The 56248-nt window shown below is 58.1% G+C and carries 56 protein-coding genes, 1 tRNA gene and 1 pseudogene (1 of these 58 cut by a window edge); 38 read left to right on the top strand and 20 right to left on the bottom strand.

Features of this window, described 5'->3' with window-relative positions; genetic code table 11:
* Nucleotides 1–101: the start of a GNAT family N-acetyltransferase gene (locus HKD21_RS12085; protein ID WP_194255905.1), read on the bottom strand. It extends 424 nt beyond the left edge of the window; 101 of the gene's 525 nt are visible here — the first part of the coding sequence; its start codon is at nt 99–101; its stop codon lies off the left edge, out of view.
* Between the two features lie 92 nt (nt 102–193).
* Here HKD21_RS12085 and HKD21_RS12080 point away from each other — a divergent pair, with 92 nt between their 5' ends.
* Both HKD21_RS12080 and HKD21_RS12075 read left to right on the top strand, forming a co-directional pair.
* On the top strand, nt 194–1996 hold the full coding sequence (locus HKD21_RS12080; protein WP_194255904.1) for a cation:proton antiporter: 1803 nt from the start codon (nt 194–196) through the stop codon (nt 1994–1996).
* Nucleotides 1997–2166: 170 nt separating this feature from the next.
* Nucleotides 2167–3138 carry a glycosyltransferase family 8 protein gene (locus tag HKD21_RS12075; protein WP_194255903.1) on the top strand — a complete coding sequence of 324 codons (972 nt, stop codon included), beginning with the start codon at nt 2167–2169 and terminating at the stop codon, nt 3136–3138.
* Nucleotides 3139–3158: 20 nt separating this feature from the next.
* Here the strand turns inward: HKD21_RS12075 and HKD21_RS12070 are convergent, their stop codons facing one another.
* On the bottom strand, nt 3159–3671 hold the full coding sequence (locus HKD21_RS12070) for a L,D-transpeptidase family protein (protein ID WP_194255902.1): 513 nt from the start codon (nt 3669–3671) through the stop codon (nt 3159–3161).
* 162 nt (nt 3672–3833) lie between these two features.
* Between HKD21_RS12070 and HKD21_RS12065 the strand changes: the two genes are divergently transcribed.
* Complete coding sequence (locus tag HKD21_RS12065) at nt 3834–4568, top strand: response regulator transcription factor (protein ID WP_194255901.1); 735 nt, start codon at nt 3834–3836, stop codon at nt 4566–4568.
* A gap of 24 nt (nt 4569–4592) precedes the next feature.
* Here the strand turns inward: HKD21_RS12065 and xth are convergent, their stop codons facing one another.
* Nucleotides 4593–5390 (bottom strand): exodeoxyribonuclease III, encoded by a 798-nt coding sequence (gene xth / locus HKD21_RS12060; RefSeq protein ID WP_194255944.1) that lies wholly within the window; start codon nt 5388–5390, stop codon nt 4593–4595.
* An 81-nt stretch (nt 5391–5471) separates the two neighbouring features.
* Here xth and HKD21_RS12055 point away from each other — a divergent pair, with 81 nt between their 5' ends.
* The 4 genes from HKD21_RS12055 (at nt 5472) to HKD21_RS12040 (ending at nt 10133) form a co-directional block, all read left to right on the top strand.
* Nucleotides 5472–6479 carry a dipeptidase gene (locus tag HKD21_RS12055; protein ID WP_194255900.1) on the top strand — a complete coding sequence of 336 codons (1008 nt, stop codon included), beginning with the start codon at nt 5472–5474 and terminating at the stop codon, nt 6477–6479.
* 315 nt (nt 6480–6794) lie between these two features.
* Entirely contained in the window at nt 6795–8732 is a 1938-nt protein-coding gene (gene uvrC / locus HKD21_RS12050; RefSeq protein ID WP_194255899.1) for an excinuclease ABC subunit UvrC, read from the top strand.
* Nucleotides 8733–8822: 90 nt separating this feature from the next.
* Entirely contained in the window at nt 8823–9425 is a 603-nt protein-coding gene (gene pgsA / locus HKD21_RS12045) for a CDP-diacylglycerol--glycerol-3-phosphate 3-phosphatidyltransferase (RefSeq protein WP_194255943.1), read from the top strand.
* A gap of 102 nt (nt 9426–9527) precedes the next feature.
* Entirely contained in the window at nt 9528–10133 is a 606-nt protein-coding gene (locus HKD21_RS12040) for a hypothetical protein (RefSeq protein ID WP_194255898.1), read from the top strand.
* 24 nt (nt 10134–10157) lie between these two features.
* On the opposite strand, the gene lexA is transcribed toward HKD21_RS12040, so the two are convergent.
* Nucleotides 10158–10880, bottom strand: a complete 723-nt coding sequence (lexA, locus tag HKD21_RS12035) for a transcriptional repressor LexA (RefSeq protein ID WP_194255897.1) — start codon at nt 10878–10880, stop codon at nt 10158–10160.
* 303 nt (nt 10881–11183) lie between these two features.
* On the opposite strand from lexA, the gene rpmG reads away from it, so the two are divergent.
* On the top strand, nt 11184–11351 hold the full coding sequence (rpmG, locus tag HKD21_RS12030) for a 50S ribosomal protein L33 (protein ID WP_011253780.1): 168 nt from the start codon (nt 11184–11186) through the stop codon (nt 11349–11351).
* An 84-nt stretch (nt 11352–11435) separates the two neighbouring features.
* On the opposite strand, the gene HKD21_RS12025 is transcribed toward rpmG, so the two are convergent.
* Entirely contained in the window at nt 11436–11765 is a 330-nt protein-coding gene (locus tag HKD21_RS12025; RefSeq protein WP_194255896.1) for a septum formation initiator family protein, read from the bottom strand.
* Nucleotides 11766–11906: 141 nt separating this feature from the next.
* A complete protein-coding gene (gene eno / locus HKD21_RS12020) occupies nt 11907–13187 on the bottom strand; it encodes a phosphopyruvate hydratase (RefSeq protein ID WP_194255895.1) in 1281 nt (426 codons plus the stop codon).
* Nucleotides 13188–13288: 101 nt separating this feature from the next.
* Between eno and HKD21_RS12015 the strand changes: the two genes are divergently transcribed.
* Nucleotides 13289–13765 (top strand): DUF3429 domain-containing protein, encoded by a 477-nt coding sequence (locus HKD21_RS12015; protein ID WP_228121423.1) that lies wholly within the window; start codon nt 13289–13291, stop codon nt 13763–13765.
* On the opposite strand, the gene kdsA is transcribed toward HKD21_RS12015, so the two are convergent.
* From kdsA to tpiA, 4 genes are all read right to left on the bottom strand, one after another.
* Nucleotides 13762–14586, bottom strand: coding sequence for a 3-deoxy-8-phosphooctulonate synthase (kdsA, locus tag HKD21_RS12010; RefSeq protein ID WP_194255893.1), 825 nt, complete (start codon nt 14584–14586; stop codon nt 13762–13764). The two genes, HKD21_RS12015 and kdsA, sit on opposite strands and share 4 nt — an antisense overlap.
* Entirely contained in the window at nt 14583–16214 is a 1632-nt protein-coding gene (locus HKD21_RS12005) for a CTP synthase (RefSeq protein ID WP_194255892.1), read from the bottom strand. Before HKD21_RS12005 ends, kdsA begins: the two co-directional genes overlap by 4 nt.
* 103 nt (nt 16215–16317) lie before the next feature.
* Nucleotides 16318–16659 carry a preprotein translocase subunit SecG gene (gene secG, locus HKD21_RS12000; protein WP_194255891.1) on the bottom strand — a complete coding sequence of 114 codons (342 nt, stop codon included), beginning with the start codon at nt 16657–16659 and terminating at the stop codon, nt 16318–16320.
* A complete protein-coding gene (tpiA, locus tag HKD21_RS11995) occupies nt 16656–17456 on the bottom strand; it encodes a triose-phosphate isomerase (RefSeq protein WP_194255890.1) in 801 nt (266 codons plus the stop codon). The genes secG and tpiA overlap by 4 nt, the downstream gene beginning before the upstream one ends.
* Before the next feature lie 185 nt (nt 17457–17641).
* On the opposite strand from tpiA, the gene HKD21_RS11990 reads away from it, so the two are divergent.
* The 12 genes from HKD21_RS11990 (at nt 17642) to HKD21_RS11935 (ending at nt 30711) form a co-directional block, all read left to right on the top strand.
* Entirely contained in the window at nt 17642–19591 is a 1950-nt protein-coding gene (locus tag HKD21_RS11990; protein WP_194255889.1) for a peptidyl-prolyl cis-trans isomerase, read from the top strand.
* Nucleotides 19591–21003, top strand: coding sequence for an anthranilate synthase component I (gene trpE, locus HKD21_RS11985; RefSeq protein WP_194255888.1), 1413 nt, complete (start codon nt 19591–19593; stop codon nt 21001–21003). The genes HKD21_RS11990 and trpE overlap by 1 nt, the downstream gene beginning before the upstream one ends.
* Before the next feature lie 61 nt (nt 21004–21064).
* On the top strand, nt 21065–21661 hold the full coding sequence (locus tag HKD21_RS11980; RefSeq protein ID WP_194255887.1) for an anthranilate synthase component II: 597 nt from the start codon (nt 21065–21067) through the stop codon (nt 21659–21661).
* Complete coding sequence (trpD, locus tag HKD21_RS11975; RefSeq protein ID WP_194255942.1) at nt 21658–22761, top strand: anthranilate phosphoribosyltransferase; 1104 nt, start codon at nt 21658–21660, stop codon at nt 22759–22761. The genes HKD21_RS11980 and trpD overlap by 4 nt, the downstream gene beginning before the upstream one ends.
* Nucleotides 22758–23684: an indole-3-glycerol phosphate synthase TrpC gene (gene trpC, locus HKD21_RS11970; protein ID WP_194255886.1), complete on the top strand. Its 927-nt coding sequence runs from the start codon at nt 22758–22760 to the stop codon at nt 23682–23684. Before trpD ends, trpC begins: the two co-directional genes overlap by 4 nt.
* Nucleotides 23685–23837: 153 nt before the next feature.
* Nucleotides 23838–24842 carry a pyruvate dehydrogenase (acetyl-transferring) E1 component subunit alpha gene (gene pdhA, locus HKD21_RS11965; RefSeq protein ID WP_194255885.1) on the top strand — a complete coding sequence of 335 codons (1005 nt, stop codon included), beginning with the start codon at nt 23838–23840 and terminating at the stop codon, nt 24840–24842.
* A gap of 3 nt (nt 24843–24845) precedes the next feature.
* A complete protein-coding gene (locus tag HKD21_RS11960) occupies nt 24846–26213 on the top strand; it encodes a pyruvate dehydrogenase complex E1 component subunit beta (protein WP_194255884.1) in 1368 nt (455 codons plus the stop codon).
* 5 nt (nt 26214–26218) lie between these two features.
* Nucleotides 26219–27448, top strand: coding sequence for a pyruvate dehydrogenase complex dihydrolipoamide acetyltransferase (locus HKD21_RS11955; protein ID WP_194255883.1), 1230 nt, complete (start codon nt 26219–26221; stop codon nt 27446–27448).
* Between the two features lie 3 nt (nt 27449–27451).
* A complete protein-coding gene (gene lpdA, locus HKD21_RS11950) occupies nt 27452–28858 on the top strand; it encodes a dihydrolipoyl dehydrogenase (RefSeq protein WP_194255882.1) in 1407 nt (468 codons plus the stop codon).
* 5 nt (nt 28859–28863) lie between these two features.
* The gene (gene lipA / locus HKD21_RS11945; protein WP_194255881.1) at nt 28864–29832 is read left to right on the top strand and encodes a lipoyl synthase; all 969 of its coding nucleotides are present in this window, start codon (nt 28864–28866) and stop codon (nt 29830–29832) included.
* Nucleotides 29832–30311, top strand: coding sequence for a type II toxin-antitoxin system RatA family toxin (locus HKD21_RS11940; RefSeq protein ID WP_194255880.1), 480 nt, complete (start codon nt 29832–29834; stop codon nt 30309–30311). Before lipA ends, HKD21_RS11940 begins: the two co-directional genes overlap by 1 nt.
* Before the next feature lie 85 nt (nt 30312–30396).
* A complete protein-coding gene (locus HKD21_RS11935) occupies nt 30397–30711 on the top strand; it encodes a hypothetical protein (RefSeq protein ID WP_194255879.1) in 315 nt (104 codons plus the stop codon).
* Between the two features lie 78 nt (nt 30712–30789).
* Here the strand turns inward: HKD21_RS11935 and HKD21_RS11930 are convergent, their stop codons facing one another.
* From HKD21_RS11930 to HKD21_RS11920, 3 genes are read right to left on the bottom strand one after another with little or no spacing between them, the layout of a single operon-like run.
* Entirely contained in the window at nt 30790–31275 is a 486-nt protein-coding gene (locus HKD21_RS11930) for a CinA family protein (RefSeq protein ID WP_194255878.1), read from the bottom strand.
* Entirely contained in the window at nt 31265–33154 is a 1890-nt protein-coding gene (locus HKD21_RS11925; RefSeq protein WP_194255877.1) for a lytic transglycosylase domain-containing protein, read from the bottom strand. Before HKD21_RS11925 ends, HKD21_RS11930 begins: the two co-directional genes overlap by 11 nt.
* The gene (locus tag HKD21_RS11920; protein ID WP_194255876.1) at nt 33138–33740 is read right to left on the bottom strand and encodes a YjbE family putative metal transport protein; all 603 of its coding nucleotides are present in this window, start codon (nt 33738–33740) and stop codon (nt 33138–33140) included. Before HKD21_RS11920 ends, HKD21_RS11925 begins: the two co-directional genes overlap by 17 nt.
* A 91-nt stretch (nt 33741–33831) precedes the next feature.
* On the opposite strand from HKD21_RS11920, the gene purB reads away from it, so the two are divergent.
* From purB to HKD21_RS11875, 9 genes are all read left to right on the top strand, one after another.
* The gene (gene purB / locus HKD21_RS11915; protein WP_194255875.1) at nt 33832–35163 is read left to right on the top strand and encodes an adenylosuccinate lyase; all 1332 of its coding nucleotides are present in this window, start codon (nt 33832–33834) and stop codon (nt 35161–35163) included.
* A gap of 145 nt (nt 35164–35308) precedes the next feature.
* Nucleotides 35309–36073, top strand: a complete 765-nt coding sequence (gene purC, locus HKD21_RS11910) for a phosphoribosylaminoimidazolesuccinocarboxamide synthase (RefSeq protein WP_099286712.1) — start codon at nt 35309–35311, stop codon at nt 36071–36073.
* The gene (purS, locus tag HKD21_RS11905) at nt 36070–36312 is read left to right on the top strand and encodes a phosphoribosylformylglycinamidine synthase subunit PurS (protein ID WP_099286711.1); all 243 of its coding nucleotides are present in this window, start codon (nt 36070–36072) and stop codon (nt 36310–36312) included. The genes purC and purS overlap by 4 nt, the downstream gene beginning before the upstream one ends.
* Nucleotides 36309–36713, top strand: a complete 405-nt coding sequence (locus HKD21_RS11900) for a Rap1a/Tai family immunity protein (RefSeq protein WP_194255874.1) — start codon at nt 36309–36311, stop codon at nt 36711–36713. The genes purS and HKD21_RS11900 overlap by 4 nt, the downstream gene beginning before the upstream one ends.
* On the top strand, nt 36710–37411 hold the full coding sequence (gene purQ, locus HKD21_RS11895) for a phosphoribosylformylglycinamidine synthase subunit PurQ (RefSeq protein WP_194255873.1): 702 nt from the start codon (nt 36710–36712) through the stop codon (nt 37409–37411). The genes HKD21_RS11900 and purQ overlap by 4 nt, the downstream gene beginning before the upstream one ends.
* Nucleotides 37408–39612, top strand: coding sequence for a phosphoribosylformylglycinamidine synthase subunit PurL (purL, locus tag HKD21_RS11890; RefSeq protein WP_194255872.1), 2205 nt, complete (start codon nt 37408–37410; stop codon nt 39610–39612). The genes purQ and purL overlap by 4 nt, the downstream gene beginning before the upstream one ends.
* Before the next feature lie 5 nt (nt 39613–39617).
* Nucleotides 39618–39848, top strand: coding sequence for a BolA/IbaG family iron-sulfur metabolism protein (locus HKD21_RS11885; RefSeq protein ID WP_062032111.1), 231 nt, complete (start codon nt 39618–39620; stop codon nt 39846–39848).
* Between the two features lie 87 nt (nt 39849–39935).
* Nucleotides 39936–40271 (top strand): Grx4 family monothiol glutaredoxin, encoded by a 336-nt coding sequence (grxD, locus tag HKD21_RS11880; RefSeq protein WP_194255871.1) that lies wholly within the window; start codon nt 39936–39938, stop codon nt 40269–40271.
* 190 nt (nt 40272–40461) lie between these two features.
* On the top strand, nt 40462–40788 hold the full coding sequence (locus HKD21_RS11875) for a hypothetical protein (RefSeq protein WP_194255941.1): 327 nt from the start codon (nt 40462–40464) through the stop codon (nt 40786–40788).
* A 5-nt stretch (nt 40789–40793) separates the two neighbouring features.
* On the opposite strand, the gene HKD21_RS11870 is transcribed toward HKD21_RS11875, so the two are convergent.
* The 3 genes from HKD21_RS11870 to HKD21_RS11860 are packed head-to-tail and all read right to left on the bottom strand — an operon-like array spanning nt 40794 to nt 43619.
* A complete protein-coding gene (locus HKD21_RS11870; RefSeq protein WP_194255940.1) occupies nt 40794–41105 on the bottom strand; it encodes a YraN family protein in 312 nt (103 codons plus the stop codon).
* A gap of 56 nt (nt 41106–41161) precedes the next feature.
* A complete protein-coding gene (gene hemB / locus HKD21_RS11865; protein WP_407646574.1) occupies nt 41162–42172 on the bottom strand; it encodes a porphobilinogen synthase in 1011 nt (336 codons plus the stop codon).
* 4 nt (nt 42173–42176) lie between these two features.
* The gene (locus HKD21_RS11860; protein ID WP_194255869.1) at nt 42177–43619 is read right to left on the bottom strand and encodes an APC family permease; all 1443 of its coding nucleotides are present in this window, start codon (nt 43617–43619) and stop codon (nt 42177–42179) included.
* A gap of 92 nt (nt 43620–43711) precedes the next feature.
* Here HKD21_RS11860 and glyA point away from each other — a divergent pair, with 92 nt between their 5' ends.
* Nucleotides 43712–45016, top strand: coding sequence for a serine hydroxymethyltransferase (gene glyA / locus HKD21_RS11855; protein WP_194255868.1), 1305 nt, complete (start codon nt 43712–43714; stop codon nt 45014–45016).
* Here the strand turns inward: glyA and HKD21_RS11850 are convergent.
* The gene (locus HKD21_RS11850; protein ID WP_194255867.1) at nt 45013–46062 is read right to left on the bottom strand and encodes a M14 family metallopeptidase; all 1050 of its coding nucleotides are present in this window, start codon (nt 46060–46062) and stop codon (nt 45013–45015) included. The two genes, glyA and HKD21_RS11850, sit on opposite strands and share 4 nt — an antisense overlap.
* 300 nt (nt 46063–46362) lie before the next feature.
* On the opposite strand from HKD21_RS11850, the gene HKD21_RS11845 reads away from it, so the two are divergent.
* Both HKD21_RS11845 and HKD21_RS14585 read left to right on the top strand, forming a co-directional pair.
* A complete protein-coding gene (locus tag HKD21_RS11845) occupies nt 46363–47556 on the top strand; it encodes a glycosyltransferase family 4 protein (protein WP_194255866.1) in 1194 nt (397 codons plus the stop codon).
* Nucleotides 47553–48626, top strand: a complete 1074-nt coding sequence (locus tag HKD21_RS14585) for a glycosyltransferase family 4 protein (protein ID WP_194255865.1) — start codon at nt 47553–47555, stop codon at nt 48624–48626. Before HKD21_RS11845 ends, HKD21_RS14585 begins: the two co-directional genes overlap by 4 nt.
* Here HKD21_RS14585 and HKD21_RS11835 read toward each other — a convergent pair.
* Nucleotides 48623–49804 carry a DEAD/DEAH box helicase gene (locus HKD21_RS11835; RefSeq protein ID WP_194255864.1) on the bottom strand — a complete coding sequence of 394 codons (1182 nt, stop codon included), beginning with the start codon at nt 49802–49804 and terminating at the stop codon, nt 48623–48625. The genes HKD21_RS14585 and HKD21_RS11835 overlap by 4 nt on opposite strands.
* Before the next feature lie 62 nt (nt 49805–49866).
* On the opposite strand from HKD21_RS11835, the gene HKD21_RS11830 reads away from it, so the two are divergent.
* From HKD21_RS11830 to HKD21_RS11815, 4 genes are all read left to right on the top strand, one after another.
* Nucleotides 49867–50799, top strand: a complete 933-nt coding sequence (locus HKD21_RS11830) for a mitochondrial fission ELM1 family protein (protein WP_194255863.1) — start codon at nt 49867–49869, stop codon at nt 50797–50799.
* 13 nt (nt 50800–50812) lie between these two features.
* Entirely contained in the window at nt 50813–52699 is a 1887-nt protein-coding gene (locus HKD21_RS11825) for an adenine nucleotide alpha hydrolase family protein (protein WP_194255862.1), read from the top strand.
* A 96-nt stretch (nt 52700–52795) separates the two neighbouring features.
* Nucleotides 52796–52870 (top strand) — tRNA-Val (locus tag HKD21_RS11820).
* 207 nt (nt 52871–53077) lie between these two features.
* The gene (locus HKD21_RS11815; protein ID WP_194255861.1) at nt 53078–53683 is read left to right on the top strand and encodes a nucleoside 2-deoxyribosyltransferase; all 606 of its coding nucleotides are present in this window, start codon (nt 53078–53080) and stop codon (nt 53681–53683) included.
* Between the two features lie 473 nt (nt 53684–54156).
* Here the strand turns inward: HKD21_RS11815 and HKD21_RS11810 are convergent, their stop codons facing one another.
* The gene (locus HKD21_RS11810) at nt 54157–54420 is read right to left on the bottom strand and encodes a hypothetical protein (protein ID WP_194255860.1); all 264 of its coding nucleotides are present in this window, start codon (nt 54418–54420) and stop codon (nt 54157–54159) included.
* A 171-nt stretch (nt 54421–54591) separates the two neighbouring features.
* Complete coding sequence (locus tag HKD21_RS11805) at nt 54592–55671, bottom strand: IS5 family transposase (RefSeq protein ID WP_194255859.1); 1080 nt, start codon at nt 55669–55671, stop codon at nt 54592–54594.
* A gap of 63 nt (nt 55672–55734) precedes the next feature.
* Between HKD21_RS11805 and HKD21_RS11800 the strand changes: the two are divergent.
* Nucleotides 55735–56248: pseudogene (locus tag HKD21_RS11800) on the top strand (transposase); the annotation flags it as partial.

Here is a 56248-nt window from a genome sequence, read left to right as displayed (position 1 = left end):
CGCAGCACAGGTGACAGCAGGCGCCAGATTCCTTCCCGATCCAAAGACTGGGCAGGACGAATCAGAAGATCGCTTCCGCTTCGGGCTGGAGAGGATGGCATAAAAAGGCATTCTTCCGTGTTTTAGGTGCGGGAGGGGATCTGAGGTATAATACTGCTTCTTATCCATCATGCGGAGCCCGCGCCGAACATCCATGCAGTATGACATTCTTATCGGCATTGCCTCGACCTTCGGAGCGGGAATGCTGGCCCAGTGGGTCGCCTGGCGCTTCCGGCTTCCGGCCATTGTCCTTCTCTTCTCGCTGGGTCTGATTTTCGGACCGGGTCTGGGTATTCTTCATCCTTCCGAGACGATGGGGTGGATGTTCCGGCCACTGGTGTCGCTGCTGGTGGCGCTCGTAGTGTTCGAAGGCGGCATGGCTCTCGATTTCCGCCAGTTGCGCGAGGCCGGAGAGGGCGTTGCGCGTCTGACGATGCTCGCACTGCCCATCAACTGGGTTCTGGGCTCTCTGGCAGCGCATTATGTGGCGCATCTGGAATGGGGCACCTCCATGCTCTTCGGGGCGATCATCGTCGTGACGGGCCCCACTGTCGTGCTGCCACTTCTGCGGAGTGCCAAGCTTCAGCCACGCGTTGCAGCGTTCCTGCGATGGGAAGCCATCGTCAACGATCCGCTGGGCGCCATTCTGGCCGCGGTCGTGCTTCAGCTTATGCTGCTTCGCGCGGATATTCATGCAGGTGTCTTTTTCACCCATACACTACCCGATCTTCTGGGAGCGATTGCCGTCGCGCTCTCTGCAGGAATTCTGCCAGCCTATCTGATTCGCTACCTGTTCACGCGCGATCTGATGCCGGAAATTCTCAAGACACCCATGCTGATTTCAATGGCACTGGTCGTTTTCTCGTTGTGCAACCTTGAAATGGGCGGCGCGGGACTGATGGCGGTCACGATCTTTGGTATGGCGCTGGCGAACCTTCATATCCCCGGTTTGACAGAACTCCGGCGCATGAAGGAATCGCTGGTCGTTCTGGTCGTCTCGGTTCTGTTCATCATGCTGACCGCCGATCTGCACCGGGATGTTCTGGCGCAACTTTCAATTCCAATTTTCGCATTGACGGTTGTGGTGCTGTTTGTCGTGCGTCCTCTGGGCATTTTTCTTTCAACTCTCGGCACGAGCATGCCGTGGAAGGAAAAGCTGTTTGTTGGATGGATTGCGCCTCGCGGTATCGTCGCAGCCGCTGTTGCGGGTGAGGCAGGAGTCAGTCTCAAGGAAGCAGGTTATCAGTCTGCCGATCTGATCATGCCCGCGGTATTTGCGGTCATTGCTGTCACGATGATCCTGCACGGTTTTTCGCTTCGACCGATTGCGCGGCGCCTCAAACTGACCCTTTCCAATGATCCCGCCATCGCAATCGTGGGATCCAGTGGATGGTCCATTAACCTTGCGTCGTGCCTGCGTAAAACGGGTGTGCCGGTGTTGCTGGTGGATAATCGATCCAGCGCGCTTCTGCCGGCAACCCGACAGGATATTCCGGTACTTCGCGCAGAGCTTCTGTCGCAGCATGGACAGGAATCCCTGGAAGAACGGCCTGCCGACTATCTGATCGCAACAACAGCTGATGGCATTTATAACGGTATGGTCTGTGGGCATCTTGCGCCGACCATGGGACGACAGCGTGTCTATCAGATCAGCCCCGGCGTGGCGCGGCTCGATTTCTATCATGGCCTGTCACGCGATGCCCGTGGCAAGGTTCTGGGAGAACCGGCGTGGAATTACACGCTTTTCGATACACTGTTTGAACAGGGTTGGCGATTTAGCACGGTGGAAGCCACAGAAGAAAGCGCTCCGACATTTGGAACTGATGAAAACAGGCTCGATATTCTCGTTGTGCGGCGGGATGGCGGTATCCTGATCCGTTCAGCCGAAGACAACGATAAATCCATTCCCCAGCCGGGAGATTATATGGTTTCGATGGTACCACCATCGGGAGAATAATGATTGCGCCAATAGCAACGTAGGCACAGATACGATACCGGGAATTAGAGGGCCAAAAATACAGCACGTATAATTTAGAGAAATAAATTTTATTATTTTACTGAAATTCCCTATTTTTCTCTTCCCGTTCCAGTCTGATAGCACTATTTCACAAAAAACGGAGAATTCTCATGAGCGTACAGACTTGCGTTTGTTATTGCACTGATCGATCGTATCTTTTCCCAACTCTTGTCAGTGCACTTCAGGCGCGTGCTCACGCTACACCAGATATCGCAGATATCATTATCGTATGCTTTGATGTGGATGCAGCGACCATTTCCATTGCGACATCGATCTGCGATAAGAATAATATCATTCTCTTCTCGAGATCCGGTTCCGATATAGACGGCGCGCCTGCAATGCTCGGAAGACTGTATCTCGATGAGATCCTGCCTGAAAATTACAAAAATATCCTTTATGTCGATGGCGACACACAGGTTAAATCGTCACTGAACGAATTTCTGTCCTGCCCACCGCCTGAAGGGCGCTTTTTCGCTTCGGCAGATCCCATGGTTTTTCTGCTTGACGACAATTCGAAAGCAGGAGAATTCGTTCGGAATCATTTCCTGGGTATTGGCCTGAATCCTGAGCAATCCAGACAATATTTCAATACAGGCGTTCTTTATTTCAATCGCTCAGCCTGGGCTGTTATAGCGGAGCAGGCGCGAACAATTATCCGGTCCCAGAACACGATGTCCAGATTTCCGGACCAGGATATTCTCAATATTGTCGGCATTGAGCGTGCGCTGCCTATGTCGTTATCGTGGAACTTTCCTGTCTTTCTGTTCAATGCCAGACTGGAAAACACTATTCAGCCAAAAATTGTCCATTACATGTCTCAGCCGAAGCCATGGGAAGGGATTTTTCGGCCCTGGAAAACAGGCGATTATGAACCATACCCGGCATTTGTCGCCGCTTATCCCGAAATTGCCGGACTATGGAAAAGAGGTTCGCTTCTACGGACAGTTCGGTATTTCGCGCAACAACATTACAAATGCTTTTGCGAGACGCGCAGATGGGGCCACGGCGCATTGCACGCCCAAATTCTTAGCTACGAAGCTAAATGCCGCGACGCGGGGAAAACCGAGCAGTTGCCAGTCTGAGGCCGTCCATAGCCTTCGTTTCATGAAGGTTTTTCTACCGTGATATGCGACAAACCGGCCTCAAGAAGCACACGGAGACTTTTTTCCTCCAAGGCAATACAGCCCTCCGTGTAACCACTGGCAGGCGGCAAATGCAGGAAAATAGCCGACCCACATCCCGACTCGGCTGGCGTATCATTCCACCCCAGCACAATACAGAGATCGTAAACATGATCGACACGCCACATCTTTTCGCATGAAGCGGGGTGAGGGAGCGTTACGGCCTGATTATAGTCGGAATGGGCAGGATCATCGCACCAGCCATCATTGGGGGCGATAGGTTCGACGATGAGTCCTGCTGCACAGATCGGACGCGATGTGCGGTCTGCACGGTAGAAGACACGCCGGAGTGGCAGTTCCCCGACGGGAGTACGAAGGTCTCCCTCCGTTTTGTCAAGAGACAGACCGCGCAGTCCAATCAGGGCCGGAATGATTTCCCCCTGAAAGTGAAGAAAAGCGCGGTCTCCAGCGGTTTTCAAAATAGCTTTAGCCATAATGCTGTTTCCTTTTCCGGCTGCACTTGCCATAGTCTGATGCGAAAGCATGCTGCTTTCTTCCCGTTTACCGGGAATGGTAAGTCCGGATGTGCAAGTTACGAACACCGATCTTTACGGATGTGACGTTTCTTCCGTCGCGAGAGAACGAGACAGGTTATTATGGCAGGTCCACGCCCCATCCTGGTTGTTGACGATGATGATACGCTCCGTCGTCTTCTGGCGGAGCAGCTTCAGCACGGCGGCGAACTGGAAGCGGTTGAGGCGACGTCCGTTGCCGCAGCCCGCGAACTTCTCGCCAAACCTGGTGCCCGTTATGACGCCATGCTGCTGGACATTACCCTTCCCGATGGCGACGGGCGCGATTTCTGTGCGGAACTGCGACGCGCTGGCGTTCGCATGCCGATCATCATCCTGACCGGTTCCGACGACGAACACGACGTGGTGCGCGGCCTTGATGCAGGCGCCAACGACTACGTTGCCAAGCCCTTCAGAATTGGTGAACTTCTGGCTCGTCTGCGTGCCCAGTTGCGGATTTTCGAGAACAGCGAAGACGCCGTATTCGAAATCGGTCCCTATGCGTTCCGTCCCTCTGCCAAGCTTCTGGTCGAGACTGCCCGCAACCGCCGGATCCGTCTGACGGAGAAGGAAGCGGCGATTCTGAAATACCTCTACCGTGCAGGTCAGCGTCCGGTAGCGCGTCAGGTTCTTCTGAACGAAGTCTGGGGTTATAACGCAGCCGTCACCACCCATACACTTGAGACACACATCTATCGTCTGCGTCAGAAAATCGAGCCGGATCCCACACGCACATCGCTTCTGATTACGGAAGGCGGCGGATATCGTCTTGATCCTGAAGGACGTGGCGTTATTGGCTCCGATAGCCTGTCAGCCTGAAGGCTGACAGGCGCAGGTGAGGGGTCAGGCTGGATCGAAATCCAGCACGACCGGGACGTGATCGGAAGGGCTCTCCCAGTCCCGTACGTCCTGCAAAACCCTGATATCCCGTAGGCCCGACATAAGATCCGGCGTCATCCAGACATGATCCAATCGCCGCCCGCGGTTGGATTTTTTCCAGTCCTTGTTGCGGTATGACCACCATGTGTAGAGCTTTTCCGGCTCCGGCGTGATCTTTCGCATGGCATCCTGAAATCCTGTCGCCATCCATGCCTTCAGACGTTCGATTTCAGGCGGTGTGTGACTAACGATTTTCAGGAGCTGTTTGTGGCTCCAGACGTCATGCTCCAGCGGAGCAATATTGAGATCACCGACCAGAATGCTGCGGGTAGGGGGCGTACTGGTGAACCAGCCTGTAGCTTCATCCACAAAAGCGAGTTTGTGGGCGAATTTTTCGTTTTCCACTGGGTCGGGAATATCGCCACCTGCCGGCACATAAAAATCATGTAACAGGATCGGACCGGCTGGTGTCACAATGCTGGCTGCCACATGCCGACAATCAGAGCGAGTACACCAGTCGGGCGTACCCGCCACACTTTGCAGCGGGTGTCGCGACAGGATCGCCACACCATTATAGCTCTTCATGCCTTTATAGACCTGATGGGGCAGGCCCATTTCAGCCAGAGCCTGAGCGGGAAAGAGCGGATCCGGGACTTTCGTTTCCTGTAGGCAGACGATGTCCGGATTTTCCTGTTCGACGATCTGCTTCAGCAAAGGCAGTCTGAGTCGAAGGGAATTGATGTTCCAGGTGATGAGACGCATGACGACTGGATCGACCGGATCAGGCGTTTTGACAAGCACCCTCTTGCACACAAAGCCTTCCCGTCCGATCTAGAACGGACCATGACTGATCTGCACAACACGCTCCTGACGCTTGATTCCCATATCGATATTCCCTGGCCGGACCGGCAGGATGCCTGGGCGGAAGATACGCCAAGGCAGGTGAATGTTCCCAAGACACGCAAGGGTGGTCTGAAAGCCGTCTGCCTTGCGGCCTATATTCCGCAGGGTTCGCGTGATGAGGTTGGACATGCCGAAGCCTGGGAGCGGGTTCAGGGCATGTTAGACGTGATTTCCGGGATCGAAGGACGTCAGGGCGATCACAGCGCACGCGTCTGCCGGACGACTGCGGATGTGCGTGCGGCCTGTGAAGCAGGCGACCTTGCCGTCATTCCAGCGATCGAAAACGGCCATGGGCTGGGCGGTCAGCCAGAGCGTATCGCGGAACTCGCCCGTCGCTATGGTGTGCGCTACATGACGCTGACCCATAACGGGCATAATGCGCTCGCGGATGCAGCCATTCCGCGCAAGGATCTGGCGGATAGCGAAACGCTTCACGGCGGCCTGTCAGATCTCGGACGTGAGGCAATCGCACACATGAATCGCTCCGGCGTTCTGGTGGACGTCTCCCATGCCGCAAAATCGACCATGATGCAGGCCAGTGAAATCTCTACCACGCCGGTTTTTGCAAGCCACTCCTGTGCCCGTGCCCTGTGCGATCATCCGCGCAATCTGGACGATGAACAGCTTGATCGCCTGAAAGAAACCGGCGGCCTGATTCAGGTGACGGCCATGGGGTCATTCCTGAAGAAAGGTGGCGGCGGGACGGTCGAAGATCTGGTGCGCCACGTTTCGTATATTGCGAACCGGATCGGTGTCGAACATGTAGGCATATCCTCTGACTTCGATGGCGGCGGCGGCATTCCGGGCTGGAAAGATGCAACCGAAACCGCAAATGTGACGCATGCCCTTCAGGCGGCCGGTTTCAGTGATGCGGACATTTCTGCCATCTGGGGTGGTAACATGTTGCGCCTTCTGGAAACGGCTGAAAAAGCCGCGACAGCACTCTGAAACCAGCATTGAAAACCCGCTTCGACAGACCCAAAAAGAACAGAACATGATCATGGTGGACAAAACAGGAGCCGCTTCGTCCACCATGACCTGTTGAAGCACCCGCAAGTCTCCTGTCGATCCTTTCCAGCCTTCCAAAAATGGTTATTGGAAAGCAGAGGGAAAGCAAGAAGCTAGCATTTTCAATAGCTTACAAAATATGATTAAAAATTAGGCAATCTGATGGCAGGTCTGGCAAACCGTGGCTTTCATGATTCTGTCACAGACCAGCCCACAGACTTTTCCACAGGTTCAGTGGATGACTGAAGAAGCCCAATGACCGACCTTCCTCCCCAGAACTCCGACCGGCCCGACGACCATGACGAACCTTCTGTTTCTTCAGAAAAAAGGCAAGGCGTGGAGGCTATCCGCGAAGCTTTGAAGACCATTCCCTACAGCCCTGGCGTGTATCGCATGCTCAGTGTGAAAGGGGAGGTGTTGTATGTTGGCAAGGCTCTGAGCCTGAAGAAGCGCGTTTCGTCCTATACCCGCATCAACCAGCTGCCGGAGCGGCTGCGGCGTATGGTGTCGATGACGATTTCAATGGAAATCGTCATCACGAAAACAGAAGCGGACGCCCTGCTTCTGGAGGCGAACTACATCAAGCGGATGAAGCCGCGCTTCAATATCCTGCTACGCGACGACAAGAGTTATCCGTGGCTGATGCTAACTGAAAGCCATGAATTTCCACAGATCACCAAACAGCGCGGCAAACCCGTAAAAGGCGCGACCTATTGGGGCCCGTTTGCAAATGCCTGGGCCGTCAACCAGACGCTCAATCTGGTGCAGCGCAGCTTTCTGCTCCGGTCCTGTTCGGATGCCGTGCTGAAAAGCAGGACGCGGCCCTGCCTGCTATACCAGATCAAGCGCTGCTCAGCACCCTGTGTGGACCGCATCTCCAAGCCTGATTATGCGAAACTAGTTAACGAGGCCCGGCAGTTTCTTTCGGGACACAGTACGGACCTGCAACAGAGTCTGGCCGCCGAGATGGAGCAGGCCTCGCAGGACATGGATTACGAGCGGGCCGCGTCGATCCGGGACAGGATCCGAGGCTTCGCCAGCATTCAGGGCTCCAGCACCGTCAATCCGGCATCGATCAATGACGCGGATATCATGACGATCTGGCAGGAAGCCGGTCAGAGCTGCATTCAGGTATTCTTCATCAGAGGCAGCCGCAATAACGGCAACCGGGCATTCTACCCGGCTCATGCAGAGGAAGAGACCGCAGCGGATGTGCTGTCGGCGTTCATGATCCAGTTCTACGACAACAAACCGCCTCCGCCCACAATTCTGGTGAACTGCGAGATTCCTGAACTGAATCTGGTCGAAGAAGCACTAAGCATCCGGCGTGGACAGAAAGTCGAAATTCTCAGACCACAACGGGGGGAGAAAAAGGACGTCGTCGAGCACGCTGCCCTGAACGCGCGGGAGGCACTGGAACGCAAGCTGGCCGAAAATACCGGGCAGCGCAAACTGCTTGAAGGGGTGGCGGAAGTCTTCGGTCTTCCGGAAACGCCACAGCGCATCGAAACCTACGACAACTCTCACATCATGGGGCAGGCGCCTTATGGCGTGATGGTCGTCGGCGGCCCTGAAGGATTCAACAAACGCGCCTATCGCAAATACGGGATCAAGGGGCCTGTCGCGCCAGGAGATGATTTCGGCATGATGCGTGAAGTCATGGAACGCCGGTTCGGGAAGCGACCAGAAAACGGAGAGCGGCCGGAGGACTGGCCGGATCTGCTTCTCATCGACGGCGGTCTTGGGCAGTTCAATGCCGTGCGGAAGGTGCTGGCCGATATAGGCGTCACCGGAATTCCGATCGTCGCCATCGCCAAAGGACCAGACCGGGATGCAGGTCGGGAGTGGTTCTTCACTGAGACGAAACCGCCTTTCCAACTCCCCCCGCGAGACCCGGTTCTCTATTATCTGCAAAGACTGCGTGACGAGGCTCACAGATTCGCGATCACGACACATCGGGCAGGGCGTTCCAAAGGCCTCCGCAGTTCCGAACTGGACAACGTGCCGGGAATCGGAGCCGCACGAAAAAAAGCCCTGCTCAATCATTTTGGCTCAGCAAAATCCGTCAGGCAGGCGAGTTTGGAGGAACTGGAAAGCGCACCCGGCATCAGTTCGAGCACGGCAACTGCCATATACGGGCATTTTCATCCGGAATGGGTCCAGAAAGCCTCAGCCGGTCATGGCGCTCCTTGAGAGCCAATCCGCAATTTACACGAAAAATACATCTTTCTCGGACACATTGGCGCATACCGGTCTGAAGGAAACTGTTCTAGACTGACCGTGATGCTGACAGATCTGCCAAACATCCTGACACTGCTGCGTATCGCGTCCATTCCCGTACTGGTCGCGCTGCTCTCCGTGCATTCACCGACCGCAAATGTGATCGCTTGCGTGGTCTATACGGCGGCATGTATCACGGATTATCTGGACGGCGCACTGGCCCGCCGCTGGCAGCAGCTTTCCGAGCTGGGCCGGATGATGGATCCGATCGCTGATAAACTGCTCGTCGGATCGCTCTTGCTGGCTCTTGCCGGACTAACGCAATTGCCGGTCTATTCGCTTTATGCAGCGATCATCATCATGATCCGCGAAATTCTGGTCAGCGGTCTGCGGGAATACATGGCGTCCCAGCGCGAAACGCTTCCTTCGACGCGACTGGCGAAATGGAAAACCGGCATCCAGATGGTAGCGATCGGTTTTCTGATCGGTGGGGATGGAGCCGCAGGAATGCTGGGGCTTTCCTTTCTGCCGGCAACGATGATTGGTGGGATCTTCCTCTGGTTTTCGGTTATTCCGACTGTCATCAGCGGATGGGGTTATCTCACCGCAGGGCTCACCCGCATCATGGCGGGACAATCCCGCAAATCGTCCAAAATCAGTTTCTGACGTCATAAGGCGAAAGAATTGTAGCCTTCTTTGACTGTCTTCATCTGGCGCTCCGTTACAAGGACCGCTAAAGGTCATGGATTGACCTTGTGGGAGTAAGAAATGCGGAAGACCGCTCTGCTGGCACTACCTCTCGCTCTGAGCGGCTGTTCAGGCATGGGCAAGTATATCCGCGACACGATGGTCTGGACGGCTCTCGATAATCCGAATGGCCCTCACGGAGACAGCGAGAATATTCACCGTGCACGCGGTGAAAAATATTCCGAAACTCCCATTATTCCTGAAGGTGGCAATATCTGGCCCGGAGCTCCACAACCGCTCCCCACCCTCAAAGACGTCGAGAACCCCAACAGTACCTTCAGTCACGCTCTAGGTGATCCAGCCACATATTTTGGCGGCGCGACACTCGACGAAAATTTCATGGGTGGAATTGCAAGCAAAGGCGCTCTGGGAGCATCTGGACAGCAGCTCATGCAAGGACAAAGCATGACCGTTGGTGAAGGCTCCGACACGCATCAGGGTGTCAGCCGGGACCATACCCACCTTCTTCCGACGCTTCCTTCGTCAGTCCCTGATAGTGCCGCTCATTTCCTGAACAAGAATCCGAGCAAGGCCATCATTATTCCAAACGGTGATGGCACAAGCACGGTCATTGGCGCTGACGGAAGCGTGAAAGTCATACGCGGGACGTCGCTACCTGCTCAATAAGGCGTCTCCAACGCAGCAGAACCGTCAATATTGACGGAAAAGCGCAATCAGACGTCCCTGAATATGAACCCGTTCTGACGGAAAGATACGCGTTTCATATTCGCGGTTCGCGGCTTCCAGCGCAATCATCGAACCACGACGACGCAGCTTCTTGAGCGTCACTTCCTGTTCGTCGATCAGCGCAACAATGATCTGCCCGTTCTCGGCTGTTTCACGCCGCCGGATAATGGCGATATCTCCATCCAGAATTCCGGCCTCGATCATCGAATCACCCGCTACGGTCAGGGCGTAATGCTCCCCGGTACCGAGAAGGGATACAGGTACTTCGATCCTGTCGCTATCGTCCTGCATGGCCTCAATCGGCAGACCCGCTGCGATACGACCATAAAGAGGAATGCTGATGGTCTGACGATCATTGGCGACACTGGCTTCGGAGAATGTACCCTCAAGGTCAACCTGACCCTGGCTCAGAACGGCAGGGACAAACGATGTCTCCGGAGCTGTTGTCGCGGCGATGGGGGCTTCCGTGCCCATATGAGGCAGACGCAGCACTTCGAGCGCTCGTGCGCGATGATGGTGACGGCGGAGAAAGCCGCGCTCTTCCAAAGCGGAGATCAGGCGATGAATGCCCGATTTGGAGCGCAGTTCGAGAGCATCTTTCATTTCATCGAAAGAGGGCGAATATCCCGTCCGGCGAAGATGATCGTCAATATACAGCAAAAGCTGGTGCTGCTTGCGGGTCAGCATACAGGCGCTCCCATGCGCCTCGGCGGAGGCAGGTCAGAACAGGACACAGAATGACGGGCATCCTGCATTTGTTCCTTATAGGTTCCTGCCTGTTGCCCTACAAGCGAAAGAGGGTCTCTTACAGGCGTGCCCGAAAGATTTTCTAAAGCCCGATCCCCTTGAAAGCATAGGAAAACCGCTAAATCGTGCGCAAAGGCCTTGACCTACCGACCACAAATCAGCATGGTGCGCCAAATCTAGAGATCAACATGCTGCATCGACACCTTCGAGCGGCATAAGTTATGGCGAAAGCCCGAGGGTATCATGGGAAAGAGCAACGTTATTCAGATCCGGCTCGTTTCGTCAGCTGAAACCGGCTACTTCTACGTCACGAAGAAGAATGCCCGTTCTGCTACGGGAAAGATGGAAGTGCGCAAGTACGACCCCGTCGCACGCAAGCACGTCGTGTTCCGCGAAGCCAAGATCAAGTAAGACGGTTTCGACAGTCTTCATAAAAAAAAGCGGCCTTCGGGCCGCTTTTTTTTATGCCCTAGGGCTGATATTTTTAGCTTCGGCTCAAAATAGCTTGTCATGCGGCGCGTAGGGGACAACCAGATCGCCACTGCGCGTCAGATTCATCGTGGCGCGTGCACGCTCATCCAGCATGTCAGCATCCAGCGCTTTTTCCTTCAGAGCAACCACGCGACGTCTCCAGACATTCTGTTCGTCTGCAGCATCCTGCCTAGCCTGAACGGCGTCTTTCTCAAGCTGGGTCTGTTCCTGATAGGCATGAATACCATGCGCCCCATGAAGCGCATTCCATCCAAAATAAGCTGTGAGGGACAGGAAGAAAGCCGGAGGAGCTACGGCGCGGACACCACGTTTGATAAGTCGGATCAGTGTCACGTCGTGAAAACTCCGTTCTGAGAGACTGTATCAGTCTATATCAGTCATTCGTGACCAGACAATGAATGATACGGATATCACTCGCATTCAGGCACAAAAAAGTGGCCCCATCCCGGAAAGGAATGAGGCCGCTGATCAGTTTCAGGAGTTTCTGAGAATGTTGCGGCCGGCATAACGGGCCGCACTGCCGAGTTGCTGCTCGATACGAATGAGCTGGTTGTATTTGGCCGTGCGGTCAGAGCGGGAGAGGGAACCCGTCTTGATCTGACCGCAGTTCGTGGCAACAGCCAGATCAGCAATAACGGAATCTTCCGTTTCACCAGAACGATGGCTCATGACGCAGGCGTAACCGGCCTTGTGAGCGGTTTCCACGGCTTCCAGAGTCTCAGTCAGCGTGCCGATCTGGTTGACCTTCACGAGCAGTGCATTACCGGTTCCGGCCTTGATGCCACGACGCAGACGCTCGGGATTGGTGACGAACAGATCGTCTCCGACAAGCTGCAGCTTCTTGCCAAGACGGGTCGTCAGTTCAGCCCAACCTTCCCAGTCGTCTTCCGCCAGACCGTCTTCGATCGATACGATCGGATAGCGGTTGGCCAGATCTTCAAGGTAGGAAATCATGCCTGAAGCATCAAATTCCTTGCCTTCACCCTTCAGATTGTAACGCCCGTCCGCATAGAACTCGGTCGCGGCGCAGTCGAGCGCGAAAGTTACGTCTTCGCCCAGTCGGTAACCAGCCGCTTCAACAGATTTTGCAATAAAACCAAGAGCTTCGTCAGCAGACTTCAGGTTCGGTGCGAAGCCGCCTTCATCGCCGACATTGGTGTTATAACCTGCTTCGGACAGACCTTTCTTCAGGCGCGCAAAAATTTCAGAACCCATCCGGATAGCATCCGCAATCGTCGGGGCGCCAACCGGCTGGATCATGAATTCCTGAATGTCGATCGGATTGTCTGCATGCTCGCCACCATTGACGATGTTCATCATCGGCACAGGAAGAAGATGGGAGTAGGCGCCCCCAACATAGCGATACAGCGGAAGCTCCAGTTCCTCGGCAGTCGCCTTGGCAACGGCCAGCGAGACGCCGAGAATGGCGTTGGCGCCCAGACGGGACTTATTGGGTGTTCCGTCCAGATCGATCATCGCGTTGTCGATAGCGATCTGATCTTCCGATTCGGCTCCCTGGAGTACTTCAAGGATGTCGTTCTCGACGTGACTACAGGCTTTCAGGACGCCTTTGCCTCCATAGCGAGACTTATCGCCATCACGCAGTTCCACGGCCTCATGCGCGCCTGTGGAAGCACCGGACGGGACGGCTGCACGGCCGCGGGCACCGGAGGACAGTTCGACTTCGACTTCGACAGTGGGATTGCCGCGGCTGTCCAGGATTTCGCGGGCGATGATATCAACGATGGCGCTCAATGGAAGCTCTCCTGGGATGCGTGAACCGGGTTGGCTCGTGACCGTTCTGAATGGAACAGCTATTTCAAGTCTCAAAATCACGCCGTGAGGTCAACGACGACATGCGCCTTCCTTTTCCCATTTTCGTGCTTGGCATTGCCGGACTGATCCCCTTCATGACGCTTGGGGGGTGGATCTTCCTCGCTGGACTGTTCACGCCGCTGCCCCATCTGAAGATCATTCTGCTGGCATATGGTGCCTGCATCCTGTCATTTCTGGGTGCAGTGCACTGGGGGCTAGCCATGGAACGGCCGGACATCATTACGGTCGGCGGCACGTCGCAGCAGGACCGGCAGCGCCTTGTGTTGGGTGTCTGCCCCGCGCTCTGGGCATGGCTTGCCCTCTGTATCGGCGTTCTGGGCCATGTCCGGGCCGGGTTCGGACTGGAAATTATTGGTTTTGTCGGGACGTTCTTGGTGGAACGGGAAGCCTGGAGAAAAGGCGCACTTCCCCCAGGCTATCTGCCGCTGAGAGCCGGACTGACGGTTATTGCAGTACTGAGCCTGTTCATGGCCGCTCTGGCCCCTTCCGGCAGTTAGGCCGGAAAGGATTTTGCCAGAGCGTCGAAGGCTTTCAGGCGCGTCAGGAGTGCGCGCATTTCATGAAGCGGCACCATGGTCGGACCATCGCTTGGAGCATGGTCCGGGTCCTGATGCGCTTCAATGAAAACGGCTGCCACACCGATCGAAAGGGCCGCACGGGCGAGGGGTTCGACGAATTCGCGCTGCCCACCCGTTGAGGCCCCGAGGCCGCCCGGCTGCTGTACGGAATGCGTCGCATCGAACACGACGGGATAGCCCGTCTGAGCCATGATGGGCAGACCGCGCATATCGCTGACAAGCGTGTTGTAGCCGAAACTCGTTCCACGATCGCAGAGCATGATGCGCTCATTGCCGGTTGAGGCAATCTTTGCCGCAACGTTCGCCATGTCCCACGGTGCGAGGAACTGGCCCTTCTTGATGTTGATGGCACGACCGGTTTCGCCAGCAGCCAGCAGCAGGTCCGTCTGGCGACACAGGAATGCAGGGATCTGCAGGACATCAACTGCCTGAGCGGCAGGGGCACACTGCTCGGCGGTATGCACATCCGTCAGGACGGGAACACTGAATCGTTCGCGGATGCTGGCAAGGATCTCCAGACCGGCATCCATGCCCACACCACGCGCGGCATTGACCGAACTCCGATTGGCCTTGTCGAAGCTGCTTTTATAGATCAGTCCGATTCCGAGTTCGCGACAGATGGCGGAGATGGCATCAGCCATCTCCGTTGCATGCTCACGGGATTCGATCTGGCAGGGACCAGCGATCAGCGTGAAAGGCTGATCCTGACCGACCGTAAGGTCTCCAATCCGGAAGCTCACTTGCTGTGAGCCTCCTTGACGGCAGCACCAATAAAGCCTGCGAACAGCGGATGCGGATCGAAGGGTTTGGACAGCAGTTCCGGATGGTACTGCACGGCCACGAACCATGCGTGATCCGGGTATTCGACCACTTCGGGGAGCACCCCGTCAGGCGAGAGGCCGGAGAATCGCAGACCTGTCTTTTCCAGACGATCCTTGTAATGCGCGTTGACTTCCCAGCGATGACGATGGCGCTCGCGGATTTCCGTACGCCCATAAATCTCGGCCACACGGGAACCCGGAACCAGCTTTGCCGGATAGGCGCCAAGACGCATGGTGCCGCCCAGATCGCCGCCTTCACGGCGACGGAGCAGTTCGCCACCACGCGCCCATTCCGTCATCAGACCGACCACGGGCTCGTCCGTCGGACCAAACTCTGTGGAGGACGCCTTGGAGAGGCCAGCAAGCGAGCGCGCACATTCGACCACAGCCATCTGCATACCAAAGCATATGCCGAGGAACGGAATGTTGTTCTCGCGGGCATAGCGGACGGCCTGGATCTTACCCTCGGCACCACGTTCACCAAATCCGCCGGGGACGAGAATGGCATCCGCATCCTTCAGACGCTCGGCGATATTCCCATTCTTCTCGAATTCTTCCGATTCGATCCAGTCCAGATTGACCTTCACATGGTTGGCGATACCACCATGCAGCAGGGCTTCGGCCAGCGACTTATAGCTGTCCAACAGGGCTGTGTATTTACCGACAATAGCTACGCGGACTTCGGCTTCTGGCTCGCGAATCGCATGGACAATCTTTTCCCAGCGCGAGAGATCCGGCTTGCTGTCGTAGGGCAGGTCGAAATAGCGCAGGACTTCCTGATCCATTCCCTCATTGTGATAGGAAATAGGGCAGGCATAGATCGTGTCCACATCAAGCGCCGCGATGACGGCTTCCGGGCGGACGTTACAGAAATTGGCGATCTTGCGGCGCTCGTTGTCCGGAATGGGACGATCCGAGCGGCACAGGAGCATTTGCGGCTGAATGCCGACGTTCTGGAGTTCCTTGACGGAATGCTGCGTCGGCTTGGTCTTGAGTTCGCCGGCTGCCGGGATGTAGGGCAGAAGCGTCAGATGCACGCACATGGTCTGGGCATGGCCGAGATCATTGCGAAGCTGACGGATGGCTTCAAGGAAGGGCAGGCTCTCGATATCGCCAACCGTGCCGCCGATCTCCACCAACACGAAATCGTAGTCATCCGTGCCCGTGACCACAACGTCCTTGATGGCATCCGTGATGTGCGGAATGACCTGCACGGTCCCGCCCAGATAGTCGCCACGCCGTTCACGCGCGATGACATCCGAATAGATCCGCCCTGTTGTGGTATTGTCAGCACGGGACGCGTGAACGCCCGTAAAGCGCTCATAGTGACCGAGATCGAGGTCGGTTTCCGCCCCGTCATCGGTAATGAACACCTCGCCGTGCTGATACGGGCTCATGGTGCCCGGATCCACGTTGAGATAGGGGTCCAGTTTGCGCATGCGGACCTTGTATCCGCGCGCCTGGAGGAGAGCAGCGAGGGCCGCTGAAGCGATGCCCTTGCCGAGAGAAGATACCACACCGCCGGTGATGAATACGAAACGCGTCATGGGCGGTCTTCATACACTGCCGACATGGGGCAGGGGAAGCGAAGAGACGCGTCTGTATGAAAGATCCCCGTTAAAAAATCTGAACGGGGATCTTCAGGCCCGATTAGTGAGCAGGCGTGGACGCCGGAGCGGCAGGAGCTACCGGGGTTGTGGTCGCGGGCGTCGTCTGAGCAGCAGGTGGCTGGGCCAGAATGTCGCGCGAGCCAACGCCGGAGGAGGCACCACGGTTCATGACGGCCAGTACCAGGCACAGCAGCATGAAAATTCCGGCCAGAACCGACGTGGCCCGCGTGAGCAGCGTTGCTGTTCCGCGGCCGCTCATGAACGAGCCCATACCCTGGCCGCTGCCGATGCCAAGGCCGCCGCCTTCGCTGCGCTGAATGAGGATCACCCCGATCAGCGCCAGTGCGACCAGCAGATTAAGAGCAAGCAGAAGAGTGGTCATGAACGATAGGGTCCGGACAATGGTTGGGCAGACAGGCGGAGAGAGGCTGATTCGGCAATGCGCAGAAAGCTCTTTGCTTCCAGACTGGCACTACCCACCAGCACCCCTCCGAGCGACCCGATGGAAAAAATGGTCGGCGCCTGAGCCGGTGTTACGGAGCCGCCATACAGGATCGGGACGCGAATGTCATCCATCTTGAGGCGAGACTGCAACAATCCGTGAAGGAGAGAGAGGATCCGCTCAAGCTCGTCAATCGGCGGAACGGAGCCACTGCCGATAGCCCAGACAGGCTCATAGGCCAGTACGCCGTTGAAATCGTCCGTAAGCGAACCTTCGACCTGCGTTGCCAGAACGGTGGTCGTCCGACCTTCGAGACGTTCCTCCATCGTCTCGCCGATACAGACGATGGGAACAAGCCCGGCAGCCTCTGCGGCTTCGACCTTCCGGCGGATCAGCGCATCGGTTTCGCCGTTAGCCTGACGACGCTCGGAATGGCCGAGTATGACGTATTGCACACCCAGATCGGAGAGCATGTCCGCCGAGATATCGCCGGTATGTGGACCGGATGAGGTCGTGTGACAGTCCTGTGCACCAAGCCACAGAGGCGTATCCGGCCCTGCGGCATTGATGATGCCGTGAACGCTCGCAAGCTGGGTAAAAGGCGGACACAGGACGAGCCGCACATCATCGGGAAGGGCCTGCGCGCCCTCGGCGACGGCACGGGCCAGATGGCTGGACTGCTCGCACAGCCCGTTCATCTTCCAGTTGCCAACGACAAGCCTTGGGGATGGGATCACTCTTCCTCCTTCGCGACAGCACAATGACAGTGCAATCGGCGTGTAAGGGCCGGTCCAGATGCCAAAAGGATGACTCTCGTTCCGGTCTGCTTCTGGTCAAGCCGTTCTCACGACATTATGGTGCGGCAAGTTTAGCGGGCCTTCCGTGTCCGCACCATCCCGTCATCCGGATCTGCCCTGACCCCATGATTATCTCGCTCCGCCACCTGTTTGTTGACTCCTGGGCCGGCCGCGCCGCCGCGCTGCTGATCTTTCTGGCCTTTATTGGCTGGGGCGTGGGAGATGTTTACTCCAATCTGGGTGCCGCAGGCTCCAACGAAATCGTGCGCATCTATGATCGCAGCATCACTCCGGATGATTTCAGCCGCGCGCTTTCAGCCCAGCTTCCCGCTGTTGCCAAGCAGATCGGCCTTGCCGACCCCTCCAAGCTGCCCAAAAGCGAAGTGGAGCAGATCGCGCGGCAGACGCTTCAAAATCTTGTGATGCAGAACGAGATCCAGCTTGCGGCCGAGCGCGCAGGCATGATGGTGCCCGACGCTCTGGTGCGGCAGGATATTTTCGCGATCCCCGCCTTCCATGATGCCGCTGGAAAGTTCGACCGCAGCGTCTTCAACGACCGTCTGACCCGGATGGGCCTGACCGAAGGCAAGCTGATTCAAGTCATTCGCGAGGATATTGCGTCCCGTGGCCTGTTGCAGGGGATCGGTCAGGCCGTTGTGGCACCCCCGTCATTGACGGAGCGCATGCTGTCTTTCGATGCAAACCAGCGCGTTTTTGATATGGTGGAAATCCCGTTTGCAAGCGCCACCGTAACGGCAGCCCCCACAGACGAGCAGCTTCACCGCTTCTATGACAACCATCCGCAGATGTTCCGCACGACGGAATACCGTCATGCCAAAATGGTCGTCATGACGGCGGACAGCGTTGCCAAGACAATCGAGGTTCCAGACGACGTTCTGCATCGTCTCTACGATTTTCAGGCACGCACCTACGACATGCCCGAGACGCGGACGCTTCAGGTCCTGACCTTCACGGACCAGGCGAAAGCCGCTGCGGCAGCGACCGCATGGAAAGGCGGACTGTCTTGGGACGACATCCAGAAAAAGTTCCCCGAAGCTGCTGCCGTGGCCCTTCCATCGGTCCGCCAGAGCGATATTCCCAACCCCGAGCTTGCCAAGGCCGCTTTCGCTGCGCAGCCTGACCGCATTTCCGGCCCGGAAAAGACCGGAATGGGATGGGTCGTGTTCAACATCACGGCCGTCGTGGCGCCTCACAAAACGACATTTGAGCAGGCAAAAGGCGATCTGAAAAAGCAGGTCCAGACGCAGGAAGCTGCCGAGGCTCTTCAGGCACGCCAGAAGCAGTTTCAGGACGCGGTTGCCGGTTCTTCGACGCTGGAACAGATCCCGGGCGATCTCGGCGCTGTTCCGGCTGCGGGAACGCTGGACTCCAATGGCATGACGCAAGACGGTCTGCCCGCACCTATCCCGGGTGATGAGGCGCTGCGTCAGGCCATCGTTCATCAGGTCTTCACGCAATCCAAAGGCGCTCAGCCGACAGTGGTCAACGGCCCGAATGGCACCTTCTTTTCGGTGCTGGTTGACGAGGTCCACCCCGGAACCCTCAAGCCGTTCGACAGCGTACGCGATCAGGTCGTTCAGGCGTGGACAGCCGAGCAGAAGCGCCGCGCCGCCAATCTGCGCGCAACGGCTTTGTTCGGTACCGCAAAGTCCGGCACGCTTCGCAAGGCTATGGACGGACAGCCGGAAGCCTCGACCCTGCGTCAAGACGTGAGCGTCTCGCGCGTTCATCCCGATCAAAGCCTGCCTCAAAACATCCTGCGCGGGATCTTTGATCTCAAGCCGGGTACGACCGGAATGTTTGAAACGCCGGATGCATTCTGGCTCGTTAACGTGACCGCCGATCGTCCTGCTTCGGCAGAAGACCTGAAGTCCCTCGGCACCCGTCTTGTGGACGATTATCGTCAGTCCATGCAGTCCGATATTCCGATGGTCCTGAGTGCTGCGATGGAAAAGGCTTTTCCGCCCTCGCATATCAATATGGCGCTCTACAATCAGGTCATAGCGGCCGCGGTTCCGGCCAGCGCACCCGCAGCAGAAAACGGGGCACACTGATGGGCATCGTCTACAGCATTGAGGCCGCCGATCTCCTGACGCCCGTTTCGGCGTTTCTCAGACTGTCGAACCTGTCGGATGATCCATATCGGCTTCTGTTCGAAAGCGTCGAAGGTGGTGCTGCACGTGGACGTTATTCCGTCATAGCCCTGCTGCCGGATCTGGTCTGGAAGTCCCGGGACGGGAAGGTCACGCTCGACGGGAAACCTATCGACGGAGTACCGCTCGAGACGCTCAAGACCATCGTAGACGACAGCCAGATGGATCTTCCGAGCGGAATGCCTCCCATGATCGGTGGCGTGTTCGGCGTGCTGGGCTACGACATGGTGCGTCAGATGGAGCGTCTGCCGAATGCTCCGGTCAACGATCTGGAACTGCCGGAAGGAATCATGATCCGTCCGCGCCTGTTCGCGGTCTTTGATTCCGTGAGGGATGAACTGACGCTGGCCGTGCCGGTTCGTGGAGACACGACGGACGCGGAAGCTCACGCGCTTCTGGACAGGGCGCGCGCCGCTCTGGCCGCGCCACTTGGAGACGCACGCGAGACCCTGCCTACCGGTACGGAACTGGAAGCTCCGGTCTCCAACATGACGCAGCAGCAGTTTGAAGACCATGTCCGCAAGGCGCAGGACTATATTGCGGCGGGCGATGCCTTCCAGATTGTGCCGAGCCAGCGCTTTACGACACCATTCCCACTTTCACCGCTCTCGCTCTATCGCAGCCTGCGGCGGGTCAATCCGGCACCGTTCCTGTTCGTGATGGAGCTTGAGGATTACGCCCTCGTGGGTTCCTCGCCGGAAATTCTGGTTCGACTGCGGGATGGCGAAGTCACGGTTCGGCCGCTGGCGGGCACCCGCCCGCGCGGTGCAGACCGCGATGAGGATCTGGCTCTGGAAAAAGAGCTTCTGGCCGACCGCAAGGAACTGGCCGAGCATCTGATGCTGATCGATCTGGGTCGCAATGATGTGGGTCGCGTCTCGAAACTGGGGACTGTCGCGGTTCCGGAGCAGTTCGTCGTGGAACGCTACAGCCATGTGATGCACATCTCCTCAACTGTCACAGGCCAGATCAAGGATGGCAGTACGGCAATGGATGCCCTTGTTGCAGCGTTCCCGGCCGGAACCCTGACAGGTGCACCCAAGATCCGCGCCATGGAAATCATCGACGAACTGGAGCCGACACGACGCGGGCCGTATTCCGGCTGTGTCGGGTATTTCGGCGCAGACGGTGAAATGGACACCTGCATCGGACTGCGCATGGCCGTTCTCAAGGACGGCAACATGTATGTTCAGGCCGGATGCGGCGTGGTGGCGGACAGCGACCCGAATGCCGAGTTCCGCGAGACGCAGGCCAAAGCCCGCGCGCTCTTCCGGGCGGCAGAAATCGCGGTTGCAACCGCGGCCAAAGCCTGACGGTGGGCGGGTACACGATGTGTTGTTTGACGAAAAGAGACGCGAAGTTCATTCTGTTGCCATGATCCTTCTCATCGACAATTACGACAGCTTCACGTTCAACATCGTCCATCATCTGGGCGCGCTCGGTGTGGCGTGTGACGTGCGTCGCAACGATGCGCTAAGTGTTGAAGAGGCTCTGGCGCTCAATCCGGCTGCCATCGTAATCTCACCAGGCCCCGGCGCACCTGCGGAGGCGGGGATCTGCTGTGATCTGATCCGTGCGGCGGCAGGGCGCGTGCCGGTTTTCGGTGTGTGCCTCGGCCATCAGGCGATCGGTCAGGTCTTCGGCGCCGAAGTCGTGCGTGCGCCCGTGCCGATGCACGGCAAGATCAGCACCGTTCACCATGACGGAACGGGGGTTTTTGCCGGGCTTCCCGATCCGGTGGATGTCGTGCGTTATCACAGTCTGACACTCCGGCCCGACAGCATTCCCGAGACGCTGGTCGTTAATGCACGGACGGAAGACGGAGTTATCATGGGTGTGCGCCATCGCGACTATCCTGTGCACGGCGTTCAGTTCCACCCCGAGAGCATCGCATCCGTTGCAGGCCGCGAACTGCTGGCCAACTTCCTGACGATTGCCGGGATTCCCGTCACGGCATCACAGGCCGCCTGACAGTGGGGGCTGATTTTACAGCGCTTCTGCATAAAGCGGCTTCAGGACAGCTTCTCAGCAGTCATGAAGCAGAAGCCGCTTTTCACGCCATTATGGCGGGAACGGTTGATCCGGTTCATCTCTCGGCTTTTCTAACTGCTCTGAAACTCCGTGGAGAAACTCTGGCCGAACTGACGGGTGCTGTGAAAGCCGTCCGGCATCACATGACACTCCTGCCGGATGTTCCGGCTGGGGCGATTGATGTTTGCGGAACGGGCGGGGATGGCCTGAAAACGCTGAACGTCTCGACGGCTGTGGCCTTCGTGCTGGCCGGTCTGGGCGTTCCCGTCGCCAAACACGGCAACCGCGCGCTCTCGTCAGCCACGGGTGCAACAGATGTTCTGGAAGTTCTGGGAATTCCGCCTACCGATGATCTGGCCCTGCAAGGCAGGCGTCTGCGCGAAGACGGTCTGGTCTTTCTGGCGGCCCCCCAGCATCATCCTGCGATGCGTCATGCGGCACCAGTGCGCAAGGCGCTGGGTTTTCGGACATTGTTCAATCTGCTCGGGCCACTCTGCAATCCCGCTCAGGTGCGCCATCAGCTGATCGGCGTGTTTGATGGACGTTGGTGCGAGCCGGTTGCAAAAGCACTCGGTGCGTTGGGGAGCCTGTCTGTCTGGGTTGTGCATGGCGCGACCCCGGAGGGTGGCAGTGACGAACTGACCCTCGCTGGCCCCTCTCAGGTCTCGGCTTGGGAGAAAGACGCTATTTTTTCGTTTGAGATCGAACCGGATATGTCAGGCCTGAAGGCAGCTCCGATCTCCGCCATCCGCGGCGGTGATGCCCAGACCAACGCGACCGCACTGCTTTCCCTACTGGAAGGCGCCGGTGGCGCTTACCGTGATACGGTTCTTCTCAACGCCGCCGCGGCCCTGCATGTGGCAGGACGCGGCGATATCGTGAAGGACGGAACGATTGACGTTCCGGCTTTCCGTCGCAATGTAGGTCTGGCGGCAGAGTCCATCGACCGTGGGCTCGCCCGCGCCGCGCTTGAGCGGGCGCGTCTGTCAGCTCATTCCCCGACCCATTCCATTGCTTCCACAGACGCAGGACGATCATGACATTCATGCACCATCGACCGGCGATGACATATTCGCCCGAGGGAACAGAACAGTTCCCGGACCCGGAAGTTCCGGAAACGACGACCCCTCCCATCAAAAATCCGGAAGCGGAGACCGCCGCCGACCGGAGTGATGTTCTGGCACGCATCTGCGCGCGTACGCGGGTGGACATCGAACAGCGCTCGCAGATCATGTCACTCAAGGACATTACGGCGCGGGCCCGGGAAGTCACCACCCCCACACGGGGGTTCGGGCAGGCGCTTCAGCATCTGACGGCGGACCGTCAGGTCGGGCTGATTGCCGAAATCAAGAAGGCATCTCCTTCCGCCGGGATCCTGCGTCCGGACTATGATCCGGTGAAAATTGCGCAGGACTATCAGGCCGCTGGCGCCACCTGCCTGTCCGTTCTGACGGAGGGCTCGTGCTTTCATGGCAGCACGGAAGATATCCGCATCGTGCGCGAAGCGTGCAGCCTACCGATTTTGCGCAAGGATTTCATCCTTGACCCCTGGCAGGTCCATGAGAGCCGCCTGATCGGGGCGGACTGCATTCTGCTGATCATGGCGGTGCTGACGGAAACTCAGGCTGCTGAACTGATCGCGATTGCGCGCGGACTGGACATGGATGTCCTGCTGGAAGTCCATGACGAAGCCGAACTGAACCGGGCGCTGGCACTCGATACATTCCTGATCGGGATCAACAATCGTAACCTGCGCACTCTGAAAACCGATATCCAGACGACGATCGATCTGGCGCCGATGGTGCCGCCGGATCGTCTGGTCGTCTCTGAAAGTGGCATCCGAACGCAGGATGACATGATGAAGGTTGGCGCAGTTGGCGCGAGCGCCGTGCTGGTCGGTGAGAGCCTGCTGCGTGAGCCCGATCCGGGCGTGGCGGCACGTCGACTGCTCGGTTTCATTTGATCTCCGGCCGCCTTTCGGGGCGGTCAGAGTCGTTTTTTCACGGCATATCCCCCAGATCGGGGCATTCCGCGCAAGCGGAACGTGGTCTGGCTTTTGGTGGCTTCTGCCGCTAAGAGCATGCGGGATTTTATGCATTTCCATCAGGAGACCGTCATGGACGAGACACCGTCCGCTTCAGGCCGGAGCAACGGTCCGGCCCTTTCGCCGGAGACCATGAAGCGCGCTTACAGGGACATGCTTCTTGTCCGGCGCTTCGAGGAAAAAGCCGGGCAGCTTTACGGCATGGGTCTGATCGGCGGCTTCTGCCATCTTTATATCGGGCAGGAAGCCGTTGTGGTCGGGATCGGCCTCAACATGAAGCAGGGCGACAAGTCCATCACGTCCTATCGTGACCACGGACAGATGCTCGTGGCGGGTATGACGCCGCGCGGTGTCATGGCGGAACTGACGGGCCGGTCCGGCGGGTATTCCCGCGGCAAGGGCGGTTCCATGCACATGTTCTCCCGTGAAAAGGAGTTCTATGGCGGTCATGGTATCGTTGGCGCGCAGGTCGCACTGGGTACAGGTCTGGCGTTCGCAAACAAGTATCGCGGTACGGATGAAGTCTCGATCGTGTATTTCGGCGAAGGCGCATCTGCACAGGGGCAGGTCTATGAGAGCTTCAATCTCGCGGCCCTGCACAAGCTGCCCTGCATTTATGTGATCGAGAACAACCGCTACGGCATGGGCACGTCCATTGAGCGCGCCTCGGCCTCCAAAGACCTGTCGCGCAATGGCGAGCCTTGGGGCATTGCCAGCCGCAAGGTCGACGGCATGGACATCTTTGCAGTTCATGAAGCGGCACAGGAAGCGATGGAATACTGCCGTGCGGGCAAGGGGCCGTTTCTGCTGGAAATGGAAACCTATCGCTATCGTGGGCACTCCATGTCGGACCCGGCGAAGTATCGCCAGCGTTCGGAAGTCGAAGAAATGCGCCGTACGCGTGATCCGATTGAAACGCTAAAGGCCGAAATGCTGCGCAGCGGGATCGAAGAGAGCGTCTTCAAGGACATTGAGACGGACGTAAAAGCCATTGTCGCTGACGCGACCGAATTTGCACAGACAAGCCCCGAGCCGGACCATTCCGAACTCTGGACTGATATTCTGGTGGAGGCCTGATCCATGGCATCTCTGATTCTGATGCCGGCCCTCTCGCCGACCATGACCGAGGGTACGCTTGCGCGCTGGGTCAAGACGGCAGGTGAGGCCGTTTCCGCCGGAGACGTGATTGCCGAGATCGAGACCGACAAAGCGACCATGGAAGTGGAAGCCGTGGACGAAGGCGTGATCGGCAAGACACTGGTGGCCGAAGGCACGCAGAATATCGCGGTCAATACGCCGATCGCCGTGCTTCTAACCGAAGGCGAAAACGCTTCGGCTGCGGATACGGTGACGCGCTCTGCTGATCCAGCTGCGGGCGCTTCTGTCGCGATTGAAACACCGGCTGATCTGGGGATCGTGGAAGCACCGGAAGTCGCACAGGCCGAGAATGACCGGGACTGGGGCGAGACCAGCGACATCACCGTCCGTCAGGCCCTGCGTGATGCGATGGCAGCCGAACTTCGCCGTGATGAGGACGTGTTTCTGATCGGTGAGGAAGTGGCGCAGTATCAGGGCGCCTATAAGGTCAGTCAGGGCCTGCTGGATGAGTTTGGCGAGAAGCGTGTCATTGATACGCCGATCACGGAACACGGTTTCACGGGTATGGCTGTGGGTGCGGCACTGACCGGGCTGAAGCCGATCGTCGAGTTCATGACCATGAACTTTTCGCTTCAAGCCGTTGATCATATTATCAATTCTGCTGCCAAGACGCTGTACATGTCCGGCGGTCAGATGGGCTGTCCCATCGTGTTCCGTGGCCCGAACGGGGCTGCGGCGCGTGTCGGTGCACAGCACTCTCAGTGTTTCGCAAGCTGGTTTGCCCATATTCCGGGCCTCAAGGTGGTCGCGCCTTGGTCGTCTGCGGATGCGAAGGGATTGCTGCGGGCCGCCATTTGCGATCCGAACCCGGTCATCGTTCTGGAAAACGAGATCCTCTACGGACAGAAATTCCCGTGCCCCGTAGATGAAGACTTCATTCTGCCGATCGGTCGCGCGAAGATCGAACGGGAAGGGACGGACGTAACGCTCGTAGCCTTCTCCATCATGGTCGGCGTGGCACTGGAAGCCGCAGCCCTTCTGGCAGAAGAAGGCATCTCGGCCGAAGTCATCAACCTGCGCTCGATCCGTCCTCTGGATACCGAGACAATCGTACGCAGCGTGAAAAAGACGAACCGGATCGTGTCCGTCGAAGAAGGCTGGCCGGTCGCAGGCATCGGGGCAGAAATCTGCACCGTGGCCGTCGAACAGGCTTTTGACTGGCTGGATGCTCCGCCAGCGCGCGTTTGCGGGCTTGACCTGCCGATGCCCTATGCGGCCAATCTCGAAAAACTGGCGCTTCCAAAACCCGAATGGGTGGTGGATGCGGTTCGCAAGCAGCTGCGGGACTGACAACGATGGCTACCGATATTCTGATGCCGGCGCTGTCGCCGACTATGACCGAAGGCAAACTGGCCCACTGGCTCAAAGCCGAAGGCGATACCGTCGCTGCGGGCGACGTGATTGCCGAAATCGAGACCGACAAAGCGACCATGGAAGTGGAAGCCGTGGACGAGGGCATCCTTGGCCGCATTCTGATCCAAGAAGGTGTTGAGGGGATTCCCGTCAACACACCGATTGCGATTCTTGTGGAAGACGGGGAGTCTGTGCCTGACACCTCTTCCGCGCAGGCCGCAGCGGCTCCGAAGGCTGAAACGGCAAGCGCAGAAACAACGTCTGCCGCTCCGGCATCCAAGGCTCCGGCTGAGGACAAGGGAGAGCGGATTTTCGTCTCTCCGCTGGCCAAACGCATGGCGCGTGAGCGGGGCATTGCCCTTGACGCCCTGACGGGCAGTGGTCCGAACGGACGCATTCTCAAACGCGATGTTGAGAAAGGTCCGGCTGCGCCCAAGACGGCTCCGAAAGCTGCCGCTGCACCCACCGTCACCGCGTCGGAAGAAACAGTCCGTCGCGTTCCGAACTCGACGATGCGCAAGGTAATCGCGCGCCGTCTGACGGAATCCAAGACGCAAGTGCCGCATTTCTATGTCTCGGTTGATATCGAACTGGATGCGCTGCTGGCCCTGCGTTCGAAGCTGAATGCGACAGCGCAGGAAAACAGCTTCAAGATCTCTGTCAACGACATGATGATCAAAGCTGTGGCGTTGGCACTAAAGAAAGTTCCGGGCGTGAATGTCCAGTTCACAGATGCCGAGACGCTGCATTTCGAGAATGTCGATATTTCGATGGCCGTCTCAATTCCGGACGGGCTGATCACACCGATCATCCGCGATGCGGATCGCAAGTCCCTGCGTGAGATCAGTGTCGAAGCCAAAGATCTGGCCAAACGTGCACGTGCTGGAAAGCTCAAGCCCGAGGAATTCCAGGGCGGGACGTTCTCCATTTCCAATATGGGTATGTTCGGCGTGCGGGAATTCGCGGCGATCATCAATCCGCCGCAGGCTGGTATTCTGGCGATTGCGTCAGGCGAAAAGCGGGCAGTCGTCCGTGGTTCGGACATCGCAATTGCGACTGTGATGACGGCGACGCTGTCGGTCGATCATCGTGCGGTGGATGGGGCCCTTGGGGCCGAGTGGCTGAATGCGCTGCGCGATATCGTGCAGAACCCTTATTTTCTGGTGGTCTGAACCATGTCCGATACATTCGATCTGATTGTTGTTGGGGGCGGCCCCGGCGGCTATGTGGCGGCGCTGCGGGCCAGCCAGCTCGGCATGAGTGTGGCGCTTGTGGAAAGCACGCATTTTGGTGGCGTCTGCCTGAACTGGGGCTGTATTCCGACCAAGGCGCTTCTGCGCTCTTCGGAAATCCATCATCTTCTGCATGAACTGGGCACGTTCGGTCTTTCCGCAGACAACATCTCGTTCGACCTCTCCAAGATCGTGGGCCGCTCACGCAGCATCGCGCGACGGATGGGTGGCGGGATTGCCCATCTGCTGAAGAAAGCCAAGGTCACGACCTTTGATGGCCGCGCCAAGCTGGCCGGGCGTTCAGGTGAGGCGCATCAGGTTGCCATCACGAAGGATGGCGCGGATGTAACGACCATCAAGGCGCCGCATGTTATTCTCGCAACGGGTGCACGGGGGCGTCAGCTTCCAGGACTGGAGACGGATGGCACCCTGATCTGGGGCGCCCGTGAGGCCATGACGCCGAAGGAATTGCCGAAGCGCCTTCTGGTTATCGGGTCGGGTGCGATCGGTATCGAATTTGCGTCGTTCTACCGGAATATGGGCAGTGAAGTTACAATCGCCGAAGTGGCGGATCGGATCCTGATCGCCGAAGATCCGGAAATCAGTGCAGCAGCCCGCAAGGCTTTCGAAAAGCAGGGGATGACGATCATCACCAGCGCGAAGGTCGGGCCACTGAACAAGAGCGAGACCGAAGTCTCCACGACGATTGAAAGCCCGACGGGCAAGATCGATTTGACGGTGGATCGCGTCATCTGTGCGGTTGGCATCGTGGGGAATGTCGAGGATCTGGGACTTGAGGGCACCAAGGTTCAGGTGGATCGGACCCATATCGTCACGGACGGTTTCTGCCGGACTGGCGAGCCGGGCGTCTATGCAATCGGTGATGTGGCCGGTGCACCCTGGCTGGCCCATAAGGCGAGCCACGAGGCTATTTTGTGTGTTGAAAAGATCGCCGGACGTTCGCCGCAGCCTTTGCATCCGCTGAACATTCCGGGCTGCACCTATTCGCGTCCACAGATCGCGTCTGTCGGGCTGAGTGAAGAGAAGGCCATTGCCGCAGGACACAAGGTCAAGGTTGGCCGTTTCCCGTTCATCGCCAACGGCAAGGCTGTTGCGATGGGTGAGACGGACGGTATGGTCAAGACCGTGTTCGACGCGACGAGTGGCGAACTTCTGGGCGCACACATGATCGGCGCGGAAGTTACGGAAATGATTCAGGGTTATGTCATTACCCGGACGGGAGAACTGACAGAGGCGGAACTGATCGAAACGGTCTTCCCGCATCCGACAATTTCCGAGACCATGCACGAGGCAACACTGGCGGCCTTCGACGGCCCGCTGCATATCTGAGCATCATGTCCCAGCGCATCACCATCGACCATCGCGCGGCACCCGCGCTCCGTCATCCCGAAAAGGCGCACCGGCCCGACAATCCGATCCAGCGCAAACCGTCCTGGATCCGGGTCAAGGCGCCGAACCACCCCGTCTATCATGAGACACGGGCACTGATGCGCGACGCGGGTCTCGTGACGGTCTGCGAAGAAGCGGCATGCCCCAATATCGGGGAATGCTGGTCGCAGCGTCATGCCACGATGATGATCATGGGCGAAATCTGCACCCGGGCCTGTGCATTTTGCAATGTCACGACCGGGATGCCGAAGCATCTTGATTCGGACGAACCGAGGCGTGTTGGTGAAGCCGTTGCAAAGCTTGGACTGCGGCATGTCGTCATCACATCCGTGGACCGTGATGATCTGCCAGATGGCGGCGCGGAGCACTTCGCGCAGGTCATCCGTTCGATCCGCGAGACGTCCCCGGAGACTACGATTGAAATCCTCACTCCCGATTTCCTGCGCAAGGATGGGGCGCTGGAGATCGTCGTGGCCGCACGACCCGACGTTTTCAATCACAATATCGAGACCGTGCCCCGACTTTACCCCACCATCCGCCCCGGTGCGCGTTACTATCAGTCAGTCCGGCTTCTGGATGGCGTAAAAAGGCTCGATCCTTCCATTTTCACCAAGTCCGGCCTGATGCTTGGGCTTGGCGAAGAGCGCATGGAAGTGGCTCAGGTCATGGATGATTTCAGGATCGCAGACGTCGATTTTCTGACACTCGGGCAATATCTTCAGCCCTCCGCAAAACATGCGGCCGTTGAAAAGTTTATTACCCCTGACGAGTTTGACGGCTATGCTGCGGCAGCCCGTTCAAAAGGATTTCTTCAGGTCAGTGCCAGTCCGCTGACCCGGTCCTCCTATCATGCGGACAGCGATTTCGCGAAGCTGCAGGCTGCGCGGAAAAGCCGTCTGAAAGAAAGTCTCTGATGCCGACACATGCCGAGCAAAGGTTGATCGCCTACACGCCGGACCAGCTTTTTGATCTCGTGGCGGATGTCGAGAAGTATCCGCAGTTTCTGCCGTGGTGTGTGAAAGCGAGCATCCGCACCCAGACGGAACAGGAGCTTGTGGCAGATCTGACGATCGGGTTTGGCCCGTTCCGCGAGACCTTTACGAGCCGCGTAACGCTGGAAAGGCCTTCGCGCATCCGGGTGCGTTATGAAAAGGGTCCCTTCCGCTATCTGAACAATGTGTGGACATTCAGCCCTGATCCACGCGGCTGTCTGGTCGATTTTTTTGTGGATTTCGAGTTCAAGTCGCGACTTCTGCAGAATGCGATGGGCGTGGTATTCAATGAGGGTGTGCGCCTCATGGTGTCTGCATTCATCAAGCGTGCACGGGATATTTACGGAGTGCAGGGGGCGAAGGTTGCTCCTCCCACGCCCGGTCTTTCCCAAAGGACATAAAATTTCATAGTGTTGCCAGAACCAATCGCGAGCTGAGTCGTTACAGGCTCAAGCACCGCGATGGTGACAGAAGAAGGATTACGTCATGAAGAAAATCTCCTTTGGCGCATTTGCCCTGACCGCTCTGGTCGCTGCAGCTTCTCCGGCGATGGCTGAGCATCATCACCACGGCAAGCACCATGAGAAGGCTGGCCACGCTGAAAAAACCAGCAGCGCCGCAACGACAGAAGATCTGAACGCCCGTTCGCTGCAGCAGGCACAGACACCAGTCTCTCCGACGGCCCCGACAGCGGCTGTTCCGCCTGCTGCCCCGACCGCTATCCCGACAGCTCCAAGCCTTCAGGCAGCACCTGCGGCTCCGGCAGCCTCGACGATGCCGGCTCCGACGCAGGACAACTGAGACTGCAATCAGACCTGTGGTCTGTTGCAGGTTTGCAGAAAAAAGCGGCTCCGTTCATTCGGAGCCGTTTTTTTTGTCTCAGGCGTTCAGAACCATCTGAAGGGCATGCCGCACAGTCTGAGAGCGAATGCTGGTGCGATCTCCGATGAAGAGACACTGCGTAAGTGTAAGCGCACCGGTGCGGGAAGCCAGTCCGAAACAGACGGTCCCGACCGGCTTGGCAACGCTGCCGCCGCCCGGGCCTGCAATGCCGGTAACAGAAATGGCCATATCAGCATCAACAGCATTAAGAAGACCGCCTTCCGCCATAGCCTGAGCCGTCTGGAGGCTGACGGCTCCGTATTGTGCAAGAACCGTCTCCGGAACGCTCACGGCGCTCATTTTTAAAGCGTTAGAATAAGTTACGAAGCCCCCCTCCAATATTTCTGACGAGCCGGGAATATCACTGAGGGCAGCGCTGATCAGGCCGCCTGTGCAGCTTTCTACCGTAACCAGTTTGCGACCGGATCTGCGGAGCTGCGCCAGCACCTGTCCGGCGAGGGCTGCAATGTCGTTATCCGGCATGAAGATTCCTGACACGATAGACCATCATTCCTGCTTCGATATTCTCGATATAAAGGCGGGTTTCGCGATAGGGCAGGCGCTCGATCCAGTCCAGAACACCGTCTTCTGACAGCGGGTCAGAGGGTGGATTTGCTTTCAGCCAGAGATCGACCCGATGCGGACCGGCATTATAGGCAGCCAACGCATAAGGGATCACATTTCCGAAACGCTCCAGAAGCTGTGAGACATAAGCGTTGCCGATTTTCAGATTTGTCTGCGGATCGGTCAGGGACGCGGGAGAGACGTTGATCGGCCCCAGATGCCCCTTGCGCACCACGTCTCTGGCTGCGGCGGGCAGAAGTTGCAGCAGGCCCACAGCCTTGGCACCGCTTAGTGCGTTCGGGTCGAAACCACTTTCCTGCCGGATGATGGCGGGAAGCAGGCCGTCCGGAACAGTTGAGGCGGCGGGATAGGGATCGGGGAAACCCTGCGGATACAGTGCAATGCCTTTGCGTGCCAGGGCATAGGAGGCAAAGACTTCCGGCGCAGGCAGCCCAAGGCGGGACGCAGCATCGGCAACGGCTTTCTGACCTTCCGGAGACGGATTGACGACTTCCAGCATCATGAGGAAATCCCGTGCATGATCGGGATCACCTGCCTGCACAAGGTCCGTGGCGCCTTCGAGCAGATCCGGTCGGCTGAGCGTTCCAGCGGGCGGAGTAGGGAGGGACTGGAGGGCCTGTAACAGGGCATCGTCAAAGGCCGAAGATGATCGGCCTGAGACCAGAATTGCGTTGTCCTGCGTCAGGGATGCAAGAGCGAGCTGGCCCGGAAAAGTCGTGGGGAAAGCCGCGGCTTTCTGGAATGCGGCTTCGGCATCCTGCTGTTTGTCAGCGGCCTGAAGGGCGCGTCCCGTCCAGTAATAGCCGCGAGCCTGCATCTGAAGCGAGGTTGCGCTCTGGAGAAGGGCAAAGAACTGTTCCGCCCGGGCAGGATCGTGAAGCTCTCTGAGTGCAATAAAGCCGCTGAGAAGAGCTGCTTCCTGATGGTCTGTGGTGTCCGGGGGAAGGGTAGTATCGTCGGCGAGATCTGCCGCCTCTTTTGGACGACCGGCCAGTAACAGGGCGCGGGCGAGGCTGATCCGTTCTGAGGACCAGTCATGGGATGGGTTCGTCCGCTGGAGGGCAGCACCCTGCGTGTTCCAGAGAGACAGCGCTTCATCCAATCTGTCGCCACGACGCAGCGCCCGCAGACGATAGCGGATAAGAGTCGGGTCGGATTGCAAGTCTGGAGGCAAAGAGGCGAACAGAGAATCGGCATCGGGAGAGGCCAGACGTTCGGCCAGTCTGGCGCGGGCCAACGGTTGCCGATCAACGGAAAGGCGCTCGATCTGTCTGGACGCTGCGGAGAACTGCCCGCGCAGTTCGAGCGCTTCATAGCGGGTCCATTGATCGGCAGGAGTGAAGGCCTGATCGAAACGTGCGAGCAGGGTCTGCTCTTCGGCAGCGGTCAGGGTACTTCCGGACAGCCAGAGACGGCGCGCCGTGGAGGCCGGGTCCGGAATATGGTTTGCACAGGCTGTAAACGCGGCTGGGAGCGTGAGGGAATAAAGCGGGCAGAGGGCGTTCAGAGTCTGCGTGTCGGATGTCTGGGACAGGGCGTTCTGAAACCGCCATAGAATACGCACTCTCTGCGGCCACTGCGGCTTCTGCTCAAGGAAACTGGCGTAACGCTGTGCCGGGAAACTGCTTCCTTCTGGCCCGACAAGGATCAGCCATTCCGCCAGTCGCTCTTGAACGGGCGAGGGGGCGGTCTCCATCGAGGGCGTTGCGAGGGCTGATGACGTGACAAGCAGCGTTATCAGTCCCGCGAAAAGAGTTTTGTCAGCTCGGAAGAACATGCGTCCAGACCTCCCCGCCACCGCGGATGATGAGTTCGATTGCAACGCCCAGAACCACCAGAAGGCCGATCCATGCAATCCAGCGATATCTGCTCAGAAGATTGGCGACGACCGATGCAGCAAGCCCCATCAACAGCACCGACAACACCAGCCCCATAACAAGAATCCACGGATGCCCGACAGCCGCTCCGGCAACCGCCAGCACGTTGTCCAGACTCATGGACAGATCGGCCACGACAATTTTGAGCACGGCAGGTCCGAGGCGGGGCGGGGCGGCCTCGACGTCCTCATGATGTTCGCCGTCGCGAAGCTCACGATACATCTTCCAGCAGACCCACAGAAGCAGAAACCCACCTGCCAGCGTCAGACCGACCACGGCGAGCAGCGTGGTCGCCAGCAAGGCCAGTCCTACACGCAGAATGGCGGCGAACCCTGTTCCGAACAGAATGGCAAGACGACGCTGCCGCCCTTCCAGATTGCGCACGGCCATCCCGATGACGACCGCATTGTCACCGGCAAGGGTGATATCGATCAGGGTGATCTGGCCGAGGGCGATGAGGGCGTGCAGCAGAGAGTCAGGGGCCAAGGTGTCATTCTTCCGAAAAGGGGTCCGTGCAATGTCTTCGTATTTGGTCTAAGGAGCCTCCGTAAAGCCCCACCTCGCATCCGGAGTTCCCATGGTACCCCGTTACAGCCGTCCGCAGATGACTGCCATCTGGTCTCCCGCCAACCGTTTTCGCATCTGGTTCGAGATCGAAGCCCTTGCCTGCGAAGCTATGGCACAACGGGGTGACATTCCCGCCGAATCAGCCAGAACCATCCGCGAAAAGGGTGATGTCGCCATGGCGGCATTCTCCGACGCGGATCTGGCCCGCATCGACGAGATCGAAGCCGAAACGCGCCATGACGTCATCGCGTTCCTGACCTGGCTTGCGGAAAAAGTTGGTCCGGACAGCCGTTTCGTCCATCTGGGCATGACGTCTTCGGATGTGCTGGACACATGCCTGTCCGTTCAGATGACGCAGGCCGCCGATCTGCTGCTGGAAGATCTGGACCGCGTTCTCGCTGCACTCAAAGAGCGCGCCTATGAACACCGCAGCACAGTGACGATTGGCCGGAGCCACGCGATTCATGCCGAGCCGACCAGCTTTGGCCTGAAGATTGCCGGGCACTATGCCGAGTTCGCCCGTAACCGCGAGCGTCTGGTGCAGGCCCGCAAGGAAATTGCGGTCTGCGCGATTTCCGGCGCTGTTGGCACCTACGCACATATCGACCCGGAAATCGAAGAATACGTCGCCGACAAGCTGGGTCTGGCTGTCGAGAGCGTGTCGACGCAGGTCATTCCGCGTGACCGCCATGCGGCGTTCTTCTGCACGCTCGGCGTAATCGCCAGCGGCATCGAGCGTCTGGCGATCGAGGTCCGTCATCTTCAGCGTTCGGAAGTCCGGGAAGCGGAAGAGTTCTTCCACAAAGGACAGAAGGGCAGTTCGGCAATGCCGCACAAGCGCAACCCTGTCCTGTCGGAGAACCTGACGGGTCTGGCGCGCCTCATCCGCTCGCATGTCGTGCCGGCTCTGGAAAACGTCGCACTGTGGCATGAGCGGGACATCAGCCACTCCGCCGTCGAGCGGAACATCTGCCCCGATGCAACGATCGGGCTGGATTTCGCGCTGATGCGTCTGGCCGGAATGATGGAAAAGCTGGTCGTCTATCCCGAGCAGATGATCGCAAACATGGAGAGTCTCGGCGGCGTCGTCCATTCCGGCGAAGTACTTCTGACGCTGGCCCGTGCGGGAATTTCGCGCGAGGACGCCTATCGCATCGTACAGCGCAACGCCATGGAAACATGGACGAAGCTGAACAAACCGGGCTTCAAGACCTTCCGTGAAAACCTTGAAGCCGACCCGGAAGTGGCCGGTCGTGTCAGCAAGGACATTCTCGATCAGGCGTTCGACCCGGCACAGCATCTGCGCGCCGTGGATCGCATCTTCGCCCGTATCTTTGACTGAGAGGCGTGCGGAACGCAGACTTCCTGCGATTTCCTGCGTTCCGCACACTCGCAGTTCCGGTTCCGCAATGCTATGGAACCACAATTCGTCGCTGCTCCAGCCGTCCGCATCTTTTGTCAGGACGGCGCAACGCTAAGGATTGCTCATGGCTCGCCGCCGCCAGCTCTATGAGGGCAAAGCCAAGGTTCTTTTTGAAGGCCCAGAACCCGGCACACTCGTTCAGTACTTCAAGGATGACGCCACCGCCGGAAACGGCGCGAAGAGCGGCATCATCACCGGGAAGGGTGTCCTGAACAACCGCATCAGCGAATACCTGATGCTCAAGCTTCACGAGATTAACATCCCGACCCACTTCATCCGTCGGCTGAACATGCGCGAGCAGCTCATCCGCGAAGTGGAGATCATCCCGCTTGAAGTTGTGGTACGCAACGTGGCGGCGGGCTCGCTGGCCAAGCGGCTTGGCATCCCCGAGGGGACGCGCCTGCCGCGCACGATCATCGAATATTACTACAAGAACGACGCGCTCAACGACCCGATGGTGTCGGAAGAGCATATCGCAGCGTTCAACTGGGCCGCACCGCAGGACATGGACGACATGAACCAGCTTGCGCTCAGAACAAATGATTTCCTGATGGGCATGTTCACGGCTGTCGGCATCACGCTTGTCGATTTCAAGCTGGAATTCGGACGGATCTGGGAAGGCGAGGAGATGCGTATTCTTCTAGCCGACGAAATCTCGCCGGATAACTGCCGTCTGTGGGATTCCAAGACGAACGAGAAGTTGGACAAGGATCGTTTCCGCCGCGACATGGGTCGCGTCGAGGAAGCGTATCAGGAAGTGGCAAAGCGTCTCGGGATTCTGCCCGAGTCCGGGAATGGTGACCTCAAGGGTCCGGAGGCAGTTCAGTGAAAATCCGTGTTTTTGTTTCCCTGAAAGACGGCGTTCTCGATCCGCAGGGCAAGGCCGTGGGCCATGCTCTGGAAACCCTTGGCTTCAAGGGTTTGGGCGAAGTGCGCATCAATCGCGTCGTTGAACTCGATGTTCCGGCCGACAATGCCGCCGACGCACTCGCGCAGGGCGAGGCCATGGCGCGCGCACTTCTGGCCAATGAGGTCATTGAGGATTTCAGCGTTGAGGTGGCCGGATGACCCGTCTTTCCACGATCTTCCTGCTGGCCGGTCTCGCAGCGGCTCCGGCTCTTGTCGTAGCCCCGGCGCACGCACAGCGCGTGTCCAAGGTTTCGGGCAAGGCTCTGGGCCAGATGTGCTCCAGCAAGTCCTCCATCGGGATGTGCGACGCCTATCTGTCCGGCCTGATGGACGGTGAGGCCTGGGCTAAGAAGTACGACACCTTCGCCCATGATGAATCTGCTCCGGTCGCGTTCTGCGTTCCGGCCCAGCAGACTGCGCCGCAAATCCGCGGTCTGGTTGTCGCCTGGCTGCATGCCCACAACGACGCGCTGACGGAGCCTGCGGGCAAGGCTGTCTATCGCGCCCTGCATGACACCTATCCGTGCCATGCGTCCGCTCCGGCGGAGGGCCAGAAATGAAGGCAGGTATCGTCGTATTTCCCGGCACGAACCGGGAGCGCGACATGGTCCATGCCCTGAAGCTGGTGACGGGGCAGACGCCGCGTCTGATCTGGCACGGGGAAACCTCTCTGGGGGATCTGGACCTCGTGGTGCTTCCGGGTGGGTTCAGCTTCGGGGACTATCTGCGTAGTGGCGCTATGGCCGCACATTCGCCGATCATGCATGACGTCAAGGCATTCGCAGGCAAGGGCGGTCATGTTCTGGGTGTCTGCAATGGCTTCCAGATCCTGACGGAATCCCATCTTCTGCCGGGCGCACTGCTTCGCAACGCAGGGCTGCGCTTCCTGTCGCAGGACTGCCACCTGAAGGTTGAAAACGCGTCGTCGCCCTATACGCAGGGCTGGGCGCGAGGTGATGTGTTCCGCGCGCCGCTGGCACATGGTGACGGGAACTACACGGCCTCTCCCGAGACGCTGAAGCGTCTTGAAGGCGAAGGCCGCGTGGCGTTCCGTTATTGTGGGGCGGATGGTGCGGTTTCGGACGATGATCGTGCGACCAACCCCAACGGGAGCACGCGCTCCATCGCCGGGATTCTGAGCGAGAATGGCCGTGTCTGTGGCCTGATGCCGCACCCGGAGAACCTGACTGACCCCGAAATCGGCGCAACCGACGGCGTGCCGCTTTTCAAAGGCATTGTGGAGGCTCTTGTCGGATGAGTGTGACGATTGATGCCCAGCTTGCCCAGTCTTTCGGACTGACCGGCGAGGAATACGACAAGCTTGTCACGATCATGGGACGGACGCCGAGCTTTACGGAGCTTGGAATTTTCTCCGTCATGTGGTCCGAGCACTGCTCCTACAAATCGTCCCGCATTCATCTCAAGACGTTGCCGACCAAGGCGCCATGGGTCATCCATGGGCCGGGCGAGAACGCAGGCGTCGTGGATATCGGCGAAGGTCTGGCCGCCGTCTTCAAGATGGAGAGCCACAACCACCCGTCTTTCATCGAGCCCTATCAGGGCGCGGCGACAGGCGTCGGCGGCATTCTGCGTGACGTGTTCACGATGGGCGCGCGTCCGGTTGCGAACCTCAACGCCCTGCGCTTCGGTGACCCGAAACATGCGGGCACGCGTCGCATCGTCGATGGTGTCGTGCGTGGTGTTGGCGGCTACGGTAACTGCGTTGGCGTTCCGACCGTCGGCGGCGAGGTCAACTTCCACAAGGCGTATGACGGCAATCCGCTCGTCAACGCCATGACGGTGGGTGTGGCCAAGCAGGACAAGATCTTCCTGTCGGCTGCGGCGGGCGTAGGCAATCCTGTTGTCTATGTCGGCTCCAAGACGGGCCGTGATGGCATTCACGGCGCGACCATGTCTTCGGCGGAATTCGACGAGGAAGCGGCGTCCAAGCGTCCGACGGTTCAGGTTGGCGATCCGTTTATCGAGAAGCTGCTGATCGAGGCCTGCCTCGAACTGATGGCCACCGATGCGATCGTCGCCATTCAGGACATGGGCGCGGCCGGTCTGACGTCTTCTGCCGTTGAAATGGCCGGCAAAGGCGGCGTTGGCATCGAGCTGAATCTTGATGCTGTTCCGCAGCGCGAGCCGAACATGTCGGCTTACGAGATGATGCTCTCCGAGAGCCAGGAGCGTATGCTCATGGTCCTCAAGCCCGAGCGGACCGAAGTTGCACGCGCGATCTTCGCGAAGTGGGAGCTGGATTTCGCCATCATCGGTGTGCTGACCGATACGGGCCGCATCACGATCCGTCATCATGGCGAAATCGAAGCCGATATTCCGCTGGCTCCGCTGGCGGATGAAGCTCCGCTCTATAACCGTCCGACCGTGCCGCTGACGGCACCCGCACGGATTGAAACGCCCGCTGACCCGGAAGGAATCGAGAAGGCGCTGCTGACGCTGATCGGCTGCCCGGATCTGGCGTCCCGCGCCTGGGTCTGGAACCAGTATGACGGCTCGGTCGGTGGCAACACGGCGCGTCGTCCGGGTGCAGCCGATGCGGCAGTCGTCCGCGTTGACGATACGCGTCTGGGTCTTGCCCTGACGACGGACTGCACGCCACGTTACTGTCAGGCCGATCCCAAGACGGGTGGCGCTCAAGCAGTCGCCGAAGCATGGCGGAACCTGACGGCAACCGGTGCAACGCCACTGGCCGTGACGGACAACCTGAACTTCGGCAATCCGGAACGGCCGGAAATCATGGCGCAGTTCGCCGATGCCATCAAAGGCATGGGCGATGCCTGTCGCGCGCTCGACTTCCCGGTCGTAAGCGGCAACGTCTCGCTGTATAATGAGACGCGCTCACCGTCCGGTGAAGCTCAGGCAATTCTGCCGACGCCAGCGATCGGCGCGCTTGGCGTGCTCGCGGATGCATCCAAGTCCATCGGGCTTGCGATGCCGGATGCCCACGATCTGGTGCTGGTCGGCTCTATCCGGGGCGAACTCGGACAGTCCTTGTGGCTCCGCGAAATCTGCCAGCGTGAAGACGGAGCGCCGCCGGCGGTCGATCTTGCCGTCGAACGTCGTAACGGAGACTTCGTACGCAGCCAGATTACAGCGGGTGCGGTTGCAGCCTGTCATGACATCGCCGATGGCGGTCTGCTGGTGACGGTCGCGGAAATGGTGATGGCGAGCGGCGTCGGCTGCACGCTTGAAGCCGCTCCGACGGACATTGCCGCGCATGCCTTCTGGTTCGGTGAGGATCAGGGCTGCTACGTCATTGCAACGTCCGATGGTGCAGCCCTTGTCGAAGCCGCAGAGAAGGCCAATGTTCCGGCAATCCGTCTGGGACGTTCGGGCGGCAGTGATCTGGTTCTTCCGGGAACCGTCAGTGTCAGCGCGGAGCGTCTCAGCGAGATCAATGCCGCGTTCTTCCCGCAGTTCATGGGTGAGGGAGCCTGATTTTTATGCCGATGGCAGCTTCTGAAATCGAACGCACGATTCTCGCCGCCATTCCTGACGCCCGGATCGAGATCGAAGATCTCGCCGGGGACGGGGATCATTACGCCTGTCAGGTTACGAGCGAAGCCTTCCGCGGGCTTTCGCGTGTACGCCAGCACAAACTGGTTTATGATGCGTTCGGAACCCGCATGGGCACCGAACTGCATGCGATGGCCCTCAAGACGCTCACCCCTTAAGAGCCGGGGCTGACGTCTTTTTTTCCAGACGAGCACTGACAGCAGGAGCGGACGTTCTGTCCGACCTGCCGAACCAAGGAAAATCCAATGTCCGAAACCGTGTTCCAGCATATCCAGACCCTGATCGACGCCAATCCGGTCATGCTGTTCATGAAGGGTGACAAGCTCTTCCCGCAGTGCGGCTTCTCCGCACGCGTGGTCCAGATTCTCACGCATCTTGGCGTTCCGTTTGCAACCTGCAATATCCTTGAAAGCGCCGAACTGCGTCAGGGAATCAAGGATTTCTCGCAGTGGCCGACGGTGCCGCAGCTTTACGTCAAGGGCGAGTTCGTGGGCGGCTGCGATATCGTAACCGACATGTATCAAAGCGGCGAGCTTGAGACTCTGCTGACCGAAAAAGGCGTTACCACCGCCAACGCCTGATTCGGGTGCGACTCTGGCAAAAAGTGCTGAATTCAGCACTTTTTAAGCATTGCTCCTGCCACAATTCAGCCATGAAGCGACGAAAAGTGGCAGGACCTTGATTTTTTCGGAAACTTTCCCATCAGGGGTTGCCGGACCCCGAGTTCAGCGCATAGGCTGTTTCCATCAGAACGGGATGGGACAAACGTCAATGGCGCGGAACTGGGTTGGCAGAATTGCTCTGGGCATCATGGGTGTCGGTATTTGCATGGGGGCAGGCAAGGCTTACGCCCGTCCGGCTATCACCGACTATGAAGCCAGCAAGCTGACCTTCGATGCACTGACCGCCACGCCGGTCTATCATCGCGCCGTTTTCCACCATGCACTTGCGCGCCGCACCAGTTCACATAATACGGCCGTTGCCTGGAGCAGCTCACACGCTGTCATCCGCAACGTCGCCTACCGCCCGCATGCAAGCGCTCATACTCATATTGCGGTCGCCTCAGCTCACCACCACGCCCGCGTCCGTCGCACCTGATCCTTTCAGAACTGGCGCAGCGCATCCTGAATGCGTCGCGCCTGACCTGACAGATCCACGACGATCAGATCAAACCGCGTGTTGGGCCGCTGCCACTCCGGTTTTGTCAGCAGGACATACTCAAAGGCTTCCATCAGCCTTTGGGACTGTCTGACAGTCAGGCAGGATGCACTTTCCCGCAAAGTCCGTCTCTGTTTGACCTCAACGGCAATCAGCCATTCCAAATCTGCTGCTAGAAGATCGATTTCGCCGTAAGGCGTCCGTAATCTGCGCGCCATAATTGTCAGCCCGCGTTCCTCAAGGAGTCGGGCTGCAATGTTTTCGGCGTTCAGCCCTGTGTAATAGGACTGAACACCTCGGGTCTGTGGACTTTTCAGCGTTCGTCCCGCAGAAGACGGGCGGCATCCAGAGCAAAATAGGTGAGGATGCCGTTACAACCTGCGCGCTTGAAGGCGATCAGGCTTTCCATGATCGTACGATCACGGTCGAGCCAGCCGTTCTGAATGGCGCCCATGAGCATCGCGTATTCGCCCGACACCTGATAGGCGAAGGTTGGAACTTCAAAGCGTTCACGGACACGACGGATGATGTCGAGATAGGGCATGCCCGGCTTGACCATGATCATATCCGCGCCTTCGCGCAGGTCCTGCTCGACTTCACGCATGGCTTCATCGGAATTGGCCGGGTCCATCTGGTAGGTCTTCTTGTCCCCGTGCAGCAGGCTGCCGGACCCCAGCGCATCGCGGAACGGGCCGTAAAAGGCAGAGGCGTATTTTGCCGTGTAGGCCATGATGCGTGTCGTGTCGTAGCCATTGCCGTCAAGTGTTTCGCGGATGGCTTTTACGCGGCCGTCCATCATGTCGGACGGCGCGATGATGTCGTTGCCTGCACGGGCCTGATTGAGGGCCTGCTGGCGGAGGATTTCCACGGAGGCGTCGTTGAGGATGCGTCCGTTCTCGATCACGCCGTCATGTCCATGATCGGTGTACGGGTCGAGCGCCACGTCGCCAATGATGCCGAGATCGGGAAAGGCGTCCTTGATGGTGCGGGAAGCGCGACACATCAGGTTGTCCGGGTTGAGAGCTTCAGTGCCAGTCGCATCGCGGACGCTCATGGGCGTAACCGGGAAGATGGCAATGGCCGGAATGCCGAGGTCCACGGCCTGTCGGACATGTTCGACGACATTGTCCACACTGACGCGTTCGGCACCCGGCATGGAGTCGACTTTCTGACGCTGGTTTTCGCCTTCGCAGACGAAAATCGGCCAGATCAGGTTGTCGACATGCAGGCGATGTTCCTGCACCAGACGGCGGGTGAAAGCATCGTGGCGATTACGCCGCGGGCGGGAGAGGGGGTATGCTGCATTGCTCATACCCCCAATCATGCGCCTAACTTTGGTCTCTGCAAAGTCGACTGTTGCGGATGCCGTAGGCGAAATAGACAACAAGCCCAATCACCAGCCAGACGACAAGCCGGATCCATGTCAGGAGATCAAGCGACACCATCACGGCTCCACAGGACAAAACACCGAGCACAGGTATCAGCAAGCCACCTGGCACACGGAACTGGCGCGGAGCTTCGGGATGCCTGTAGCGCAGAACCGGAACCCCGACACAGACGATGATAAAGGCCAGAAGAGTGCCGATGGACGTCATGTTACCAAGCTGTCCGATGGGAAGGAACGCGGTGAGAAAGCTTGTCAGGACCGCGAAAAGCAGATGTGACGTCCAGGGTGTACGGGTACGGACGTTGAGACGTGAGAAAATCCCTGGCAACAGACCATCATGAGACATAATGAGAAAAACGCGGGCCTGTCCCATTAGCAGCCCAAACAGTACCGAAACATATCCGGCGGTAATCCCCAGTTTTACAAGACTGGCCAACCAGGGCATTCCTGCCACGTCGATGGCCGTAGCGACCGGACTTGGATCGTTGGCCATGGTTCGGTAATCAACCACGCCCGTCAGGACCATTGAGAACACGGCGTAAACGATCGAGCAGACGAGCAGACTTCCAAGAATGCCAATTGGAATATCGCGGGCCGGATTCCGGCTGTCCTGCGCGGTCGTGGAGACGATATCGAAGCCCAAATAGGCAAAGAAGGCCATGCCTGCAGCCCGCATGACGCCGGACATGCCAAACTGACCGAATGTTCCGGTGTTCTGCGGTATGAACGGGTGATAATGCGCGATGTTGATATGAGGCGCACAAGCCGCAATCACGGCGACGATAACGGAAAGCTTGATGCAGACGACGACCGTATTGATGGTCGTCGACTCACTCACACCCCGCATCAGCAAGGCTGTGACGCCCCATATTGCACAGACGGCCGGAAGGTTGAACCAGGCCGCAGCAATGGATCCGTCCGACATCGTGACAGGCGTCATAGGGGTGGCCAGCAGGCGGGGATCGATGTGAAAGCCCCAGCCTCCCAGCAGTGATGCGAGATAACCCGACCAGCTGGATGCAACAGCAGCGGCCCCCACGGTATATTCCAGAACGAGATCCCACCCGATGATCCAGGCGATCAGCTCTCCCATGGAGGCATAGGCATACGAATATGCCGATCCGCCCGATGGGATCATGCTGGCAAGTTCGCCATAACACAGACCGGCAAAACCGCAGGCCACGGCGGCGATAACAAAAGAAAGCGTCACGGCTGGACCGGCATTCTGGCCAGCCGCGACGCCCGTGAGAGAGAAAAGACCAGCACCGATCGTCACGCCGATACCGAGGGCGACGAGCTGCCAGGGACCGAGAACACGCCTGAGGCCAGTCTGGCTGTCAGCTGCGGATGATACGGGTTTGGTCCGCCAGAGCGGAGTGGTCATGAAGGATCCTCGTTTGTTAGGCGGATTGTTTTTGCCGAGGCAGGCAATCTGGGCTAGTCACATGCCGAACTCACCCTGGAGAATGGACCACGATGTCGGAACACGCCAGCCAGTCCACGCTGAATCGTTTCTTTCATGCCCCCCTCAAGGAGGTTGATGCCGAAGTTGCCACCATCCTGAACGAGGAGCTGACGCGCCAGCAGGACGGCATCGAGCTCATCGCTTCGGAGAACATGGCCTCTTTCGCCGTTATGGAAGCACAGGGTTCGGTGCTGACGAACAAGTATGCGGAAGGCCTTCCGGGCAAGCGCTATTACGGCGGCTGCGTGGACGTGGACCGTGTTGAGAACCTCGCCATCGAGCGTCTGAAAAAGATGTTCGGCGCGGAATTCGCAAACGTGCAGCCGCATTCGGGCGCCAATGCCAATCAGGCCGCGTTCATGGCGCTGGCCAAGCCGGGCGATACGATTCTCGGCCTGAGCCTTGCCGCTGGTGGACACCTGACGCATGGCGCAGCTCCGAACTATTCGGGCAAGTGGTTCAACTCCGTGCAGTATGGCGTTCGCGCAGAAGACGGGCTGATCGACTACGACCAGATGGAAGCGCTGGCCCGCGAGCACAAGCCGAAGATCATCGTGGCTGGCAGCTCCGCCTATCCGCGCGTCATCGACTTCGCCCGTTTCCGCAAGATTGCCGATGAAGTCGGTGCGTATCTGATGGTGGACATGGCGCATTTTGCCGGTCTGGTTGCCGCTGGCCTGTATCCAAACCCGGTTCCGGTTGCGGACATTACGACATCCACGACGCACAAGACGCTGCGTGGCCCGCGTGGCGGCATCATCCTTACGAACGACCCAGATCTGGCGAAGAAGGTGAACTCCGCCGTGTTCCCCGGTCTGCAAGGCGGCCCGCTCATGCATGTCATCGCAGGCAAGGCGGTTGCGTTCGGTGAGGCCCTTTCAGACGAGTTCAAGGACTATCAGAAGCGTGTTCTCGCCAATGCCCGCGCGCTGGCGGACGAGCTTCAGAACCGCGGCTTCGACATCGTCACAGGCGGCACAGACAGCCATCTGATCCTCGTGGATCTGCGTCCGAAGAAGGTGACGGGTAAGCTGGCCGAAGCCATTCTGGAACGTGCCGGCATAACGGCGAACAAGAACGCTATCCCGTTCGATCCGGAAAAGCCGTTTGTGACTTCCGGCATCCGTCTGGGCAGCCCGGCGGCAACGGCGCGTGGTTTCGGCGAAGCCGAGTTCCGCGAAGTCGGCCGTATGATCGACGAAGTGCTGACGGCAGCTCTTGAGGAAGAAAACTCCGAAGCCGTCACGGCCCGCGTCCATGAAGAAGTGAAGGCCCTGTGCCGTCGCTTCCCGATCTATGACCGCGCGTCTGCCTAAGATCTGAACGGTGATGCGGTGCGTCTGGCCAGACGCACCGCAAGTTGTCCTCGACGGGGACGCAGATTGGGCATGATCAGCAGGCACTCGTCATAGGGTGTGTAGATCAGATCATGCCCGTCATGGGCGAGGGGCGTTCCCGCTTTAGGAATCGTGACCCCGCCCTCCCATGGCCTGACGAAACTGAAATCCGAATGCCGGGCAATGATGTTGTCGGTCACGACGGCCAATGCGGGCTCGCAGGATTCCTGCGTAGCATGTCCACGCAGATGAATGGCCTCAGCCTGCGCCAGAAGACGCTCGATGGCGCTTTCCATAACCGTGACGGTTCCAGTCTCCCAGTGAGATCCCGCTTCCAGAAGACAGCTTCGGCCCGTCCCACCCGGCGACATAAAATGCGCATGCTCGATCAGGCGTGAACCACCCTGATGCCCCAGATCCGTCAGCACCGTCTGAGGCAGATTTCGCCCTGCCGCCAGAGCGCAGGCCAGTTCTGCCGACCGCTGACGGGGAGAGGCGATGAACAGGGGCTCGGACGGCCAGAGCGTGGAATGCAGATCCAGCAACAGATCCGCCCGGGCGATATAAGGCTGAAGCTGTCTGGCCCGTTCAAGCTCGCTGGAATGGTCGCGTCCATTCAGGCGTGTGCTGTGCCACAGGCGGTTCAGATCTTCGTCGACATGGCGGGCCATGACGGGGTTGCTGATATCAAACCGGTCGAAGGCTTCCAGATTGGCCACGATGAAGGTCAGACGCCCCGATATCAGGGACACGCCTCGTCGGCGAAAGTTCTCAAGCGCCCATCCCCCGGCATATTCGTTGCCATGGACCATGGCGGTGATAACGATTTCAGGGCCGGAGCGCCCCGAATCGAAGATCCATACGCCGGGCACGCCTGAAGGCGGCAGACGCCACATGGCAAGATCGGGCGGGGGCAGACTCACCTTAAAGACGGGCGGGGGCTGTCCGAAACCGGGCAGCGTTTCCGACAGACGGGGCTGACGGACCCGCACAGGGTGATGCCGCTGTCCCGCCTTGCAACTCATGTCATCCCCCTCCGTCGCGGACTGACGCGACAACGGGCACCCTCCGTCCGGTAGCCCGGCGAAGCCATACCTGCACCGCAGAGCGTAGGACATGGATCGGTCATGGATTGTAGTGTAAGCACGTTGGGCGCAGGTCGCCAGAGAGGAAACATCGCCTTTCTTTCCTTCCATAGCGGAAAGAAGTCACATTTTTCCGAGGCCGGTCTGATAGTATCGTTTTCTGTTTTCCGCCCGGTTTTCCAGAGATTTCGGTTCCTTGCCCCCGTCCACGACCAAGGACAGACGCCCCATGAACGGACGATGAAACAGTCTCTCTCCATTTTTCACAAAGTATGGCAGCGCTTTCCTGCTGACGCCCGACGACGCTTTTTCGTCCGGGCCACCGCTCTGGCCGTGCCTCCAGTCAGACCGCAGAAATCTGTTGCGGCACAGGGGATGATCGTTGCTGGCGAATTCAGTCGCAGTTCCGGGCTGGGCGAAGGCGCGCGATTGATGGTCCGGGCGCTGCGGGAGATGGGGATTCCCTGCGCGACATGGGATATTGACCGTCGCGTCCTCGAAGGAGACAGGACGGGACCGGGAGCGCCGCTGGTAATGCATGTGAATGCTCCCATGCTGCCTTATGCCCAGTTCTTCATGCCACGCGCGCTGCGGACAGGACGTCGGGTTATCGGATACTGGGCGTGGGAACTGCCGGTCGTTCCGGAAATATGGCGCATCGCCCAGCGGCATGTGCATGAAATCTGGGCACCCTCGCAGTTCACCGCTGATGCCCTGCGCTCTCTTGGACGTCCGGTGCGGGTTGTGGAACATCCGGTTGGTCTTGCGGAGGAAAAATCCTCCGGGCGGGATCGGGCATCGTTCGGGTTGCCGGAGAACTGCGTGATTGTTCTCGTTTCGTTCAGTCTCTCGTCCAGCATGGTCCGCAAAAGCCCGATTGAGACAATCCAGGCCTTCAGGAAAGCCTTTGGGGACCGCACGGACCGGCTTCTGCTCCTGAAAATTGGTCATACCGCGCATTACCCCGAAGATCTGGCGACGATCCGGGCGGCCATCGGAGGAGCCCCCAATATCCGTATCGAAACCGGACAGCTCAATGGTGCCGACAGGCTCGCTCTGACGGAATGTGCGGATATCGTGTTGTCCCTGCATCGCAGCGAGGGGTTTGGGCTTGTGGTGGCGGAGGCTATGGCGCTCGGGCGGTGCGTGATTGCAACGGACTGGTCCGCAACGGCCGAGTTTATGGACGAAACCTGCGGCTTCCCGGTTGCCTATACTCTCGTTCCCGCCCGTGATCCTCGTGGGATCTGGGACATGCCGGACACGCAATGGGCACAGCCTGACATGGAGTCCGCCATTCAGGCTCTTCGCACTGCGGCCGATGATCCGGATCTGCGCGCCATGCTTGGAGCACAGGCCAGACACAGAATTGCGACTCGCCTGAATGGTGCAACATTGCGCGATGCAGCGCAGGCCGTTGGAGTTCAACCGTGAGGGGATGTTCTGAACGCATCCTCATCTGGCAGTGGGGGCGGCGGGGCGCGGGGCCACGCATTGCGGTGGATCTGGCGGACGGCCTGAAAAGACTGGCGGGGACGGAGGTTCTGCTCTGCCTATCAGAACGGGCGGAAATCCTGCGAAGCAAAAATGCACCGGAAGCCGTGGTCAAGGTCGCAACATATAGTTCGCTCCCCGGATTGCTAAAACGACTTCTGACGGCGCCCTGGCTTCGCAGACAGCTTGCACGGATCGTGAAGGATTTCCGCCCGGATGTCGCGATCTGCGCCATGCCGGGGCCGCTGGACATGCTCATGACGCAGGTGCTCCACAGAGCAGGCGTCTGGACCGTCGTCATCGTGCATGATGCTCAGCCGCATCCGGGAGACGGATATCCGTTGCAGGCCTTGTTGCAGCGAAGGTTGATCCGTCACGCCGATCAGATCGTCACGTTCAGTCGCCATGTTGCCGACGGGCTGACGTCAGGGCCACATGCCGTGCAATGTCCCGTAACGTCACTGGCACATCCACCCTTTATCGGCGGGACAGGCACAGTGCCATTTGCTCACCGAGGCGCGCCCCGCATTCTCATGTTCGGACGCCTTCTGCCCTACAAGGGGCTGGACCTGCTGGCGGAGGCTCTGCCGCAAGTCCGCCCTGCTTTTGAATGCCGAGTTGTCGGGCAGGGCCCGCAAAGCCCAGAACTCAGCAGGCTTGCGACGCTCGAAAACGTTAGTGTCGAGAACCGCTGGGTTGAAGAAGACGCTTTGCCCGCGCTTGTCGAATGGGCCGATATCGTGGTGCTGCCCTATCGTGAGGCGTCCCAGAGCGGCGTAGGAGCCATGGCGATTGCCAGCGGGCGCTATGTGGTCGCAACACGTGTGGGGGGGCTGGTTGAACAGTTTGCCGACGATACGCAGGCTGTGCTGTGTGACCCGGACCCCGCAGAGATTGCACGAGCGCTGGAGGCGATTCTTGAAGTTCCTCCGCCTATAAGACCCGACGTTGATAATGCGCAGGAATGGGAAAATCTGGCGAGGAACATTCTCGCCAGCCGCAACGCTTAACGGTCCAGCGTGTCTTCCGTCGCGATCCGCACGCGGTAGCCGATATGTTTCTCGACATCACGCAGAAAAGTCCGCTCATCGATATTGATCAGCGAAAACGCCACGCCCTTGCGTCCGGCACGGGCTGTCCGGCCGATACGATGGACATAAGCCTCTGGTGTTTCAGGCATATCCATGTTGATGACGAGATCCACATCCGGGATATCGAGACCGCGCGAGGCGATGTCGGTCGTCACCAGAATGGGAACACGGCCCTGACGGAACAGGTCAAGCGCCTTGTTGCGAGCGCCCTGCGTGCGATCACCGTGCAGGGTTTCGATCCTTAGGTTATGCCGCCGCAGGATTTTCGCGAGCGCATCCACCGTGTTCTTCGTACGCGCGAACACAATGCTCCGGCCTTCGAAATGCTTCAGCAGACGGGCCACGGTTTCGGGCTTGTCGTCCTTTTCCACGAAGATCGCGCGCTGGCGGATATTTTTAGGTGTGAAGGACTCCGCCGCGATTTCCACGCGAACAGGATTGCGCGTCACACGTTTGGCAAGATCCATCACAGGCTCAGGCAACGTGGCCGAACAGAAAACAGTCTGCGGTGGGTGATCGGGGAAATAGGGCGTGAGCGCGGTCATGCTGGCGGAGAAATCTTCGTCCAGCAGGCGATCAGCTTCGTCCAGAACAAGATAGGTCAGATGTTCCAGAACAAGATCGGCCTGCTGGACCAGATCCAGCAGACGACCATGCGTTGCAACAATGATATCCACGCCATCGCTGACAGACTGGACTTGCTGCTCACGGGACGTTCCACCGCACACAACGCGCGTTTTCAGGGAAAGCCTACGCCCGAGCTGACGGCATACGGCGGCCGTCTGGGCGGCGAGTTCGCGGGTTGGCTCAAGAATGAGCGCGCGAGGGCCGGGCGCCGGGCCCGCTTCTTCGAGCTTCTGAAGCATGGGCAGTACGAAAGCCGCCGTCTTGCCGCTACCGGTCTGGGAGCCGACCAGAACGTCCTTGCCTTCAAGCAGGGGAGGAATGGCCTGCCCCTGGATCAGGCTCGGGCGTTTGTGTCCGGCCTGAGCGAGAGTTGCCAGCAGAGGCGCAATCAGCCCAAGCTCTTCAAATCCGGGAGCAGGAGCGGCTGGGGTTGCATTCGAGGAGGCAGGGGGCGTCTGGGACGTTGTCATATGCGCTTCTTGCCAAATTTCTCGCAGTTCGGGAAACACCTTCTTTTTTGCGGAGTTCCGTCATGAAAGCCATCATCATCGCGGAGGACTTCGCTGGCATGCGCGCACAGGGTGCGGGACTGGCCGAAAAGGCGGGTCTGGAGTGGGATTTCCGACCGGTCCGCATCCAGCCGTTCTGGTCGCGCTTTCCTGCGCGGTACTGGCCGTTTCCTTTAAAACGCGTCGATCCAATCAGAATTCCTGAAGATACACGCCTCATCATCTGCATCGGAGGAACCGGAGGCGTTGTTGGAAGGGCTGTCGCACGGCGCGAAGGGCTGCCCGTTGTGCAGATCCAGAACCCGCGTATGCCGGTCCGAAAGTTCGATCTGGTGATTACCAATACGCATGATGGCATCAATGGGCCGAACGTCTTGATCTCGCGCAATGCGCTTCATCCCGTAACGCAGCAGAAGCTCGATCTGGCCCGCATCCAGTGGGAGGAACGGCTGAAGCAGGATGACCGTCCGCTCCTGTCTGTTCTGATCGGAGGGGCAAATGGCCGCTTCACACTGGGGGCGACCGAAGCAGAGCGGATAGCAGAAGGAATCATCGCTTTTACCATGCGCAACACCATGCAGGCCGTCCTCACGCCATCACGCCGGACCGATCCGGCAGCAGTGGATATTTTTCGCACACGGCTGGAGCCACACGGCATTGCCGTTCTGACGGGCACTGGAGATGACAACCCCTATATGGGGATGCTGGCCTGCGCAGACATGATTGCCGTAACGACCGACAGTGTTTCCATGATTTCCGAAGCCGTGGCGACACCCGCGCCTGTGCTGGTTTTTCCGCTGCCAGGGCGTTCGAGCCGGATTTCACGCTTTGTCAAAACCCTCGAAGACGCCGGGCGCGTGAAAATGTTCGATCCCGAACAGATTCCTTGGGACGTGGCCCCGCTTGACGATACCCCCCTCGTGGCGAGAGAAATGCGCCGACGTCTGAAGCTCTGAAAGGGCCCCCTGTATGCTCGATATCCGCACCTTTAGTCCGCAGGGTGGCAATATTCTGTACAAGGCACTGGCGCACCCGCTGGCCGCTGAAGCTCTTGTTCGCATGGAAGCCGAATTCGCAGACCGGACACTGGCGATCTATGACCCGGACGATGCTGCCCGCACACTGGCCGCACTCTATCCCGGCCTTAAACCGGCGCATGTCTATGTCCATGATACGGAACAGGTCGGAAAGCCGGATGGTTTTGACGGTACGCTGCGGGCACTGGTGGATCTTCCAGCGACGGAAGCAGATGTCATTCTCGCGCTGTCATTTGAAGATGCGAAAATGCGGACGCGCCTGAAGGGGCTTCTAAACGGACGTGAACTCCAGACCCTCACACCAGCCCGTTTACCGGATGATATGCTGGTCAAGGGACGGCCCTATCTGGACAAACTAAACTTCGCGACCAATTTTGCTTTTTTCCGCGAAACGGACCGCTTCTCCTGCCGGATCGTGACGGCCAATTACTGGTCCAGCTATGCTGCCGAAAACCTGCGCTACTGGATGCGGCTCTATGATGGAACCGGCAAGATTCTGGCACAGTGGGAGCAGCCGGTAACGGAAGCCGGTGCGGGAATTACGATCGACAGCGCCGAAGTGCGGCAGCGATTTGATCTGCCCGAGTTTACGGGACAGCTTTTCATTCACGTTCTCGGCGCGCGTGGCCATGACGTCGTGAAATATGCGCTCGACAGTTGGGGCAAGAACGGCGATCCGAGTCTGTCCGTCACGCATGACGCCAATGCATGGCCCTCCGTGCGTTACGCGACCCTTCCCGCACCGGAATCTGATGAGACGCTCATCGTCTGGGTTCAGAACAGTCATGCGACGACGATCCCGGCTGGCGCCATTACCTTTAATCGTATGGGAGAAGACGTCGCGTATCCGATCGACCACACGGTAGGACCGTTCGAGACTGTGGCTGTGGATGTCGGTGCGCTTTGTCCGGGATTGCATTGGCCAGCACAGCTTGAGCTGCGTTCCGGCCGGCATCTGGTGCGTCCACGCTACGAAATTACCCAGCGTGGCCGGACCCGCATTGCACATCTAAATGTGGAGAGGGACAACCTGCGGCCAGATCCTGCAATCCGTCAGTTCCCGCCATCGTTGGGCCGCGGCTTTCTGCTGCCGTTCCCGATCCTTGACCCGAAGTGCTTCGAAACTTTCCTTCAACCCAACCCCATGTCCGAAGCGCTGGAAACACTCCCTGTCAGGCTGGATTTGTTTGATGAATCCGGCGAAAAAACCGGCTCGCATTTTCTGGGAAACCTTCAGCGCAATCATGACACGGCCGTCGCTCTGCACGACTTGACGGATCGTCTCGGTCATGCGGATCTGGTCTATGATTTCCGTGATGGGGGCGAGGCGGATGGATGGCTGCACGCCATGATGCGATACCGGCATCGTGAGAGCGACCATGCTGCGGAAACCAGTTTCGGGGCGCACATCTTCAATACACTCATGACATGGCGTTCTGAGCCACAATCCTATTCTGGACCACCGCCGGGCCTGACAACACGGCTGTTCCTGAAACTGGGTCAGAAAACTGCTCAGGACACGCTGAGCAGCTTCTGCTGCCTGATCCATCCGGCTTCCGTTGAAGGAACTGAGGCTTCCGAAACAACATTGCTGCTTCACGCAGCAAATGGCGTGCTGTTGGCCCAAACGACGATCAGGATCGCCCCCAATGGATCTTTCATGGTGCGGCCACAGGAGTTGTTCGAAGCGTCCCACCTCAATCACGCAGGGGAGGGCGGTTACGTCCTCATCCGTGACCTGACATGCCGCCTTTTCGGCTATCACGGACTGGAAAACGGGGAAGGAGCTTTCTCCCTCGACCATATGTTCGGCTTCTGAACGCCTAAAAAAGGAAGCCGGAGCGGAGCAACCGGCTTCCTGAGAAAAAGATCTTGTCAGAAAAACAACATCTTGCTAGAAGCCCGTCCAACGGATGGGCGCGTAGCTCAGCGGTAGAGCACTGCCTTCACACGGCAGGGGTCACAGGTTCAATCCCTGTCGCGCCCACCATCCTAAGTATCTGAAAATATTATTTTTGCCGATTAATGCTTTTCCAAAGCGGAAAGTAGTCCTCGGTGTTAAAGAAACACTGTTTCTTCAGCGACCATAATCATAAGAAGCAAGTCTGTTAGAGATTAGTATAAAAATCAATCCTTATATATTCATTCAAACAGAAGGCTTTTTTCGCGCTTTAGAAGTGTGTAAAAGCTCTCATCTATGTTGAAAAATCTTATTCCAGTTTATCTGGCAGGCGATTTGGTATTTCGCCCTGAAGCCCTCGCCTTGTTTTCTAGGCTAAAATTAATCTGTGCAGAATACGGTTTAGAAGGCATTGCGCCTTTTGACGGTCAAGCTGAGGCTCGACTTCTGCCTCCAGGGCGAGAGACCATTCTTGCTTTTGTCCGCGCCGATCGTGATCTGATGGACCACTGCGCCGGAGGCCTGTTCTGCATTGATCCTTTCCGTCGATCTCCTGAAATGGATCCAGGTACGGCGGTTGAAATTGGCTATATGATGGGCCTAGGCAAACCAATGGATGCCTATACTGTCGATGGGCGCCCTTATTCAGAAAAAGTAGAAATTTACTGGAGCGGGGCGTGGAATAAAAACCTTCGCGAAAGACCTGCAGGCGATGCCCCGTCTTCCGGTTTTATGGAAGATCCTGATGGGATGCTCGTCCATTCCGAAGGCATGCTTCAAAATGGAATGATCGAAGGTTTTATCGGTATGGCAGGCGGCAGTGTCGCAGTTGACCGCGATTTCTTTCAGGCTTTTCGAAAAGCTGCCTCCCGCCTTTCTGAGCGGCTCTATGCAGGAAAATAGGATGCCGTCTCAATGTTTTGCGTAAATGCCTTGGCCACAACGAGGAGCAAGGCCACAGACATTGCACACGACGGTTATTGAAGGATCTTCATTGAAAGCGCAGCCTTGAGGGCGCTCCATTGCATACCCGCGAGGGGGAGGCTCTGTTTGAAATGCCGTCACAATGCGTGCCATCCATTCTTGAAGCTGAGGCGGCAGTTCATTGTCGTGATGAGTCCACCACAGGATGTCATCTGTTGTTCGGCCAATCTGGCGAGCAAGCTGATCAGGCGACCATTGAGTCACTTGCAGAAAATCAGTCAACGTTACACTGGGCACGTTACAGCCTTCCGAAAGCGTAAAACAAAAACGATTTTTTAGATTGCCTGCCCTTTTTCGTCAATAAAACATTAAAGTGTATTTTTTATGATATTATGCAACTCATAAAAATTCTATTTTTAGTTCAAAGAAATCGTAGAATTTAAAAGACATCATCATTCATTGGAAATTGCTTTATGTTCCTGGAAGCGTCGCAGTCCAATACGACCTATTTTCTCAAGAAGAGGTGTCGTTATTCGTAAAAGCCACGGCATGATTAAGCAAGCATGCGCGAAAACACCGTCCAGTTTTGGCAAAAAGACTTCGCGCCCTTTTCCGGCACTAGTCTGGACAATCAGGTTGGCTACATGTCGTGCCGATAGAGGTTTGTTAACAAAATTCAGTATTGATCCACCATCTGTCGTTTCCTGTTCGAGCATTGGGGTATCAACAGCACCAAGGAAGATAGACGAAACCTGGAGGGATCGAAGAACCGTTGGTTGATGCGCTTGGCTCGTGATTTCAGGCTTTTGGCGATTTGATTGACGGTTTTTGGGGTAGCTTTTGATCTGCGTTTTGAACAGATCGGGGACTGCCCTCCCGCTGGATGACTACGCGCTCACGTTCATCCGCTCCAGGAAGAGAAAACGGCGCATATTATAGACGATATTGGCCAGCCCGATCCTCATGGTGGCCCGGGTGATACCGACAGTTCGGATGAATAGACCCATTTGCGATTTCTGATCGGCAAAGACGTGCTCGACGCGGGAGCGGATCACCGACTTCCCTGCATTCGATTTCTGGATATGCCGGGGCATCGGCTTGAGCTGCGGTTTTTTGCGATGAACCTTTGAGACAAAGCCCTGCTTTTCCATGAAGTCTTCATTGGCTTTGGAGCGATAGGCTGTGTCTGCCCAGACGCTTGAGGCCGTGTTGGTTTTATCCAGCAGCCCCTCTCTCAATCGCGCACCATCACTGGCGGCGGCATGCGTTGTTTTCCATTTCCGGATGAACCGGTATTTCCGATCGATAGAAATGTGCGATTTATAGCCAAAGAACGGGATGGCGAGGTCACTGGATGGCATGGTTCCATCATCCTGCCGCTTTGCCTTCGTGAACTTCAGCGTCCATCGCGCATGACGGTCCTTGTGCGCCAGCTTTGCAGGTTTGTCCTGCCAGTCTTCTGGAAGACGTCCTGCCCGGAGATCCGCTTTCTCAGCGTTTGTATTGCGCTGCTTTGGAGCAGCCACCAGCGTGGCATCCAGGATCTGGCCTGACATCGGCAGATAACCGGCGTTCCGCAGAGTTGTATCAAACCGGTCAAACAGTCTTTCAATGGCACCCGCCTGGGTCAGGCGTTCACGGAACAGCCAAACCGTTTTGGCATCCGGCACCCGATCTGAAAGCCTCAGGCCAAGGAAGCGCATGAACGACAGGCGATCGTTGATGAGATACTCTGTCCGTTCATCGGACAGATTGTTCAGCGTCTGGATCACCAGAATTTTGAACATCAACACCGGATCAAATGGCGGTCGCCCGCCCTTGCTTCCATCTGAATAGGCCAGAGCCAGCTCCAGATCAGGGCGGAACACCTCAAAATCCACAGTCCGGGAAAAGGCCTCCAGCTGATCGCCAAGCCCGCTCAGCCGAGCAAGGCGCTCTTCAACATCAAAGAAACCAGGCTGCTTCATCTTCCATCATCCCCAATCAACGCCGAAGAAATGGAATCACACAGAACAGCTCAGAGCCAAGGGGTTTTTCGAACCCTCCATCTGTCTGATGAGCGGACAGAATATCTCATCAACGACCGCTTATCCTTCATGCGTTTCCTTGGCTTGGGGCTGTCGGACCGTGTGCCTGATGCCAAAACACTCTGGCTGTTTCGCGAGCGTCTGACCCAGGCGGGAGCGATCGAGGGTCTGTTCAATCGCTTTGATACAATCCTGCGCAGCGCTGGTTATCTGCCGATGTCAGGCCAGATCCTGGATGCCACACTGGTGGCGGCTCCAAAGCAGCGGAACACCAATGCAGAAAAAGCGGATCTTCGGGAGGGACGGATCCCACAGAACTGGCAGGACAAACCGGCAAAGCTGGCGCACAAGGACCGTCATGCGCGATGGACGACTGAAGTTCACGAAGGCAAAGCGGCAGGATGAGGGAACCATGCCATCCAGTGACCTCGCCATCCCGTTCTTTGGCTATAAATCGCACATTTCTATCGATCGGAAATACCGGTTCATCCGGAAATGGAAAACAACGCATGCCGCC

The organism is Gluconobacter cerevisiae (genome assembly GCF_015244675.1).
Classification (GTDB): domain Bacteria; phylum Pseudomonadota; class Alphaproteobacteria; order Acetobacterales; family Acetobacteraceae; genus Gluconobacter; species Gluconobacter cerevisiae.
The sequence above is the reverse complement of the archived record's forward strand: the minus strand, read 5'-3'. Positions and strand labels throughout refer to the sequence as shown.

What these genes read in the sequence shown, in the direction of transcription:
- HKD21_RS11815 (WP_194255861.1), top strand. Translation starts at nt 53,078, where the DNA reads ATGTTGAAAAATCTTATTCCAGTTTATCTGGCAGGCGATTTGGTATTT.
- HKD21_RS11825 (WP_194255862.1), top strand. Translation starts at nt 50,813, where the DNA reads ATGCTCGATATCCGCACCTTTAGTCCGCAGGGTGGCAATATTCTGTAC.
- HKD21_RS12070 (WP_194255902.1), bottom strand. Translation starts at nt 3,671, where the DNA reads ATGGCTAAAGCTATTTTGAAAACCGCTGGAGACCGCGCTTTTCTTCAC.
- uvrC (WP_194255899.1), top strand. Translation starts at nt 6,795, where the DNA reads ATGACCGACCTTCCTCCCCAGAACTCCGACCGGCCCGACGACCATGAC.
- HKD21_RS12080 (WP_194255904.1), top strand. Translation starts at nt 194, where the DNA reads ATGCAGTATGACATTCTTATCGGCATTGCCTCGACCTTCGGAGCGGGA.
- hemB (WP_407646574.1), bottom strand. Translation starts at nt 42,172, where the DNA reads ATGATTGGGGGTATGAGCAATGCAGCATACCCCCTCTCCCGCCCGCGG.
- HKD21_RS12055 (WP_194255900.1), top strand. Translation starts at nt 5,472, where the DNA reads ATGACTGATCTGCACAACACGCTCCTGACGCTTGATTCCCATATCGAT.
- HKD21_RS12065 (WP_194255901.1), top strand. Translation starts at nt 3,834, where the DNA reads ATGGCAGGTCCACGCCCCATCCTGGTTGTTGACGATGATGATACGCTC.
- HKD21_RS12040 (WP_194255898.1), top strand. Translation starts at nt 9,528, where the DNA reads ATGCGGAAGACCGCTCTGCTGGCACTACCTCTCGCTCTGAGCGGCTGT.
- HKD21_RS11805 (WP_194255859.1), bottom strand. Translation starts at nt 55,671, where the DNA reads ATGAAGCAGCCTGGTTTCTTTGATGTTGAAGAGCGCCTTGCTCGGCTG.
- lpdA (WP_194255882.1), top strand. Translation starts at nt 27,452, where the DNA reads ATGTCCGATACATTCGATCTGATTGTTGTTGGGGGCGGCCCCGGCGGC.
- HKD21_RS11860 (WP_194255869.1), bottom strand. Translation starts at nt 43,619, where the DNA reads ATGACCACTCCGCTCTGGCGGACCAAACCCGTATCATCCGCAGCTGAC.
- trpC (WP_194255886.1), top strand. Translation starts at nt 22,758, where the DNA reads ATGACATTCATGCACCATCGACCGGCGATGACATATTCGCCCGAGGGA.
- HKD21_RS11875 (WP_194255941.1), top strand. Translation starts at nt 40,462, where the DNA reads ATGGCGCGGAACTGGGTTGGCAGAATTGCTCTGGGCATCATGGGTGTC.
- lipA (WP_194255881.1), top strand. Translation starts at nt 28,864, where the DNA reads ATGTCCCAGCGCATCACCATCGACCATCGCGCGGCACCCGCGCTCCGT.
- glyA (WP_194255868.1), top strand. Translation starts at nt 43,712, where the DNA reads ATGTCGGAACACGCCAGCCAGTCCACGCTGAATCGTTTCTTTCATGCC.
- HKD21_RS11900 (WP_194255874.1), top strand. Translation starts at nt 36,309, where the DNA reads ATGACCCGTCTTTCCACGATCTTCCTGCTGGCCGGTCTCGCAGCGGCT.
- HKD21_RS11930 (WP_194255878.1), bottom strand. Translation starts at nt 31,275, where the DNA reads ATGCCGGATAACGACATTGCAGCCCTCGCCGGACAGGTGCTGGCGCAG.
- rpmG (WP_011253780.1), top strand. Translation starts at nt 11,184, where the DNA reads ATGGGAAAGAGCAACGTTATTCAGATCCGGCTCGTTTCGTCAGCTGAA.
- purC (WP_099286712.1), top strand. Translation starts at nt 35,309, where the DNA reads ATGGCTCGCCGCCGCCAGCTCTATGAGGGCAAAGCCAAGGTTCTTTTT.
- HKD21_RS11980 (WP_194255887.1), top strand. Translation starts at nt 21,065, where the DNA reads ATGATCCTTCTCATCGACAATTACGACAGCTTCACGTTCAACATCGTC.
- lexA (WP_194255897.1), bottom strand. Translation starts at nt 10,880, where the DNA reads ATGCTGACCCGCAAGCAGCACCAGCTTTTGCTGTATATTGACGATCAT.
- HKD21_RS11830 (WP_194255863.1), top strand. Translation starts at nt 49,867, where the DNA reads ATGAAAGCCATCATCATCGCGGAGGACTTCGCTGGCATGCGCGCACAG.
- HKD21_RS11955 (WP_194255883.1), top strand. Translation starts at nt 26,219, where the DNA reads ATGGCTACCGATATTCTGATGCCGGCGCTGTCGCCGACTATGACCGAA.
- HKD21_RS11845 (WP_194255866.1), top strand. Translation starts at nt 46,363, where the DNA reads ATGAAACAGTCTCTCTCCATTTTTCACAAAGTATGGCAGCGCTTTCCT.
- purQ (WP_194255873.1), top strand. Translation starts at nt 36,710, where the DNA reads ATGAAGGCAGGTATCGTCGTATTTCCCGGCACGAACCGGGAGCGCGAC.
- purB (WP_194255875.1), top strand. Translation starts at nt 33,832, where the DNA reads ATGGTACCCCGTTACAGCCGTCCGCAGATGACTGCCATCTGGTCTCCC.
- HKD21_RS12005 (WP_194255892.1), bottom strand. Translation starts at nt 16,214, where the DNA reads ATGACGCGTTTCGTATTCATCACCGGCGGTGTGGTATCTTCTCTCGGC.
- pgsA (WP_194255943.1), top strand. Translation starts at nt 8,823, where the DNA reads ATGCTGACAGATCTGCCAAACATCCTGACACTGCTGCGTATCGCGTCC.
- HKD21_RS11850 (WP_194255867.1), bottom strand. Translation starts at nt 46,062, where the DNA reads ATGAGTTGCAAGGCGGGACAGCGGCATCACCCTGTGCGGGTCCGTCAG.
- grxD (WP_194255871.1), top strand. Translation starts at nt 39,936, where the DNA reads ATGTCCGAAACCGTGTTCCAGCATATCCAGACCCTGATCGACGCCAAT.
- HKD21_RS11835 (WP_194255864.1), bottom strand. Translation starts at nt 49,804, where the DNA reads ATGACAACGTCCCAGACGCCCCCTGCCTCCTCGAATGCAACCCCAGCC.
- HKD21_RS12015 (WP_228121423.1), top strand. Translation starts at nt 13,289, where the DNA reads ATGCGCCTTCCTTTTCCCATTTTCGTGCTTGGCATTGCCGGACTGATC.
- secG (WP_194255891.1), bottom strand. Translation starts at nt 16,659, where the DNA reads ATGACCACTCTTCTGCTTGCTCTTAATCTGCTGGTCGCACTGGCGCTG.
- HKD21_RS11990 (WP_194255889.1), top strand. Translation starts at nt 17,642, where the DNA reads ATGATTATCTCGCTCCGCCACCTGTTTGTTGACTCCTGGGCCGGCCGC.
- HKD21_RS11960 (WP_194255884.1), top strand. Translation starts at nt 24,846, where the DNA reads ATGGCATCTCTGATTCTGATGCCGGCCCTCTCGCCGACCATGACCGAG.
- xth (WP_194255944.1), bottom strand. Translation starts at nt 5,390, where the DNA reads ATGCGTCTCATCACCTGGAACATCAATTCCCTTCGACTCAGACTGCCT.
- trpE (WP_194255888.1), top strand. Translation starts at nt 19,591, where the DNA reads ATGGGCATCGTCTACAGCATTGAGGCCGCCGATCTCCTGACGCCCGTT.
- HKD21_RS12075 (WP_194255903.1), top strand. Translation starts at nt 2,167, where the DNA reads ATGAGCGTACAGACTTGCGTTTGTTATTGCACTGATCGATCGTATCTT.
- HKD21_RS11885 (WP_062032111.1), top strand. Translation starts at nt 39,618, where the DNA reads ATGCCGATGGCAGCTTCTGAAATCGAACGCACGATTCTCGCCGCCATT.
- HKD21_RS11925 (WP_194255877.1), bottom strand. Translation starts at nt 33,154, where the DNA reads ATGTTCTTCCGAGCTGACAAAACTCTTTTCGCGGGACTGATAACGCTG.
- pdhA (WP_194255885.1), top strand. Translation starts at nt 23,838, where the DNA reads ATGGACGAGACACCGTCCGCTTCAGGCCGGAGCAACGGTCCGGCCCTT.
- HKD21_RS11940 (WP_194255880.1), top strand. Translation starts at nt 29,832, where the DNA reads ATGCCGACACATGCCGAGCAAAGGTTGATCGCCTACACGCCGGACCAG.
- HKD21_RS11935 (WP_194255879.1), top strand. Translation starts at nt 30,397, where the DNA reads ATGAAGAAAATCTCCTTTGGCGCATTTGCCCTGACCGCTCTGGTCGCT.
- purL (WP_194255872.1), top strand. Translation starts at nt 37,408, where the DNA reads ATGAGTGTGACGATTGATGCCCAGCTTGCCCAGTCTTTCGGACTGACC.
- HKD21_RS11810 (WP_194255860.1), bottom strand. Translation starts at nt 54,420, where the DNA reads ATGCTCGAACAGGAAACGACAGATGGTGGATCAATACTGAATTTTGTT.